Below are 57,671 nucleotides of genomic sequence, written 5' to 3'. Positions count from 1 at the left end.
TCCTCGACCAGGCGCTGGGCGGCGTCGTACACGCGCGTCCTGGTGACCCCGCCGGGGGCCAGCAGCGAGACCGGATTGCCGCCCTTGTCGTAGGAGGCCGTCCAGGTCCTGTCGGCGGCGGCCGGATGCGCCGCGGTGGCCGGTTCGACGACCGACTCGGGCAGTCCCAGGCTGTTGACCGTGTACAGGGTGGCGTTGCCACGGCCGTCGGTGTAGCGGGTCTGGTAGCCATCCGCGTCGTACCCGAACGTCGTGGTGATCGCCGAGGTGTCGCTGACCTCCTCGACCTGCTTGGTCAGCCGGTCGAGCGCGTCGTAGGCGAACGTCGTGCGATGGCACTCGCGGTCGATGCTGACTGTCGGGTTGCCGGCCGCGTCGAAGACGAACTCGCGTTTGCGCAGCTCCGCGCCCGACGGGCTGAGGTCGGCCAGGCCGGTCATCCGGCCGAACCCGTCGTAGGTCATCTTGCTCGTACGCCCCAGGCCGTCGGTGGTGCGGACCTGGCGGCCCATCGCGTCGTAGCCGTACTCCGTCTTCACGCCCGCCGGGTCGGTGGACCTGACCTGCTGATGCAGGCTGTCGTAGGCATAAGTGCTGGTCAGGCCGCTGGGTGAGGCGATCGACGTGGTGGCGCCCGCATCGTCGTAGGCATAGCGGGTGACCAGGTCGCGGGCGCTCGGCCGGCGCTCGACCTGGGTCGCGGTGACCGGGCGGCGCAGGTCGTCGTACGTCGTCTCCGACCTGGCGCCGGTCGGGTCCGTGACCGACAGGACCTCGCCGGTGCGGGTGTAGGTGTAACGCCACTCGGCCCGCTCGTCATTGGTCGCAGCCGGGCGGTCCTCGACCTGGACGCGGCCGAGCCGGTCGTAGGTGTAGCGGGTGGAGCCGCCGAGCGGGTCGATCAGCTCCACGAGGTTGCCGTCACCGTCGTACCGGTTCTGCATGGTCGGCGTGAGCGGAGTCGTCGATCCCGGCGGGGTGTAGGTCGGCGAGATCTGTTTCACCGCGCGGCCGAGCCGGTCGTACTCGGCGCGGGTGACGTCGCCGCGCGCGTCCTTGACCTCGGTGGTGTCGTCGAAGGCGTTGTAGCCGGTCACCTCCTGCGGCCGGACCGTCGTCGCCGGTCCGCCGCCGGACTCGGCCGCCACGGGCGGGCCCGTCGTCCTGATCGGGCGGCCGATCTCGTCGTAGGCGTACGTGGTGGTGAACGCGGCGGGGTCGGCCCCGGCCAGGTTGCCGCGCGGGTCCGTGGTGGCGATCGTCAGATCCCGCTGGTCATAGGCGTACGACGTGGTCAGCGACGCGGAACCGTCCGTGACCGTCTGCCTGACCGGCCGGCCTGGGCCGTCGTAGGCGAGGTCGACCGTCTCAGCCGTCGCCGGCAGCGCCCAGCCGACGTTGGACGGCTGCCCGGTGCGGGAGATCTGCGTGATGTTGCCCGCCGCGTCGTACCGGAAGACCGTGCGCCTGGCCAAGCCGCCGGGGTCGATCGTCGAGGAGGTCATCCGGCCGGCCGCGTCGAAGCCGTTCTCGGTGACGCTCGCGCCGTTGTCGGCCACCTGTCGCGTGGGGTTGCCGTCACCGTCGTACTCGTAGGAGGTGATCACGTAGTCGCGCTTGGTCCCGTCGGGGCGGGCGACGTTCTTCTGCGTGACGCTCTTGAGCAGCTCGTCCGGGTAATACTCGTACGTCACCGTACGGCCCATCGCGTCCGTCTCGCGGACCAGCCGTCCAGAGAAGTCGTAGGCGTAGGAGTTCAGCACCAGGTACGGGCCCGCCTCCGGGGCGCCCTCGGGATCGCCGTCGAAGTCGCGCAGCCGGATCTCGGCCAGCAGGTTACGGGTGGTGTAGCGGTACTCGTAGCGGTTGTCGTTGCCGTCGATCCTCGCGATCAGGTTGCCGAGCAGATCGTAGTCGTAGCCGCTGTCGTTGCCTTCGGCGTCGGTGACCCGTTCGATCCGGTTGTGGTCGTCGTAGGCGTAGGTGGCCACCCGGGGCGGCGCGTCCGAGGCCAGATCGGTGAGTGTGATCGAGGTGAGGTTGTCGTCGGCGTCGTAGGTCGCCCTGGAGCGCTGCTGCTGCTTGGCGCCGGTGACGGCGTTCGTGCCGGCGGCGCGGGTGATCGTGGTCAGCCGGGACAGGTCGTCGTAGGCGTAGGTGGTCCTCGCGCCCGCCGGGACGCTGTCGGATACGTCGGTCTCCGACGTCAGCCGGCCGAGCCCGTCGTAGGTGTAGCTGGTGACCATGCCGGAGGCGGTGGTGAGCGTGGCGAGGTCGCCGTTGCTGAAATAGGCGTATTTGGTCACCGCGCCGCGCTCGTCGGTGATCGTCAGCGGCAGCCCCGCGGGCATCGCGCCGCCGCCGGGCGCGGGCTCGGTGCCGGTTGTGTAGGCGTACTTGACCAGGCCGCCGTCGGGATGGGTCTCCGTCAGGACGTTGCCCGACGCGGTGTAGGTGTAGGAGGTGCGGAAGCGGTTGTCCGTCGCGCTGGTGGAGCGGCCGTCGCGATACTCCGTGGGCCGGTCGTTGCGCGGGTCGGCCGGGGTCGTCACCGCCGGGTAGGCGGTGTAGGCGGTCTGGCAGTTCTTGTCGGCTCGGCAGGTGGTCCGGGAGGTGATGTTGCCGCGCTTGTCGTAGGCCAGTTTGACCGGCTGGCCGTTCTCGTTGGTGAGGGTGGTCAGGTAGCCGTGGTCGTCGTAGCCGAACGTGCGGATCGCCACGCCGTCCATGTACTGCTCGATGAAGTCCGGCGTGTCGCCCTGGTTACCGGGCAGCGTCGTGCAGAAGGTCGGATCTCCGGGGTCCGGGGTGGTGCACACGTAGGTGGGGGAGGGTGTCGGGCTCGAGCTCGGCGGCTCCTCCGGTTCGCCGGTCGCCTGCCCGGCCGGCAGGCCCAGGCGGACGATCCAGCCGGACAGCGCGTCGTACTCGTAGAAGTACGGGTGCCCGGCCGGGTCGCGCACCTCGACGGCCCTGCGCAGGTCGGCGTCGCCGCCGTACACGACCGGGGCGCCGATCCGCCAGGTGCCTCCGTCGGCGTCGGTGTACTCGCTCACCCGGTCCAGCCCGGCGTCGTAGGCGACCTCCGTGGCCACCTTGCCGCTGGGCAGCGTGGTCCTGGTCAGCGGCCCGGCCGCTGCCAATCCCTCGCGGTAGTGGGCGGCCACCGAGTCCGGGCCGAGCGGGTGCGGGTAGATCGCCACCTCGTCGATGGACCCCGCGTACGACCTGCGCGTCTGCGTACCCCAGCCCGGCCACGAGGCGAGGCTCGTGACGGCGGCGGCGCCGATCTGGTTGTGCGTGAGCGTGAGATGGCTCGGGGTCTGGCCGGTCAGCGTGCCGGCGGCCTTGCCGTCCAGGTACAGGGTCTGCGTGGAGCCCATGGCCGAGAGCACGGCGTGGTGCCAGCGGCCGTCGTTCACCGCCGTCGGGGCGGTGATCGGCTTGATCGTGCCGCCGCTCCAGAACTGGCCGTGCAGCAGCCCGTCCGTGCCCGTGTACAGCAGCGGCACCCCGAGCGTCGGCGTGGAATCGAGGGGTTTGTCCTGGTAGCCGAGCAGCGGGCCGCCCGAGCCGGTCGTGCTGTTCCTGAACCACAGCTCGACCGCCACGTCCCTGGTCTTCTTGACCGTGCCCGGGGGCAGCTTCACGTATGACGTCGTGCCGTTGAACGACGCGGCCGTGTCACCCGTCCCGGCCAGCGCGCCCTGGGCGGCCAGCGTCACGTTGGAGTGGGTTCCGGCGTCCTTGCCCAGGTTGACGGTGATCTCGCTGGAGGCGGTGACGCCGTCGTCCTCGCCCAGCCGGTAGTACGCCTGCGGGACCGAGTCCAGCACCGCGCTGCGGTAGTGCGAGCCGGTCCCGTACTCGTAGGAGGTGCAGACACCGCCCGGCCCGCACGCTTTGGCCAGCAGATCGCCGGTGTAGGCGTACGACCAGGTCGCGGTGTCAGTCGCAGCGTCGGCACGCACGCTCGCCACGTGCGCGCCCGACCAGGTGAAGGCCAGCGCGCGGCCGCCCGGCTGGGCCGTGGCCCTGGACAGCTTGTTGCTCAGGTCGTAGGTGAGGGTGAGGGAGTGGCCGTTCGCGTCAGTGATCTTCGACAGCTTCGTGCTCGCGAACTCGTACACCGTGCCCGCCTTGTCGGCGAGCTTCCAGCGGCCCGAGGAGTCGACGCTCAGCGTGGCCTGCCGTCCGGGCGGCGGCGAGAACGTCCCGTCCGGATTGCGGCCGTAGCGCACCTGCTGCCCGTCGGCGTAGCTGACGACGACGTTGTTCGAGCCGTCCTGGTCGGGCGTGACGCGCATGTCGTACTGCGTGGTCCAGCCCGCGCCGAACGCCGCGTCACGGCGCGGGTCGAGGCTGTTGTAGGTGCGCGTCACGCTCAGGTCCGGGCCCGCCGTGTTCACCGACAGATCCGTCACGCCGGTGGTGTAGTTGCCGACCTGCGGGTCGAACTCCTTGTCCTGGCCGCCCTGCGGCGCGCCCGCCACCCGCGAGGTCAGCTCCGGCTGCGGCACCCAGGTCAGCAGCGTCACCCAGGGCGAGGGGACCTCGGTCGTGCCGTCCTTGACCAGCGCCCGCCACTGGTAGGTCTTGCTCCACGACAGCTTGCCCGCCGTCACCGCCCACGCCTGCGCGGGACCGTACCCCGAGTCGAAGCAGCCCGTCGTGCCGCCGCCGTCGGTCTTCTCGCAGACCTCGAACTTGTACGACAGCGCCGACCCGGCCGGCGCGTCCAGGTCCACCGCGCTCGCCCACAGCTGCGGCGTCAGCGTCGGCGCCTGGTAGCCGTTCGGCGGGTAGACCTCCTGCAGCACCGGCGGAATGTCGATGATCTTCAGGATCAGCCGGATCGGCCGCACCTGGTCGTCGGTGAAGACCGGGCCGCCGGTGTGCACCATCGTGAAGTCGATCGAGTACGTGCCCGGCTTGAGCGCCTTGATCTCGGCGTCCAGCTTGACCTTCGCGTTGCGCGCGACGCTCTGGGTGAGGTTGGCCGAGCGCTGCTGGGTGACCAGCTTGCCTTTGGTGTCGTAGACGCGATAGCCCAGGTAGTAGGCGCCCGGGGTCCACGCCTCCGCGCCGAGGTTGGTGACGGTGATCTTGATCTTGCCGTTCTGCGCCTGCGTGACCGGCGGGTTCGGCACCGCGTTGGTGATCGCGTACGTGGCGTTGTACGGGCTGTGCGTCACGAACAGCCGGGGCGGGTTCTTCGTGTCGTGCCCGGTGAACTTCTTGTCACCCAGGGCGTCGGAGGAGGCGTCGCGCACCGACAGCCCGTAGTTGGGCTGCGTGCCGTTCACCCACCGCTGGACCAGGTCGCGCCCGGCCTTGCCCAGGTCGAACACCACCGGTTTGAACGGGCACTTCGACTTCGTCGCCCCGAACGCGATGTAGCCGTGCGAGAACGACTTGCGCGCCAGCGCCCCGCCCACGCTCGGCCCCGGGTACGACTGCCCTGACCACGCCTGCGTGACCGGATGCACGCTCACCGGGCGCGCCTTGCAGGTGTCGGCCTCGTAGTTGACCATCCACAGGCCGGCGCCGAAGATCCGGTGGTACTTGAGCTTCTCGTCGAGCTGCGAGAACGCCAGGTAGGCCGCCGACCGCTTGCCGATAGTCAGCACCTGGCCGCCGCCCGTCGTGCCGCCCTCGGTGGCCGACATGCTGCCCGACGCGTCGGACTGCTCCACACCCGGCGTGACCGCGAGGACGCGCGGAGCCGACCTGACGCCGGGTCCGGCCGTGAACTCCGTGGTTCGCACGCCCGACCAGCCGGCCTTGCCCTGGGTGACCCGCGCCACGTTCGGCTGCGCGGGCCGCCCGCCGACCTGGATGAGCGGGTACGTGGAGCGGACCGTACGCGGCCTGCTGGTGTTGCCCGCGGCGTTCACCACGTGCTCCAGCCCCGCGGCCGACCCCCATTCCTGCGCCGGCGGGCTCCCGGGTGGGACGGTCAGCACGACCGCCCCACCGGACAGGACCAGGAGCAGCACCAGCAGGCACCTCGACGCCAGCCTCATGATCGGCTACCGCCTCGGGGGAGCGGGCAGGTCGTGACGCTCGAACGCGACCGCGTCGTCCTCCGCCAGGGTCTTGGCGAGCGTGATCGGCACCTGATAGGCGTGGAACAGGTTGTCCAGATCGCGGAAGACGAACACCCAGGTCCGGCCGTTGTCGTTGGTCACCTGGAACGCGGTCGGGTCGGTGGCCGCCGTGACCGGCGCGAACGTCACCTGCTTCCAGTCTCGCCACACCCCCGAGCCCTGCACGGTCTCACCGGTGCTGTAGATGAAGCCGTCCAGGCCCCGCGCGACGATCTCCGTCTTGCCGGTCAGCGGGCTGACCACCGCCGACGGAGCGCCCGCCGAGCTGAAGCCCGGCACCTGCTGCCAGGCGGCGGGGAAGGCGCCGCCGTCGTCCTGCACCTTGGTCAGGATCGTCCCGTCGCCGCCCCGCACGAACAAGCGGCTCTTGCTGCCCGGGTACGTCACGACCGCGGGCGTGGCGGTGGCACCGGGGTCGCTGATGCCGGTGCAGCCGGTGACCGCGCCGCCCGCGTACACCATCGTCCGCAGGACCCCGCTGGTGTCGGTGACGAACACGCGGATCCCGCCGCTGACCGTCGTCACCGCCGGCGTGCCCGCCAGCCCGGCGATCCCGAGGCTGATCCAGGAGGTGTACGGGCCGGTCGCCGCGGTCTGCGGCAACGCCCACAGCACGCCCCCGGTGTCCACCGCGAACGCCACCGGCCTGCCGTCCTCCAGGTGGCCGATCGCCACGCCGGAGCCCATCGCGACGCCACCCGGCTGCCAGTCGCCGAAGACGGCCGGGTCCTTGGTGACCTGCGCCGTGGCCCAGACCGGGCCTGCGGCGTTGTGCGCGGCGAGGGTCAGCCGGCCGTCGCCCTGCTCGCCCAGCGCGGGCTGCCCGCTGTAGGCCTGCAGGCCGCCGACCACGGTCCACTGCACCGAGTCGAAGTTGCCGGGGTCGAGCTGGTGTCCCCACACCAGTTCACGGATGTTGTTGGTGTAGGCGTACTCGATCCTGCCCGCCGTCGCGCTCGGCAGCGGCGAAGCCTGCAGCACGGTCGTCGCCGCGTAGTCCTCGCGCGGCACGGTGCCCGTCACGGGCCTGACCAGCTTCGACAGAGCGACGGCCGTGCCCGAGGCCGGTTGCCCGCTCGGGCCCTCCCCGGCCGCGCCGATCACGGCCTCGGCGTTGCCGTCGCCGTTGACGTCGCCCAGCGCGACGGCCGAGCCGAAGTTGTCGCCGCCCTCGTTGACGTCGCCCGCGTCCACCTGCGTGAGGCGGCGGCCCGTCGTGAGGCTCACCGTCGAGTTCGCCACGCGCGGCGCGCCCCTGAACAGGAACGCCACGCCGGCCCCCGCCGCGCCATAGGGCTTGCCCGGAGCGCCGACGATCAGGTCCGCGTACCCGTCGTGGTCGGCGTCCCCGGTCGCCAGCGCCGCGCCGAACCGGTCACCCGCCGTCAGCGGCTCCGCGCCGGCGTTCTCGTGGATCCAGTACGCCGTGCCCAGCTTGGTCGCCGCCCCAGGGAAGACCACGAGCGCGCCCGCCTTCGCCTCCGCGCCCGGCGCCTCGCCCGGCACGCCCACGGCCAGGTCCGCGTACCCGTCCTTGTCGAAGTTGCCGACGGCCAGGGCCGCGCCGAAGTTGTCGTCGGCCTCGTTCCCGCCGCCGTTGCCCGCTTGCGTCAGCCCGAACCCGGCCGCCTTCCCCGCCGCCGCGCCCGGAATGACGTAAATGCCGCCGCTGCCCGCCGGGTCCGAGCCCGGAGCCTCCGCGGGCGCGCCCACCACCAGGTCGGCGTGCCCGCTGCCGGTGATGTTGCCTGCCGCCAGCGAGGCCCCGAACCGGTCGCCCGCCTCGGTCGAGCCGCCCGCGTCCTCCTGCTTGGCCGTCCACCCGGCCACCACGCCGCTCGCGGAGCCCTTGTAGACGTAGATCGAGCCGCCCTTGGCCGTCTCCTGGTACGGCACCTCCCCGGGCACCCCGATCGCCAGGTCGGCGTAGCCGTCGCCGTTCATGTCCCCGGCCGCCAGGGCCGCGCCGAAGTTGTCCCCGGCCTCGTCACCGCCGCCGCCGGTCGACTGCCCGTACCACTTGCCGCTCGACAGCCCGCCCGAGCCGCCCGCGAACACCGACACCGAGCCCGCGCCGGCCGCCGACCCGACCGCCTCGCCCGGCGCGCTCACGGCCAGGTCCGCGTACCCGTCCTTGTTGAAGTCGCCCACGGCCAGCGCCGCCCCGAACCGGTCGCCTGCCTCGACGCCGCCGCCCCCGTTGGCCTGCGTGAGTCGCGTCCCCGGCGTCACCAGGCCGCCGGCAGACCCCTTGAACACCGTCACGCTGCCGCCGGTCAGCCCGCCCACGGTATCGTTCGGCGCCCCCACCGCCACGTCGGTGTAGCCGTCCTTGTTGAAGTCCCCGCTCGCCGCCGTCGCCCCGAACCTCGCCCCGGCGCTCGCCGGCGCCGGTGCCACGACCCGCTTGGCATACAGGTCGGCGGCCGCGCAGGGGGTGGCGGCGTACGCGATGGCGGGCGTCAGGCCCACCACCGTCCCGGATGCGATCAACGGCAAGACGCATAACCAGCGATACCGGGACACGAGACCCTCCGCGTATAAGACGGAACTAATCTCGGCGAAGGTATCCGGAACCGGACGGTCAGGGCGTCAGCCGCAGGGTGGAAACCGCCTCCACCGATTCACGTACGCGCCGTCAACCAACGCAGTAGGACGCCTCGGTCACGTCACATCGAGCGGCAGGCGCGTTCGATGACCTCCTCCTCGGTCAGCGGCCCCTGAGCATGGTGGCTCAGGCACATCGAGGTCCGGATCTTCCGGAAGGGCACTGCCTCGATGGCGAGGTAGAACTGGCCGGTACGCAATGCCCTGATGTCGGTCAGGTCCCCGCCGCTCTGGCCGCGGGCGAAGCCCCGGGCCGCCTTGATCTGCGTCAGGCTCCCGAGGGAGCCCACGAACTGCGTGGTCGCGTTGCTGGGGATGTGGTTGTGCACGCCGCGCGGCCGCTGGTTGGCGGGGTTGCGTGTGAATCAGGAGAACAGCGCCATCTGGAGCCGGTTGACGAACCCCTGCCGCTGCTCCTCGTTGACGAGGCCGATGAAGCTGATCACGGAGATCCTGGCTCTCTTGCCCTGAGCCGGGGTGAGGAGCGTCGCCGGATCGGCGGGCGGGTCGTTGCCACGGTCTTGCCGGACCCGGCGCCCGCGAAGATCGCCACGTGCCGCCGCAGCGTCGGCCCTGGACACTCCGAGGGCCGAAACCCACGTCGTCACTATGGCGACCGATCCGCCAGCACCTCACCACCCCCGACCGCCTGGATCTTCACGAGGCGTTCGCCGAGCACTGGCCGGCCCGATTCCCCTTATCAATGAAGTCCACAGCTCGGAGGCGGTTTGGCGGCTACTTGTCGGCGAGCTCCCGCACGGCCTGGACGACGCCGTGGATCGGCAGGAGGAACGGCTCGATGAGGATCAGCTCCGTGCCCATCTCGGCGAGGGGCGCGAGCGGGCGGTTATAACCGGCTTCGAACTCCTCGCCCGCGATGCGCAGCGGGTGGCCGAACCCGAGGCCGTCTTCGCTCTGCAGCCGGTGATCGAATCGCCGGTGAACATCACAGTGCTGCCCGGTCGGAGGGTGATCGGCATGTGTGCTCCTTGAAATCGGTTCGGAGAAAGGGAGGTGCACCGGCGAATGGAGTGCTGCTCGGCACTCCGCAGTGCCGTGGGGCCTTCGCCGGTGGGGGGTGTCAGGCGTCCTGGGGGACGGTGTCGTCGATGGGGGCGGCCGCCTGGTCGCCGGCGGCGTACCGGGTGCGGGCGATCCCCCAGCCGACGAGGGCCGCCGCGACGGTGGTGAGGGTGAGGCCCGCGATGGTGACGGCCTGGTGGAACTCGCCGGTCTGCTGCGGGCTCCAGTGGGAGGTGGCGATGTCGCCGGTGAACAGGGTGGCCAGGATGGTGCCGGTGACGGCGATGCCGACGCCGGAGGTGACCTCGGTGGCAGTGTCGACGAGCGCGGTGCCGATGGTGGTCCGGTTCTCGGGCAGGCCGCGGACCACGTTGAACCCGGCGACGACGCCGACCACGCGCATCCCGGCAGCCACCAGGACGAGCGCGATCGCGACCCACAGGTAGCCGAACCGGCCGAGCAGGCCGTAGACGGCGAGGCCGGACACGACCGCCGAGGTGCTGATCCATGCGGCCCGGTCCAGGCCGACGCGCCGCACGAACGGATCGACGAACGCGCTGCCCGCGATGAGGACGACGACCTGCGGCAGCATCCCGATGGCGGCCAGTGCGGGCGTCCAGCCCCAGTCGAGCTGCAACTGCAGCGTCACCAGGTAACCGAGTCCGGCGGTCGCCAGTCCGGCGGCGGCCTTGTAGGCCAGGCCGCTGGAGACCAGGGGGAGGGTGAGGAGCTTCAGGTCGAGCAGCGGATGGCGGGCCAGGCGCTGGCGCAGGACGAAGCAGATCGCCGTCACGGCGGCCGCGGCGGTGGCCGCCCAGGGCGCCCAGGAGCCGGCGCCCTCGTTCACGAACAGCGTCGGCGCGAGCAGCGCGAGCACGATCGTCGCCGTGCCCAGCAGCATCCCGAGGACGTCGAGGGGGTCGCGGTGGAGGCCGGACGGGTCGTCGGCGGCGACGCCGGACCGTACGCCGAGGAACGCGAGCACCGCGATCGGCGCGTTCACCAGCAGCAGGACCTGCCAGGGCGCGATCGCCAGCACCAGGCCGCCCGCCGTCGGGCCGATCGCGAGCCCGACCAGGCCGACGGTCGAGATGAGGGTCAGCGCGCGCACACGCAGGCCGTCCTCGTCGAACAGCCGGAACGCCAGCGCCATCGATCCCGGGGTCGTCATCGCCGCGGCGATCCCCATCGTCGCCCGGACGGCGATCAGTTGCCCGGCGGTGGTGACCACGGCGGTCGCCAGGCTCGCCACGGCGAGCAGGACCAGCCCGATCAGCATGATCCGCCGCCGGCCGAACCGATCGGCGATCGCGCCGAACGCCAGCATCAACCCGCCGAACACGACCGCATAGGCGCCCGTCACCCACTGCAACGCGGTCGTGGAGGCGTGCAGCTCGCGTCCGATCACGGGCAGAGCGACGTTCAGGATCGAGTTGTCCAGCATCTCGAAGAGGAACACCGCCGACAGCCCCGCCAACGCGACCCACGCCTCCCGCAGCGACCGGGGAGTGCGACCTGGCCGGCCCGCGGCCATCTCATTCATGGCGGGCCGCCTTCAGGTCGTGATCCTGGCGGGGACCCTGTTCGGTGCGGCCGGGCACGGGGCGATCCGGCCGCTCACGTGGGCCGGTCACCTCCATCCCCGCACGGGACGCGGTCGCGGTGGCGCGCGGCCCGCTGGGGCCCGCTCCGGCGACAATGATGGGTGTCTGTTCGAAGGACATACGACTAGGTTATGCGACTAAGTTAAGTGACACAAGGAAGTGGAGCCGGAATGCCCAGGACCGGAGCGCGAGGCGGACCGCGGACGCGCGCGAAGATCTCAGAGGTCGCGACCCGGCTGTTCCTCGAACGCGGCTTCGACACGGTCACGGTCACCGAGGTCGCGCGGGAGGCCGGGGTCTCGGCCGTGACGGTCTTCAAGCACTTCCCGCGCAAGGAAGACCTCCTGCTGGACCGCGAGGTCGACGCCGTCGGGCTCCTGCGCTCAGCGGTACGCGACCGCGCCCCGGATGTCGGCGTGCTCCAGTCCCTGCGCGATACGGCGTTCCGTCTCTTCGAGGAGCGGCACGCCCTGTCCGGCCTCAAGGACGACTCCGTCCCCTTCTTCCGGACCGTCGCCGCCTCGCCCGCGCTGGTCGCCCGCACCAGGGAGATCGCCTCCGACCTCCAGCAGACCCTGGCCGGCGAGCTCGAACACGACCCGGCCTTCGACGGCGACGCCCCGCTGCTCGCCGCCTTCTTCATCGCCGGCTACGCCGCCGTACTGGTGGAGACCGCCCGGCTCCTGATCGCCGGAGAACCGGCCGACACCATCGCAGACGACCACCGCGCCCGCCTGGAGCGCCTGTTCGACGCCCTCAGCAGCGGATTCGTGCCCCGGCCGTGAAAACCGCCGCCGCGCTGCGCGCGGTGGCGGGCAAGGCCACCGCGCGCAGCGGACCGCCTCGTTATGCGAACGCGCGGACGCTGCTGGCCGGTCCGATCATCCTCATGGGCCTTTTCGGTTGCTCAGGCGACATCAGTCGGCGGGCTTGCCGAACCAGCGGGAGAGCTGGTCGTCCAGGTCCTGCTGATCGTCGCCGATCCAGGCGACGTGGCCGTCGGGGCGTAGCAGGACGCACGGAACATCCAGTGCCGCAGTGGGATCCGCGAGGTAATCGACCCGGTCTGACCAGCCGCCGAGGGTCAGGCGTTCGGTGCGGTCCAGCAGCAGGCCGCGGCCGCGATGCAGCAGACCGTAGAGGTTGCCCTGTTTCACGTCGATGTCGCGCAGGCGGCGGCCGAGCAGGTCGGGGCCTGCGCCGAAGTCGTAGCGGATGCCGATCGCGGTGATCTTCTCGATCAGGTGGCGGTTCACCTCGTCGAAGTCCATCAGTTCGGTGAGCAGCCTGCGTACGGCCTGCGGGCCCGGTTCGGGGGAGTGCAGTTCCATCTGGGCGCGGGTGTTGTCCAGCACGTCCTCGGCGACCGGATGCCGTTCGGCGTGGTAGGTGTCCAGCAGTGTTTCCGGCGCCCAGCCGCGGATCTGTGCGGCCAGTTTCCAGCCGAGGTTGACCGCGTCCTGAACGCCCAGGTTGAGGCCCTGTCCGCCGGTGGGTGGATGGATATGTGCCGCATCGCCGGCCAGCAGCACCCGCCCGACCCGATAACGTTCGGCCAGCCGGGTGGCATCGCCGAAGCGGGACATCCAGCGCGGGGAGTGGACGCCGAAATCGGTTCCGGCGATGGTGCGCAGCTCTTGCTGGAAATCCTCGAGGGTGGGCGGTTCCGCGCGATCGCTGACTCCCGCCGCGGGGACCACGACGCTGTAGACCCCTTCGCCGAAGGGCCGGAGCCAGAATCGCTGATGGGTCCCGCTGATTTCGGTCACCTTGGCGGCGATCTCCTCCTGCGGCACACCCACTTTCATCTCGCCCATGAGCGTGTCGTTCCGTGAGGGCTCGCCGGGGAAGCCGACGCCGAGCCGTTTGCGTACCGTACTGCGCGCGCCGTCGCAGCCGACGAGGTAGCGCGAACGCAGCTGTTCCCCGTCGGCCAGCTCGACGGTCACACCCTCGTCGTCCTGCTCGAAACCGGCGACCGCGCAACCGCGCCGGACCTGCGCACCAAGTTCGGTCGCATGTTCTTCGAGGAGACGTTCGATGGTCGGCTGCTTGATACCCAGCAGATAGGCGTATGCGGAATCCAGGCCCTTGGGCGCGGGTTTGGGGATGGCGGCGAAGAAACCGGCGGCCGGACGCTGTCTTCCATGCTGGAGCAGGCGATCCAGCAGTCCGCGCATCGCCATCAGCTCGAGACTGCGAATATGCAGACCGACTATGCGGACGAACGACGTGGGCTCGGTCTCCTTCTCCAGAACGAGTACCCGCACATCGTGCAGCCGCAGTTCGGCGGCCAGCATCGCACCGGTCGGTCCGCACCCGGCAATGATCACATCGAAGATGAGGGGCTCGACACTGTCGTTCGACGGCGGCTCGGCGGTGACCTGCTGAGAGTGCATGTGTGTTGCCTTTCGGGAGTGCCTTGTTGGCGAGGCGCTCCCGGCGACACCTACGTCAATCGCCCGGCCGTGACGGGAAGGGGGAGCACCCACATCGATACAGCGTTCATGGGTCTCACCTCCTCGGGCGGCGTCACGGTCAGCTGCAAGCTACAAGCCCGATCATCATCCGGTCCAATCCTTTTCCAGCAATCCGGTAAGAAATCTACATTGTAAAGGCGGGGGCTTTTTGCAAAACACACCACTCCCAATCAACAAACCCCCAACGATCCGGAGCACGGCGGGTCGGCGCCCCGTGTGGTGAGCTGGGAAGCACGGGTGCGCGCGGGCCCGCCATCGGCTCGTCCGCGCCGTGGGAAGGCGAGTACTACAGCAGAGCATGTCCCCGCTGAGGCGGTTCGCCTGAGCGCTGGTCCACCGCGCCCGGCCTCACAGTCGGCGCAGCAGCAGGGCGAGGTCGGCCCGGGTCTCGTCCGGCAGGCCGGCCCCCAGTGCCTCCGCCAGTCGGTCGACGAAGGCCGCCGACGCCTCCTCGTCTCCGTTGGGCATGGCGCTGAAGGTGGGCGGGATCGGTGGCGGCGGTGCGTCGGCGAGTTCTTCTTCGGTCAGCATCCGGAAGGTCGGTTCGTCGCGGTAGCCGCCCTTGCCTATCGGGAACCACGAGAACTGGACGCCCGAGTTCACCTGGTTCTGGCTCGACTGGGTGACTGCGAAGTAGCACTTGACGTTCGCCTGGACCGGCACGGTGAGCACGTTCGGGTTGAAGTCCATCACCTTGCTCCAGTTGCTGCCGAAGGAGCCGACGGTCCCGCCCTGCACCTGGAAGGTGATCCCTCCGGTGGTGATGGCGGCGGTGGCGAACGAGCACTTGGTCTTGTCACTGGGGGGGACCACCTGGGCCAGCAGGAAGCCGTCCGTGGTGAAGGTGACGCCGCCCGAGATGCCGGCTCCCGCGAAGAGGACGCTTCCTTGGCCGAGGAGGGTCACCGTGCCGGACAGTGCGGACAGTCCGTTCGCGGTGAGGTTGTTGAGTGAGGCCGAGTTGGTGCCGTTCAGTGTGCCGTTCACGGTGGTTCCGTTGAGCGTGCTGGGGCCGTTCACGTTCAGGTTTCCGGTCACGGTGGCGCCGGCCGTGGTGAGCGGGCCGGTGCTCGTGGTGCCGAGCGTGCTGGTGCCGTTCACGGTCAGGGACGTTTGCTGGGCGGTGGTGCCGACGGTTACCGGGCCTTGGAGTGTGGAGGTGGTCAGTACGGTGAGGTCCGTCGCGGTCAGGCTCGGGTCGGCGACGATGACCGTGGTCGACTGGTAGGCGGTCACGGTCTCGCCCTGCTGCTGCAGGGATGCCTGGAGCAGGAAGGTGGTGTCGCCGGTGAGACGGCATGAGGTCCAGGTCCTGGTGTCGGTGACGTCGTAGGCGTGGCCGCCGGCGAACATGGTGTAGATCGGCCCGTCGGAGCCTGTCCAGGTGAGGTCGACTGACTCGTGGTACTGCACGAGTGGGGCGCTGGGAGCCAGGTCGCCGAAGAAGAAGCCGTAGGGGAACTTCGCGAGGTCGAAGGTGCCGGTCTGGATCTGCCAGTTCGAGTCGTCCAGTGACGAGGTTTCCTGCACGGTGAGGGTGAAGGTGCCGACTTGCTGGTTGACGACGATGTTGTAGATCTGGAAGACGAGCCCGTCGGTGGTGATCTCTTCGTACTGGGGTGCGGTGGGTAGTGCGGTGAACACGCCGTCGGAGGTCTGGGTGAGTTGCCAGTTCCCGCTTGGTGTGGCTGCTGTGAGGATTCCTGTCGTGACGTTGGTGAGGTCTTGGGCGAGGGTGCCGATGGGGAGGGTGAACTGGATCTGCCGGCAGTAGATCGCCTGGGAGGTGTTGTTGGACACGACGATCGTGAGCCCGCCGTAGGAGGGGTTTCCGGAGGCTGGGCTTACTTGGAGCGGGTCGGGGTCGGTGGTGACGGCGTAGGCGAGCAGGGTGGTGTTGGTCGCGTCGATGATCATGTGGTCTCCTCAGGTTCGCTGGACAGGTCGGTGGTGAGTTGGAGCCATCCGGTTCGCAGGGTCGGTGGGTCGGTGGGCAGGGTGGCGGCCTGGTCCGCCGGGGTCACGCCGTAGGTGGTCGGCGATCCGTTGGTGCCGGTTTCGATCCAGGACCAGGTGCCGTTCTTGCTCGCGGGCGTTGGAAGGACGATCTGTGTGCCGTCGCCGGTGGCCGGCACTACGAGGTCGGTCGGTAGCGGGCCGGCGCGGAAGGTCACGGCCATGGCGCTGAGTGCCGACTTGACGTAGTGCTGCGGCAGGGTGAGCGAGGTGACGGGTAGCAGGTCGGTGGTGGCGTGGATCGCGGCGCGGGGGTCTACGAGCATGGTCAGGTACGCGGTGCTGGCGGGGTCGAAGCAGAGGGTGAGGAAGTTGCCGGGGCCGATCTGGTGGACGTAGGAGGAGTCGGTGGGTGGCGGGGCGACCGAGTCGAAGCGGGTGTAGTCGGTGCCGGTGAAGTAGCCGATGAGCCCGTCCTGGCGCATGGTCAGGTCTCCGAGGCGGATGTCGAATCCGTATCCGGGCAGGTCGGAGGGCTGGGGGGTGAAGGTGAAGCGCCAGCTCGGGTCTGTCAGGGCGGTCGTGTCGAGTTCGAGGGCCACGCGGGTGCGTATGAGGGCCAGTGGGCGGCCGATCAGGACCGACAGGAACTGGTCGTCGCGGGCGCCGGCCGGGTCGATGGACCACAGGGTGGTGTCGATGGTGTGCAGGAACTCCGCGAACGCGGCGGGGCCGCCGGCCTGGACGCCGGTCAGGACGGCGGCGAGGTGGGGGTATGCGGGGGACAGGGATGCGATCGTGGGGTACGGGCTGCCGGGGGCGGGTGACCAGTCGACGACGCGGGTGGCGGTGTCGTCGACGACGACCCGGATGTCGCCGAGTGCTGGGCCGGTGGGGCCGTAGCAGCTGATCGCGCGGTCGAGGTGGTTGGGCAGCAGCCAGCCGCAGAGTGGGTTGTGCAGGTCTGGGTCGAGGGGGTGGGTGTCGTCGGTGGCCGAGACGAAGTCAAGGCTGACCTGGCCGGGCTGGAGGAGTCGTGGGGTGAGCTGGACGAAGCGGTACGGTTCCTGCTGGAGCACGGTGTCGTCCGGGATCATGCCGTCGGCGATGATCGGGGTGAACTGTTCGGCGGTGGTGGAGTTGACGATCTCCAGTGACTGGCCGAATCGGTCCACGACCATGACGCGCAGGAACGCGAACTGTCCCGAGCGCAGCGGTTGGAAGCCTGAGGGCGGCCAGGCTTGGAATGGCGGTTGGGTGGCGGGGCCCGGCATCGGCATGGCGGTGGCGCCCGGTGTGGCGAGTTGCGCGAGGGTTGTTCCGTCGGAGGGTAGCCAGAGGCTGGAGGGGTCGCGGCAGGTCAGCGAGGCGCCGAAGCCGGTGAGTGACTGTGACAGGAAGTCCCAGTCGTCGACGCTGGTGACGAAGTCCTCGACGGCCGTGAGGTCGGCGTCGGGGTTGGTGCTGAGGTACTGGTCGAGGCGGGCTTTCATGTTGAAGGTGGCCTGGGGGGTGAGGAAGATCTGGCCGCTGAGTTGCAGGAGGTTGTCGGTGTCGGCTCCGTTGCCGGTCCAGGTGTATTGGGTGCCGTCGAAGGTCCAGTTGGGTGTGTCGGTGCTGCCGTACGCGATGGGGTAGTAGGTCACTTGCCACAGCAGCCATAGGGGTGACCATGGCTGGGTCCAGGGGCCGGGTTGGATGGCCGGGACGGTTCCGATGTCGGCCTGGTAGCCGGCCATCGTCTCGTTCAGTGCGGCGATGACGGCTGGGTCGGTGGTGCCGAGGGCGTGTGCGGCGACGAGGGTCGCGTTGTCGGGGTCGAGGAAGAAGAACTCGTCGATGAGGGCCTGGATCACCTGGGGGGTGCCGGTGAGGTCGAGTGAGGGCAGGCCGGTTCCGATGTCGGCGATGTGGATGGGGGTGCCGTCGTAGGTGATGCCGGTGACGGTCTGGTCGGCGAGCCGGCATGCGAGGGTGGTGGGGTCGGTGGCGATTGAGGCTGATCCTGTTGCGGAGATCACGACGACGGGGTCGTTGGCGCTCCAGAGTGGTGGTTGCTCTATGCGCTTGAGTTGCCGGTCGGTGGGCAGGTCGTGCGCGGTGGCGTAGGCGGTGATGGATGCCTGTAGGTCGTCGGGGGTGGCGCCCCAGGGGATCTGCGCCTGAAGTGCTTGGATTTGGTGGAGTTTGTTCTGGACGGTGGCTGCGAGGCTGGTCTGGGTGGTCGGGTCGAGGGCTTGGGCGAAGAGCGCCGGGGTCACTCCGTCGGGATATTTCGGCAGTGTGGCGGCTTTGCCGCTCTTCCACCAGGTTTCGTATAGCTGGCGGTGGAGGTCGGCGAGTTCGCGGACGGCGCTGTCGTAGGCGGTCTGTGCGGTGTTGAGTGCCGGCAGCCAGGACGGCGCGCGGGCGGCTTCGGCTTGGTGTCGGAGGGCTTCGGTGGAGTCGTGGGTGGGGGTGCGGACGACTTCCCAGGTCGAGCCGGACGGGTGCTCGCCGAACCACGCCTGGTGGATGCGTTGTTCGAGCACTTGCTGGCCGTCCTGTTCGTCCAGCAGCCGCAGGAAGTCGTATTGGAAGGCTTCCAGCAGTTCGGCGTCGATGTCGCTGTTGTCCTCCTGGGCCTGCTGTTTGATCATCGCGGTGAGGGCGTCGATCGAGGTGCTGCCGACGGCGAGGCGGGGGGTGGTGTCGGCCGGCATGTTCGGCGGGTTCGCGGGGTCGGTCGTGGACCAGGGCAGGCCGTGGACCATGCCGTGGTAGAAGGACGCCGTGGCGGTGTCGTCGGTGCTCACCGTCCAGCCGAGGGTGGTGTCGAGCCATTGGGCGAAGTCGCCTTCGCCCGGGTAGCTCGCGAGGACGTCGGCGGATGGTTGGGAGTACCAGCCGGCGACGAGGTAGCTGAGCACCTCGCCGTCGGTCACGTCGGTGAGCGGATCGTGCATCGAGAACACGTTCGCCACGTACGGCTGGTAGGAGGCGAAGGTGATGTTGCCCGGCGCGACGGCGGTCAGGAACGGCTGGTCCGAGCCCGGTTCCGACCAGCCGCTCAGTGGCAGGCAGCGTCCCAGCAGGGTGGGTGTGGGGGTGGAGGCGGTCGGGTCGAGGTAGGGGCTGGTGCCGTCGTTGACGTCGACGTAGTCGGATTCGATCACCCAGCCGGTGGCGACTCGTGCCTGCGGGTCGGGGCCGCTGTAGCGCACGACGAGCCAGCGATTCGGGACGTACGGGAAGGTGGTGGTGCCTGTCGCGGTGTCATGGTCGCCGCGGCGCAGGGTGGCGGGCAGCGTCCAGTGCAGGTAGATGCCGTTGTGTGAGGGGTCGGTCGGCCAGGAGGTGTCGGTGCCGCTGAACGGCGGTGGCTGCGGGCTGGTGTAGGTCGGCAGGTTCTGGTAGTCCATCTGCCAGCGTTGGAAGCCGCGCTGGCGCACCAGGTCGTTGACCAGCAGGGCTTTGACGTCGATGGGCACCAGGAGCGGTGGGACGGCGGTCATTGATCTGCACCTCCGAGGGTGGTGGCCGGGGCGAAGGTGAGTCGTTCGGGTGCCTGGACCATCTGGGTGGCCAGCAGCGCGGGGCCTATGCTGTCGCCGACTGGTGTCTGTCCGAGCGCGGTGACGAGCTGGTCGAGGTCGATCACGCGTTCGGCGGGCTGCCCTTCGGGTGCTCGCAGGTACTGGCTGAAGCCGCCGGTGGCCGGGAAGGTCTGTCCGAGCGGTGTCCCGTCGGGCTTGCGGAGCTGGATCACGTCGCCGTCCTCGACTCCGAAGCGCAGGCCGTGCCAGGGTTCGCTGAGGCTGACGGTCTGCGGTACGGCGTCGAAGAGGACGAGCAGGACGTCCGGCGAGAGGATGTCCATGCGCAGGATCGCGGTGGCCCCGTCGTCGGCGTCGACCACGAGTCCTGGCCAGCCGGCGATCAGCGCTGAGCGGATGAGCAGGCCGGCGCTCGCGGGGGCCGGGTCGCCGGCGGTGGGTACGGCGAGATCGGGTCGCCTGCGGCGTCGTGCGCGTACCTGCCCGGTTTTGGCCTGGACGGCGGCGAGCAGGGGCGCCCGCCATGCGGCTTGCAGGGCGGCGTCGCGGCTGCTGTGGACGGCGATGCTCAGCGCGCCGTCGAGGAGCACGTCGATCCAGGACTGGTCGATGTGGAAGAAGCGGATCGACTCGACGGGCAGCAGTCGGGCGTCGGGGACGAGATGGTTGAACGGCACGTTGTGCAGCAGGGCGAGCTCGGCCAGCCAGTCGGTCACCTGGTCGAGGCGGTCGCTGACCTGCTGGGCGAGCATCTCCCGCACGTCGTCCCGGCCGAGCAGGGCGCGGGTCTCCTCGACCGGGTCCGGGCGCCGCCGGTCGGGTCGCGGGGTGCGGGGTGTGGTCGTGCCGCCGGGCAGGCGGGCGAAGGTCTGTCGCAGGTCGTCGCCGAGGCCGGCGTTGACGTGTGCGGCGAACTGTCGGCGGTGTGTGTGTCGGTCGGTGAGCTCGGACAGGGGTGCGGCGTCGAAGCGGCCGGTGGACAGCCGGTCGCCGATTCTGGCCAGTTGTGTGTAGGCATGGCGGCGGGCGTTGAGCAGGGCGAGGGCGAATGCCCGGTCGGACAGGGCGATCGAGCGGCCGGTTTCGAAGGCGGCGGCGTAGCTGTGGTCGAACACGCCCTGGTCGGGCAGGTAGATCGTCACCTGTGACGACGACCTCCAGTGGGCGCCGTCGTCGGCCGTGCCGCTTCGGGACGGGTTCGGCAGGGGCTGGGCGACGGTGGGGGTGAACGGGCCTCGGTACCAGGCGAAGGTCTGCTCGCCGACGGGCGTGTGGAAGGTCAGGGGGAGGTATCCCTGGCGTAGCCGGTCGAGCGCGGCGGACGCGGGCGGGTTGTCGGGCAGGGGGATGCGTGGCAGGAGGTTGTCCGGATCGCCGGATTCCTGGGTGACGAATCCTTCGACGAGGTCGGCGAAGTTCTCGGCGGCGGCCGGGTTGGAGACGAATGTCCAGGAGGTGAGGACCGCGAGCTGGATGCCGGCGGGCTGCTGCTCCTGCTCCTGTGACGGCGCGGACGGCAGGTACGACGTGAGTCCCTCCAGGGAGACCAGGCAGGCCAGGTTGCGGGTGCCGGCTCCGTTCACGAGGGAGGAGTCGGGGAACCGGTTGGACCAGACGATGGCGTACCAGCCGTCGTCGGCACCGTTGGAGTCTGCCTGGGCGGCGGTGTCGGTCTGGCGGACGTGGGTGAGGTAGCGCAGCTCGTCCAGGCGTGGCGCGAGCGCCTGGAAGGTGGCGGTGGGCAGCAGGATGCTCTGCATGGTGGCGGCGAGCACATCGGGGTCGACGCCCGGCGGGTCGATCGCGGGCTTGACGACGCCGTCCTCGGGCGTGAGGAATTGGGCCACGGTGCTGGTGCGCAGGCCGGTCGGTCCCGCGCCTGAGTCCATCACCACGTCGTCGGGGCCGAGGGTGAGCAGGGCGAGCCAGGGGACGGTCTTGGGTTGGCCGTCGCCGGCGAGGCGTTCCCAGGGCAGGACCCGCTGGTTGAGCACCAGGCTCGGCAGGACGCTGCCGTACTCGCCGTTGCTGTCGGACGGCGGGTACATCTCGCCGACGTCGCGCGCGTCGAGGAAGAACTGCGGCGCGCGGACCTCGAACCCCTGCGTCACCGGTTGGAAGTAGTCGCCGGTGTCGACCCCGGTCATGCCGCAGGTGACCGCCACGTCGTAGGAGCCGGGCTCCAGCGAGGGCAGGTAGTTGTCGTAGAGCTGGATGACCCCGCTGGGTAGGGGGCCGTCCCCCTGCTGGTCGGGCATGTCAGGGTGCTCCCGTGGTGGTGAGCGGTTCGTGGGTGAACAGGTTCTTGACCGCGGCCGCGTAGGCGTTCAGCGGGTCGTTGGCCGCGGGCTGCGCGTTGAGCGCGGTGAGGGCGTTGAACAGCGCCTCGCGGCCGGTCGAGCCGGACCCGGTGAGGCCGTCCTCGATCTGCTCGACGACGTTCGCGCCGGTCACCGGGATGTCGCCGGTCGGGGGGTCCGAGGCCGCGATCGGCGTGCTGCCCGAGGGCGACAGCGGGTCGAATCCCAGGCCGGCGGCGATGTCGATCTGGCCGCCCGTCCAGCCCAGCTCGGGGGTGGGGGCCTGGAGGGTCAGGCCTACGTACTGGCCGGTGACGAGCTGGTCGTCGCCCTGCTCGAGTGATGTGCCGTCGCCCTGTCCCCACAGGGCCTTGGGGACGCCGGCCGTCAGCGGCTGGATGCTCCAACCGTCGGCGAGAAGGTCTTGTTCGGTGCCGTCGAGGGTCATGCTCAGCCGCTGCGTCGATGTCAGGCCGGTGAGCTGCATCGGGCGGATGTCGAGCTTGTCGCCGGTGTACAGCGGTGACTGGCTGGAGGAGCCGGTGTACAGCTCGGTGGCGGGGATCGCGGAGCGGGCGGTGAAGGAGAACGCCGCGCCGCGTACGAGCCACGAGGCGTCGCCGTCCGCGCTGCCGATCTGGCCGGTGGCGGCGGACAGGCCGGTGATGGCGGTCAGTTTGACCACGTCCGTGGCCGGCGGCAGCAGTGGTGCGAAGTCCTGCCAGGTCTGCAGCGGGCCCGGTTGCGCCGAGAGGGCCGCCCCGAAGGTGACGGTGAAGGAGATGACCCACCAGTGCACGTGGGCGACGCCTCTGGTCGGCGGTCCGCACAGGGTGAGGTCGGCGCCGAGTTCGACGCTGAGGGTGACGCTGGTGCCCAGCATGGTCATCCGGTAGGAGACGCCGATGCTGACGCCGATGGTCGTCTGGAAGTGGAAGGGCCGCCACTGGATGAGGAAGTCCGCCCAGGCGGTGAGCCAGGCTTTGAGGTTGCCGTCCTGGAAGGTGACCGACAGGGCGCCGCCCGCCATGATCGCCGATGGGGTGAGTGCGAGGTAGGCGCTGCCGTTGACGCGTACCGCGGAGTCGAGTGACCAGGTGAAGCCGAGTCTGGGTTCGTCGGGGTAGTACGACGGCGGGTCGAAGGCGGGGTGGTATCCGCCGAGCGTGACCACGAAGTCGCCCGACTGGTTGCTCGGGTCGAACCAGACGTAGAAGGCGAAGCCGCCGGTCAGGACGCAGGCCGGGTCGAGCAGGAAGGAGTTGCGGGTGAGGTCGGCGGTGATGCCGAAGAATCCGCGCGCCGGCTGGAACAGCGCCTCCAGCTGGAGCTGGACGGTGGCGTATGCGGGCGATGCCGTTTCGGGCGGGAAGCGGGCGGTCGACATGCCGAGTAGCGCGATGGTCAGTTCGGTGCCGAACTCGGCGACGAGCAGGGCGGCCGAGTGCAGCAGTTCGTAGGTGGTGAAGGTCAGGCCGGCGGCGATCCACGTTTGTCCCAGGGAGTGCGACACCCAGGGGTTGCTGCCGCCGGTGAGCGCGGCCAGCGCTCCGACGGGTGTGGCGCCCTGGCCTCCGACGGCGGCGGGGTCGCTCAGGCCGGCCACGAGCGGGCAGGTGCTCACTTCGTTCTGGCCGGGGATGCGCAGCGTGCTGTTGTAGCCGAAGCCGCCGACGATGCCGGTGACCAGGAATGCCGGAGGGCCGCCGAAGGTGCCCTGGTACTGCAGGAACGCGAACATCGACGGTGCGCCGTCGAGCTCGGCGTAGGAGCCGTACGCCGTGACTCCCCAGCCCGTCGAGGTGACGATCAGCGTCCCGTCGTACTCGAACGTCGCTCCGCCGGTCGGCGGGACCTTCATGAAGCCGCCGCCGATCTGCAGGGGCGCGTTCGCGAAGTCGATCCCGAGCCCTTGCAGGTCGAACTGGGGCTGGAAGCTGGTGATGGGGGAGCCGATCGAGGCGCCCTGGAGGGTGATGGTCAGGCCGCCGGTGCTCAGCGAGCCCGCGATCGAGAACCACAGCACGCCTTGGCTGTAGCGGGCGCCGACCTTGTCGAGCCGCAGCGGGCCGAAGCTTTTCTGCACCTGGAACCATGTGGTGCCGTCGGAGGCGGCGGCCGCGGTGGTCGGTACCGGTGTGCCGCCGGACTGCGAGCCGACGATGGTGTTGCCCGGGTTGCTCTGGCCGCCGCCCTGTGTGACGTCGCCCATGCCGAGGCTGATCGGGATGGTGGTGTCGCCGAACTGGACGGTGGCGGCGAACCCGAGCATCGAGGCCGCGCCGGTGACCGGCAGGGTCGGGTAGCCGTCGGCGATGCCCTGGTTGAGCGTCGCGGCGGTGGCCGCGTCGATGTCGGCGGAGGACAGGACGATCCGCAGGTCGGTGATGCTCGCGCACTGACCGGGGGACAGCAGTTTGTCCAGCAGGGGCAGGTCGGACAGCTCGACGCTCTGGCCGACGGCCAGGCCCGCGAACCAGCGTGTGGTGCCGGTGGCCGCGTCGGCGAGGAAGATCGCCTTGCCGTACGTCGCGGAGTCGGCCTCGATCGTCAGCACCGACGTGCCGCTGCCCCACTCGTAGGTCAGCGTGGCGCCTTGGAGCGCGAGGTCGAGTCCGGCGGGCAGCTGCGGTGGTGGCAGCGCCAGCGCCTGGGCGATGTCGGCGAACTCCAGCTCGTCCTGTTCGGTGGTGGCGCACCAGGTGGCCGACAGGGTCGAGCGCTGGTCGGTGTCGGCGAAGTCGATCTCGAAGTACGACTGGCCCACCCACAGCAGCCCTTGGAAGGTGTCGTTCGTCACCCACAGCCCGGTCTCGACGGTGGTCGCGGCGATGGTGAGCGAGGTCGCGCAGCGGAACTCGAAGGTGTGGGTGGTGGTGTCGAAGGAGAAGCTCACCGCTGTCAGGATCAGCGCCGGGGTGTGGTCGGGGAGTGTGAGGCCCAGCAGCGCCAGAATGTCGTCGGCGAGGTCGGTGAGGTCGATGCTCACCGGCAGCAGCGTGCCGACGTCGAACGACCACCCTTGCGTCGTGGCGTCGTAGCCGGCGCTGCCGTACAGTTCGGCCCCGGCGATGTCGAACCGGCAGGCGATCTGGCCGCCGAAGCCGGACGGGCTCTTGCTGAGGTCCATGCTGATCTGGGTGAGGGCGAGCGGCTGGTGACCGAGGTCGAAGGTCCAGTCGTCGGTCACCGTCGCCTGGAAGCGGTACTGCCCGGCGGTCACGTTCCCGGAGAGGTTCAGTACGGAACAGCCGATCTGTGGCATGTCGATCGATGAGCCGACGGCGTGGTCCACCAGTTCGGTGATGTCGATGGTGGTGCCGGGCTGCAGCCGGCAGAGGAAGGTGAGGTCGGGCAGGAGGATCTCGGCGTCGAGGCTGCCGCCGGCGAGCACCCCCGACGCTGTCCCGCATGTCGTGACATATCCGGCGCTCCCGTTCGGCAGCGGGAAGCCGTCCGGCAGATAGGTGAAGGTCACCGCCATGTCCTGGAAGGTGATGAGCCCGCCGAAGACCGGGTACGGCTGCGGCGAGACCCAGCCGATCGTCACGCTCACCGCGGTGAGCGGCCGGCCGGCCCCCGGGGTCAGGACCAGCTTCACCTCCTCGAGCTGGATGTCGTCGAGCGCGGGAAAGCCGTCCGGGATCTGGCCGTCGAGTGACGTCACGCCGATGAGCGTGGCGATCTGGGCGAGGGTGAGCCCCTGGCCCGGCGGCGGCTGGCTGAACACGGTCAGCGTCGGCTCGGTGCTCGAGGCCACGCGCGCCACCAGCGGGATCTTCAGCGGTACGTCCCCGCCGACGTCCCGCTCGACCTCGGCGTCGAGCCGCATCGTCGAGGTGACGAACGTCGCCTGGCTCGAGTCGCCCGGCTTCGACTGGATCGCGACGGCGGCCAGACTGAGCGTGAACGGGATCGTGAACCCGCCGATCGCCAGCCCCTCCTGCGGGCTGGTGGACAGCACCATGCTGAGCTGGTCCTGCGGCGTCACGATCGGCCCTGACACCGCCCAGGACGACGATCCTGACAGCAGCCATTCCAGGGGCCCGGCCTCAGCCGACGGCGTGATGGTGGCCGACAGGCTCAGCCCCGGGGTCATGGCGGCCTTCATGGCGGCGGAGTAGTCCGGATAGCCGAAGGTCGCGGGATACCCGGCCGGCAACTCCGGGGCGCCGGTCGAGTCCAGCCGCAGCACCGGGTCGGTGTAGGTGAAGTCGTCGAAGACCGACCCCGTGAGCGCGGGGAAGCTCGCCGAGGGCGCCCACCCATCGGGCAGCCGGTCGAGCGTCAGGTGCAGCTGCGCCACGGCGTCGAGGAGGGTGAAGGTGACGGTCGCGTGCTGGCCGGTCAGGCCGAGCACGCCGCTGGTGGTGCCTTCGACGACCACCTCGGTGTCGCTCTGCTGGAGCTGCGTGGCGTCGGTCAGGACGAGGCCGTCGCCGCCGAACAAGCCCGTCAGAACCGCGGTGACCGGCGGCGATTGCAACTGCGCGCCGGAGACGGTGAACGGCTGCGACGCGAGCGCGGCCTGGATGATGCCCTTCAGCGCGGTGATGTCCATGAGTGCTCGCCTAAGGGCAGGTGAAGGTCAGGACCACCGGGAGGTGATCGCTGAGCAGCCGGGCGCCGATGAGCCGGTCGGCGGCGCTCAGGGCGGGCCCTCCTGGCGCGAGTTGGAGGTTGGGTGCCAGGGCGGCGTTCTTCTTCGCCTTGCCCGTGTAGTGGGCCGCCACCGTCGCCAGGCCGATCTGGCCGGCGGCCGCTGCCACACCCTGGACAACGTTGGCCGGGACGTTGACGACCTGTCCGGCGTCGGCCGCTCCCACGCCGTAGGCCACGGCCGCGCTGGTGAGGCGGGTGCCGCCGTAGAAGAAGTTGTCGAACGCGGCGGAGGCGTACGGTGCCGGAGGCGGGCCGGCCGGAAGGGGGTTCGGCAGCGGGTAGGCGCGCTGGATGGTGCCCTGGGTCGTGACCGCCGCGCGAAGGATCTGGTCGGGCATCTGGCTGGCTGTCGGCGGAGGTGGCAGGGCCGCGCCGTAGGGCAGTGCGGGCACCGCCCCGGGGGCGCCGGCAGGTGCCGGGGGCGTTGCCGAGCCGCCGCGCTGCGGGGTGGGTGTGAGCTTGCCGAGGGCGGCGTTGTTGGTCCGGGTGAGCTTGTTGCCGGCCGGGAGGTTTCTCAGGAAGTTGATGTTGAAGTCGCCGGTGAAGCACACCTCCTCCACCTGTTTCGCCTGGTGCGCATTGGTGGCGTCCAGCACGTCGAGGTAGCCGCTGGTGCCGGCTCCGGCCGGGTTGTCATTGAACAGTTGCGCGATGTGCAGGCCCTTCAGCTGGGCGAACTGGGCCTGTCCGAGGACGTTTCTCATCGCGGCACCACGGACTGCCGCGTAGTGGCACACGACGAACGGCACCAGGTAGTCGCCGCCGGCGGTGTGGATCCAGAACATCGCCAGAGCGGGCAGCCTGAAGCCGTTGCCGAGCGCGAACCCGCCGTTGGCGATCGTCTGGCCGGCGAAGCGCGCACGCTTGGCGGCCCGGCCCGGCGTCACGAACACGTCGCAGATCGGCAGGGCGGGCCGGGCGGCGGCCACGGGGTAGGCGGTAGCGGCCCAGTTGGCGCTGGGCCAGAGCGTGAACACGTTGTGCCTGAGGTCCTCCAGCGGCTGGTTCACCGTCCCGGGGGGTCCCGTCGAGACGACCACCGGCCTGATCGCGTCGAGGTCGCGGATGAGAGCCGCGTAGTACTCGCTTCCCGTCGGCTGAGACAGGAAGTAGCCGCGCCAGTTGTTGCCGGCGGCGCCGGGCTCGGCGGCGTTGAGCGCGTTGGACAGGGTCGCCATCGCGGTGTTGACGTTCGCCTGGCGTACCTCGAGGAGCAGGACGATGTCGACATCAGCGGCGGCGATGGTCCGGGCGATGGCGGTGGCCATGCCGGCGATGGTGAGCTTCTTGTCGCTGAGATGCTCGATGTTCCAGTTCATGACCCGGATGTTCACCATGGCCGCTCACCGTCCCGGGGCCGGGTGAGGTGTGCCCGGCGGCCACGCGTCTCGATCACAAGACGTAGGTAGCCCGGTCCTGGCATCGCCCAACCGCGATACCGGCAAAAAGCGTGTCATGGGGACGCGTGAAAGTATCCCGGCCCATCGGGCAAACAGAGGTGACGGCGTTTCCGGATCGAATGGAGAGCAGTGCGTGACCCTCTTACGGATGCCAACGGGGCGGCTGGGATGAGCGTTCCGACCCAGCTGGGCATCGACCTCGATCGGATCTTCGACGCGCACTTCGCCGAGATCCACCGCTACATCGCCCGACGCCTCTCCATTGACGACGCCGACGACCTGGCGGCCGAGGTCTTCCTCGTCGCGGCCAGAGGCGGATACGAATCCTCGCTCGGTCAGGTCAGGCCCTGGCTGTACGGCATCGCCACGAATCTCGTCTCCCGGCACCGCCGCAGCGAGATCCGCAGGTGGAAAGCGCTCAGCCGGACATCCGAACGCGAGGCGCACAGCCACGAGGACGCGACGCTCACGCGTGTCGCGGCCGGAAAGCTCAACGGCAGGCTCGCGGGGGCGCTTGCCGGTCTGAACCGCGGCGACCGGGACGTGGTGCTGCTGGTGGCGTTGGGCGGATTGACCCACCAGGAGGTCGCCGCCGCCCTGGAGATCCCCTACGGCACCGTCGCGTCCCGGCTCAACCGAGCACGTAAACAGCTTCGCAAGGCATTAGGCGACGTCAACCCGCTGAAGGAGGCGCACGATGGATGAGGTCACGCTGCTCGCCCAGGCGGTACCGGACGTGCCGCCGCCGTCAGCCGAGACCGTGGCCAGGGCCCGCGCGCGGCTGGCCACTCGCCAGGCTCCCGCCCGGCGGCCCCGCACGCGCCGGCACTGGGGCTGGACGGCAGGAGCCGCCGTCGCCACGATGGCGGTCGTCACGTCCGTGGTCATGCTGGTGTCGAACCTGGCCGGCGTTTCCGAACCCGCGCCTCGGCCCGCGGCCTCCCCTTCCTCCCCGGCCTTCGAGCAGGCGCCGCGCGTCTACAAGGGGCTGGGTCGTCTGGCGGGAGCCAGGATGTCGCAGTCGGCGACGAAGGTGGGCCTGCGGTTCCGTCCCACGAGCAAGAAGATCGCGATCGTGGTCTTCTGCCAGAGGCCCGGCTCGATCTTCTTCAGCAGTGAGGCAGGCAGCAGTGCCGGCGGGGTGTGCGGTCCGGACGGTGCGCTCAGCAGGCTCGCGGACAAGGCGTACGAGCCGGGCTGGCTCGGCCGCGAGCACGACATCACGTTCTGGGTTTTTCCTCCAGATGCGCCTGTCGCGCGCGGCCGCGCCTCGTGCCCGCCCGGGGGTGCGTGCGGGAAGAAGTACGACCTGTCCAGCCCGAAGACGGCCGACCGGCTGGCCGCCGAACTGGGTAAGCGTCCGGGAGCCTGGTCGGTCGCGGCCTACGACGTCCCGTAGGTTCCCCTGAGCGCGGCCTTGTCAGCGGACCTTGCGGATGGGGATGACGGTCAGGGCGCCGAGGACGGCGAAGACCAGGGCGGCGGTGAAGGCGGCGGGGTAGTTCTGGTCGCCGCCGCCGATGGTCAAAAAGAGCGGGGCGATCAGGGGCGCCAGCGACTGGGGGAGTGAGTTGGCGATCTGGAAGACGCCGAGGTCCTTGGCCGCGTTGTCCGGGTTGGGCAGGACGCGGACGACCAGGGCCATGTCGACGGCGAGGTAGGTGCCGGTGCCCAGGCCGAGGATCGCCGAGCCGATCAGGTACTGCGCGTAGGAGGTGGTGAATCCGAGGGTCAGCAGGCCGGCGCCCATGATGAGGGAGGCGAGGAGAACGAAGACCTTGCGCCGTCCCGTCCGGTCGGACAGCCAGCCGCCGAACGTGGCGGTGAGCAGGGAGGCCGCGGTGAAGACCAGCGTGGCGGTGAAGACGAGGGCCACCGCTTCGGCGGGGCTGTAGCCGAGCCGGTCGGTGATGACGTAGAAGCCGAAGGTGAGCTTGAAGGCGTTCCCGGTGAAGATCAGGAAACGTCCGGCGAAGGCCCAGCCGAAGTCGCGGTGGGCGAAGGGGTTGACCCACAGACTGCGTAGCAGGTCGAGGGGACGGAAGGGGCCGAGCTGGCCGCGGTCGGCGGGCTGGTCGGGCAGGAAGGTGATGAGCAGCCCGATCGCGGCGAAGGTGAAGACGCCCGGCAGCAGGAACATCAGGGACGTGCTGCCGACGACCATCGTGGTGAGGAACGTGCCGACCAGGATGCCGATGTTGCTCATCGGGCCGAGGATGCCGGACACCCGGCCGCGCTGCTGTTCGGGCACGTGGTCGGGGATGATGGCGTTGAGCGCGGCCTGCGCGGCGTTGTAGCCGGCCTGGGTGACGCACCAGCCGAGCAGGATCGTGGGAACGTTCTGCGCGACGGCCATGATGAGCAGCCCGGCGGCGCCGGCCAGCGCTCCGCCGGCCAGCCAGGGGCGGCGGCGGCCGAAGCGGCTGGTGGTGCGGTCGGACAGGTTGCCCCAGATCGGGGTGATGGCCATGGACAGGAACGCGCCCACCGACAGGATGAGCCCCAGGCTGGCGGCCTTGCCCTCGGGGTCGATGGCGCCGACCTTGACCGAGAGGGTCACCACGATCGGGGTGAGCAGGCCGGCCCACAGGCCGAGCTGGCCCAGCGCGTACAGGGCGATGAAGCGGATGCCGACGGGCGTGGCCGGCTCGTCTTGGGCGGGGACGCCGTTCAGGGCGGGGGATGGCGAAGCGGACATGGCGGCCTCCAAGGGAGGAAAGGGGGTTCTGTTCGTCTGTGTGAAGGGGGTTCAGAGGAGGCGGAGGTCGTCGGCGAGGTCGTGCAGGCCGTACGGGGGCGCGGCGCCGGCGGTGACGGCGGCGTGCAGCGCGCGCCAGGAGGCGCGGACCGGGTTTTCGAAGCGGGTGGGCAGCCGGTGTTCGCCGTGCGCGTCGGTGCGGACGACGTCGGCCGGGCGTGCGGTGGCGGGGTCGGGGAAGGACACGCGCCACTGGACGGCGGGCCCGAGCAGGCTCAGCCGGGCGCGCGCGGTGCCCCATGGGGAGATGGCGGCGGCCAGGTGAACGGGCACGTGGCCGAGCTGGGCGTGCGCGGTGTGGCCGTGGTCGTCTGCTTGGTGGAGTTCGACGTTGGTCGCGGGGCCGAGCGCGGTGCGCAGGAGTGCGAGCTGCTCCAGCAGGATGTCCGCCGCCTCCCGCCCGGGCGGGAGGGTCGCGGTCAGTTCGATGAGTGCGGTCTGGGCGAGGTCTTGGCGCAGGGTGCCAGCGGCGGCGGGGATCGCCGGGTTGAGTGCCCAGGTCGCGGCCACGACGACGGGGATGCCCGCCGCGGCGGCACGGTCGGCGAGGTCGTGTACGCGGTGGGCGGCAGCGGTGAGGTCATGCCTGCGATCGGCGTCACCGGTGGGTGCGCCGGTCGTCACGTCGGTGAGCAGGATGCCGCGCGGCCGGTCGGTGAGGGCGGTGGCCAGGGCGTCGAGGTCGGCGACGGCGACGACGGCGCCGCCGGTGGCGACCGGGCGGAAGTCCTTGGGCAGTGAGGCGAGGGCGGCGTGCAGTGCCGGACGGTCGGCGTCCAGGACGAGGGTCACCGGGAGGGGGCCGGTCATGGGGTGGCTCCTTGGCGCAGCAGGGCGGTGGCGCGGTCGGCGAGGTTCAGCGCGTAGGCCAGGTCGGCGACGAGGTCGGTGGTGCCGTAGCGGACCGGTTCGGCGCCGGTCGCCACGGCTGCCAGGTGCCGCCATTCGCCGGCGTAGCCGTTGCCGGGGTAGGGCCCGAGCAGCCGCGTGCCCGCGCCGGTGCGCAGTTCGGCCGTCGCGGAGCCGGCGGGTACGTAGGAGGGGGTGAAATCCAGCCGTAGCTCGCCGTCGTCGCCCCAGGCCTCGAAGGTCCATTCGGTACGCCAGCCGCCGTGCAGGTAGCCGATCAGCTCCGCGGTCCGCCCGCCGCCCCGCAGGGTGAGCACGTAGCCGAACGGTTGGAGCGGCCGGACGAGGTCGACGCTTTCGATCTCCGGCAGGAAGCGCCGTACCAGCGGCAGGTTGTGGATGGCCAGGCCGAGGATCGCGCCGCGGATGGCGGCGGCCGGATCGCCGCCGCGCGCCGGGAACACCGGGTCGGTGTGCAGTTGGGTGGCCGCCGATTCGAAGCGCGCGTTGGGCGGCAGGATGATGCGCGAGCGTACCCGGTGGACGGTTTCCGGTAGATCGCCCCAGGCTCGTTCGGCGGCCAGCCACGCGGGGTCGTAGGTGTGCATGGCGCCCACCACGACGGGTACGCCAGTGTCTCTGCTCGCCTCGGCGATCGCGTGGGCCTCGTCCAGGGTGGTGGCCAGCGGCTTTTCCACCAGGACGCCCTTCTTGCCGGCGCGGCAGGCGGCTGCGGCCTGTTCGGCGTGGAACGGGTGCGGGCTGCACACGGCCACCAGGTCCACGGCGGGGTCGGCGAGGAGTTGCTCGACGGTGGTGCTGTGCGCGGCCCCGGCGCGGGCGGCCACCGCCGCCGCCGTGCCGGCGTCGACGTCCATGACGTGCGTCACGCGCAGCCGGTCGGACAGCCCCGCGATGGTGGGCAGGTGGATGGCTTGAGTGACCGGGCCGGCTCCGATGATGCCGATGCCGAGTGTCATCGGCGTCGTTCCTTTCCGAGGTGGGTGAGCGTCCATTGGCGCGACAGGGCGGCGCTGTCCTTGGCGGTTCTGCGGTCGGGTACGTCGACCTCGATCACCATCCATCCCGTGAAGTCCTCGGGCAGGGCGGCGAGCGCCGCCTCGAGATCCACGTCGCCTTGGCCGGGTTCGGTCCACAGGTGCCGCTCGAAGACGGTCTGCCAGAAGTCCGCTCCGGCCTCGCGAGCCTGCGCGGCGACGGCGGCGTGGACGTCTTTGAGGTGCGCGGCGCCGACCCTGTCCCGGTAATGGGTGATCAGGGCGGCGGGGTCGGCGCCGGCCCACCGCAGGTGCCCGGTGTCAGGGCCGAACGCCAGCAGGCCGGGCGCGATGGCGTCCAGGACCGCCCGGGTCTCCCGTTCGGTCTCTATCCAGGTGCCGACGTGGGGGTGCAGGCAGGGACGCAGGCCTTCGGCGACGATGACCTCGCAGGTCCGGGTGAGGTTGTCGATGACGGTGTCCAGTCGCGCCGGGTCGGACGCGGCGCCGACGGCCGGCGTGGCGATTCGCTCGGCCGTCAGTGCGGAGGCGATGAAGACTTCGCTCATGCCGAGCGCGGCCTGGGCGCCCGCGTGCTGCCGGGCGCTTTCGAGGAGGGCGGGCATCGCTGAGGGGTTGTCGTAGGCGCCCTGGAAGTAGCCGGGTGCCGGGGTGAGGCCGTACTCGTGGAGGAGGGCGAGGTAGCCGGCCGGGGTCAGGCCCGGGGGGATGTCGGCCTGTACGGCGGTGAAGCCGGTTTCGGCGATCTCGGCGAAGGCGGTGCGGAGCGTGGCCACGTCCAGGGTGAAGCCGGACGGGGTGAGCAGCCAGGGCAGCGGGTTGATGCCGAACCGGGGACTTGGTGAGAGGGCGTGGGCGGGTTCGTGAGATCGCATGGAGAGATCCGTTCCTCTGAACAGGCAGGCGGGCGCTCCCATGCAGGTGGCAGGGTGGGTAACGCCGACCACGGTCCAAAAGTGATCGGTTGTTTACGTTTCGGCAAACGTAAACGCCTGATAGCTTTTGCGCAAGAGAGCGTCTGCGGATTTCTCGGGAGGCTGCCAGTGGCGAACGGCGCAGGAAGCCCGCGCGGGCCGTACCGAAGCGGCATCAAAAGGCGCGAGCAGATCGTCAACGCCGCGGCCAAGGCGTTCACCGCGCACGGCTACGACGGGGCCTCCATGCGGCAGATCGCCGCGGACGTGGGCGTCTCACCCGCCGCGCTGCTGCGTCACTTCCAGGACAAGGAAGACCTGCTCGCCGCCGTCCTGGAATGGTGGGCGAGGGAGACCGCCGCGCTCGGCACGGGAGAACGGAGCGGGCTGCGGGGGTTCAACGATCTGCGTGCTCTCATGAGGTATCACGTCGAGCATCGCGGTCTGCTGGAGCTCTTCATCCGCCTGACCGGAGAGTCCGCCAACGAGAAGCACCCGGCGCGGGCCTTCATCCAGCAACGCTACGGGAAGATCGTCGACATGCTGGTCGAGCGGCTGCTCGGCGTGGCGCAGGCCGGAGAGATCCCGCCCATCGCCCATGACCAGGCCGCATCGGAGATCCGCGCCCTGTGCGCCACGATGGACGGGCTGGAGATCCAGTGGCTCCTCGACCCCACGGTGGACCTGGTCGGCCTCTTCGACCAGCATCTGGACCACACCCTGGAGCGCTGGAGGCAGGGCAGGTACGTGCCTGGTACGAGCTGAGAGGCGGTGTGCCGGTCAGGCACTGATCGGTTCGAGCCGCGCCGGGACGTGCTTGTGATACGGGGTGCCGGCGATCGGATCGCGATGGTCGCTGGAGGTGAGGTCGTTGGGCGCCACGCCGACCGAAGCCGCGTCGGGGGTCTGGGTCACCCCCAGGCCGTTGGGCAACGCGATATGGCCCCGGCGCATCATCGGGCTGATCTCCACGAGGACCTCGGCGCTTCCCCGCTGGGTGGTGATCCGGGCCCGGTCGCCGTCGGCCAGGCCGAGGGCGTCAGCGTCGGCCGGCGAAACGCGAAGGGCGCCGTCCCGGTCGCGCCTGCGCCATTCGGGGCTTCGGAAGATGGTGTTCGCGGTGAATGATCGCCGTTCGCCGGCGGACAGGACGAGGGGGAACTCCGGGTCGCCGCCGGGCGGCCGCGCGCCGGCCAGCTCGGCGAGCGCGTCGAGCATGATGGCGTTGTCGAGGTTCAGCAGCCCGTTCGGGGTGCGGACCCGGGCCCAGTTGTCGGCGGGCTCATCGACGCTGAAGATCACGCCGCTGGGGTGGGTGAGAATCGCGTCGAAGAGCGCCTCGGCCAGCTCGGCGCCCTCACCCTCGAAGCCGGCCCGCTCGATGCTGGGCCGGATCTGCGCCGCCACCCTGTTCGCCGCGCCCCACAGCAGCGCCGCCGACGCCGCGCCGTCGGGCAGCGCCGGGCCGAGCGTGCGGTAGAGGATCACGCTCAGAAGCGGTGCGGCCTCGGGATGCTCTCCCATGAGCTGGAGGAACCGCCCGCCGAACGCGGCGCGGCTGTGCCGCGCCGCCTCGGCCAGCGGAGCGAGATCGAGCGCGTCGAGGGCGCCGAGGGCCTCGACGATCCGCGCGTGGATCTCCGGCTCGGGCAGCGTGCCGGGCAGCGGCTCGAGAACAGGACGACGCAGGTGGAAGTAGTTGTGCGGGAACTCGAAGTTGAAGAACGTCGCTTCCCACTTCTCGAACTGCGACGCCGCCGGGAGCACATAGTCGGCCAACTGGGCGGTCTCGGTCATGGCGACATCGATGACGACGGTGAATTCCAGCGCCTCGATCGCCTCGCGCATGCGGGGGCTGTCGGCGAGTGAGTGCGCCGGGTTGGCGGACTCGATGATCATCGCCCGATAGCGGTCGGGGTGATCGGTGAGGATCTCCTCGGCGATCACGTTGCACGGGACGAGTCCGGAGATGATCCGCGCCCCCGCGACGGGGGATCGCCGGTCGCGGCCACCGTCCTGCGCCCGCGCGCCTCCGCCGCCGCCGCCGCTTCCGCCTCCGGCGAGGTTGACGATGCTGGTGGGCACGTAGTGGCCGCCGGGGTTGGCGAAGTTGCCCGTCAGCACCCACAAGAGCTTGTTGAGGTAGCTGGACAGCGTGGAATGCAGGCTCATCTGCACCCCCAGGTCCTCATACACCGCCACGCTCGAGGCCGCCGCGATGCGCCGAGCCGTGCGCCGGATCAGATCCGCGTCAAGGTCGCAGATCGCCGCATAGGCATCGATGTCGACCGCGGCGAGCAGGGGTTCGAGGCGGTCGAGGCCGGTCGCGTGCTCGGCGAGCCAGTCCCGGTCGAGCAGGTCCTCCTGGACCAGCACCGCGGCGAGCGCGGCCAGGCACCAGGCATCGGTGCCGGGGCGCAGGGCGAGGTGGTGGTCGGCGAGTTCGGCGGTCTCGGTGGTGCGGGGATCGAGCACGACCATCGACCGGTTCGGATCCCGGGCGATCTCCTTCAGCGTCGGACGGGCGCGCGGGATGCTGTGGGACTGCCACGGGTTCTTGCCGACGAACACCACCACCTCGGCGTGCTCGTAGTCGCCTCGTGTGTAGCCGCCGAGCAGCTTGGCGTTGACCCAGAATTCGCCGGTCTTCTCCTGTGCCAGCGCGTTGGAGCGGTACTTGCTGCCGAGCGCGGCTCGGGTGGCGGAGGCGTAGGCGCCGTTGAGGTGGTTTCCCTGTCCTCCACCGCCGTAGTAGAAGATCGTCTTTCCGCCGTGGGTGTCGCGTACCCGGGCGAGCCCGGCCGCGACCTCGGCGATCGCGGTGTCCCAGTCGACGGGCTCGTACGTCCCGTCGGGGCGGCGGCGCATCGGGGAGGTCAGCCGGTGGGGTCCGTTCTGGTAATGGTCGAGTCGCAGCGCCTTCTGGCAGGTGTAGCCCTGCGACGCCGGATGGGCCTTGTCACCGCGGATACGGTCGAACGTCCGCCCCTGTGGCCCGCCAAGACGCACCTCGATGCCGCAGTTGCACTCGCACAGGATGCACGCGGTCGGACGCCACGGCGTCGTCTGCTCGTCGGTCATCTCATCACCCTTCGAACGGGGCCAGGCTTCGCCTGCCTGGAGGTGAGGTGACGATCGGCTCGCCAACCCCAGCGAGTTCCATGATGGAACGGACGCTAGGACAATGAGTTCCAACATGCAACCCTCCAGGCTAGGCTGATCCGCATGCGGCGTACCGACACTGCGGACTGGCCTTGCACGATCGCCCGGAGCGTCAGCGTGCTCGGCGACCACTGGAACCTGCTGCTCCTGCGGCAGGCCTGCCTCGGCACCCGGCGTTTCGACGACTTTCAGGCCGCTCTCGGCACCGGCCGCAACATTCTCAGCCAACGCCTCGGCCGCCTCGTCGAGGAAGACCTGCTCCGCAAGGTCGAGTACCAGCCCAACCCGCCCCGCTACGAGTATCGGCTCACCGACAAGGGCAGGGAGGTCTACCCGATCCTCGCCGCCATGGCCGCCTGGGGTGAACGGTGGCTCACCGGCCCCGAGGGCACGCCGCTGATCCTCCACCACACCGCCTGCGGTCATGACATGCACGCGGTCGTCGTCTGCAGCGAGTGTGACCAGCCCATCGACGTCCGCGAGGTCCGCGCCCATCCCGGCCCCGGCTTCCCCGAATGAATTACCCTATAAACCAGTAGGAAATATTGACTTATAGGGAGATCGCGGCTTAGTTTCGTTGGTATGAGCCAGGGCTTTCTGCTGACCAGGCGCTCTCACGTGGATTTCTGCCACGTCGCCAGCGCACAGTGTCGTTGATCACGGACCCGTAGCCGCCGAATCCCCCTCTCGTGCTCCCGGCGTGGCCGCCTTTCCCGCCGCGCCCCGGCAGCCCGCGTGAGCACGCCTTCTCCGTGAGGAACTTCTCGTGATCATGCCATCACCCACATCCGGCCACCCCACCGTAGGCCCGCACCAGCCCGGGGCACCCGTATGACTGACACGCTGCCCGATCGGGCCATCGCGGCCGAGCAGTTCAAGCAGGCGCTCGCCGTGCACGCCAGCGGAGTGGTGGTCATCACCGCGCAGAGCGACGGCATCCCCGTGGGTCTCACCGCCACGTCCTTCTCCTCGGTCAGCCTCGAGCCGCCCTTGGTCTCCTTCTACGTGGACCGCTCCTCGACCACCTGGCCCCAGCTGGGCGGCGCCGACCACTTCGCGGTCAACATCCTGACCAGCGACCAGGCCGAGCTTGCGGCCCGCTTCGCCCGCAAGAGCATCGACCGGTTCGCCGCGCCCACCCGCTGGCGCCCCGGACCGCTGGGCGCTCCGTTGCTGCAGGACGTCTCGGCGCACCTGGTCTGCCTGCCCTACGAGCGGGCCGTGGTCGGCGACCACATCCTGGTGGTCGGCCTGGTCGCCGAGGCGGACGTGCGGCGGCCCGGCCGCCCGCTGCTCTACCACCAGGGCCGCTTCGGCCGCTTCCTGGCCCACCCCGACTCCTGAACCCCGGAGGACCCGTGTCCATCTCCACGCAGACGGCGCTCCACGCGACCCCTGTCGACCATGCCACCTACGGCCTCTACGGCCCGGGCCGGCTGCACCTGTCGCCGGACTGGAACCGCCCGGTCTACCCCTTCCAGGGCCGCATCACCGCCGACGGTTCCAGCGGATTTCGCGCCGAACCCGGCCGCTACCACCTCTACCTCGCCTGGGTCTGCCCGTACGCCCACCGCGCCGCGATCGTCCGCAACCTCAAGGGCCTGCAGGACGTGGTCTCGCTGTCCTATGTGGACGACGAGCGCGACGGCCGCGGATGGGCGTTCAGGCAGCGCCGCGGCGCCGACCCGGTCAACGGCTTCACCCTGCTGGAGCAGGCGTACGAGGCGACCGAGAAGGGGTACGGCGGCCACATCTCGGTCCCCGTCCTCTGGGACCGGCGGACCGGCACGATCGTCAGCAACAACTTCCCCGACATCACGATCGACCTGGCCACCCAGTTCGAACAGTGGGCCGGCACCTCCGTCGACCTCTACCCCGACGAGCTGCGCCCGGAGATCGACAAGCTGAACGGGTGGATCTACTCCGACGTCAACACCGGCGTCTCCCGCGTGGCCCGCGCCGCTACCGAGGACGAGCGCGAGCAGGAGCGCCACCGGGTCGTCTCCGCGCTGGAGCGGCTGGACGAACGCCTGGCCGAGCGGCGGTTCCTGACCGGCGACACGATCACCGAGGCGGACGTGCGGCTGTGGGTGACGCTGGCCAGGTTCGACTCCGGGGACAACCGCGGCCATCTCATCAGCGAGCGGGAGCTGTCCGACTTCGAACACCTTTGGCCGTACGCCCGCGACCTGTACCAGCGCCCCGCCTTCCGGGAGACGACCGAGGGCCTGCCGGCCACGTGGGAGGTTCCGCACGGGCGGGGGCTATGACGCGCACGCAGGTCCGCTTGGCGAAAAACACCACGATCTGGACCGGCCCCCGCTCTGTCCGGCAGTCAGATCGACTTCGCCTCGTTCGCCCACCTGGCCAGGACGGCCGAATACGGCCTTAGGAGCCGACTGCCGAGGCGCGCATGATCGTCTGGACGACGCCCGCCCCGAGCCGTCGGCGGCTGTCGCGCGGAGCGAGGCGTGGCCCGCGCGGGTTGGTCACCACCGCGATCCATCCCTCGCCGGTGCGTACGACGGATAGCGCGCGCCACGTCGCCACGTCGCGCCGTCGTCGGCGGAGACCTTCAGCGCGAGCTTGTCCACGGCAGGCTCAGGCGCGCCCGGATGGCGTTCCGCCCGGAAGGGTGCATCCGGCGAGCGGCGCCCACATCACGACCGTGTCTTCACGGGCCGGCGTCAGCCACCGGTGGCAGCGTCCATGCCGGTGCGCCCCGCCCCGGCGTCGGCGAACAGCCGCGCCGCGGGGTAACAGCGGCTGTTCCGTCCCGGTAACCAGGGGCGCGGTTGAGTGCTTCTCGACACCGACCCGGCGAGGAGGCATCTCATGCTCGCACGACCACCGCGTCTGGCGTTCGCCGCGACCTGCGCTGTCACCGTGACCCTGAGAAGAGGAGAATCCATGACCGTTTGCACGACCAGACGACGGGTGGCGATCGTGGCCGCCGCGCTCGCGGCAGGGATGACCACGTTCCCTTCCGCCGCGCGCGCCCAGGGCTATGACCAGGCGCAGTTGCGGCGGGACCTGAACGCCGTGAGCGCCACCGGCGTGGTGGGGACGCTCGGTGAGGTGGTGACCCCGTCGGGCCGCCTGCGGGCACGGGCCGGGGTGAGAGAGCTGACGTCCCGCGCCCCCGTTCCTGCCGACGCCCGCTTCAGGATCGGCAGTGTCACCAAGACGTTCGTGTCCACCGTGGTGCTGCGGCTGGTCGGCGAGGGCAGGCTGTCGCTCGATGACACCGTGGAGAAATGGCTGCCCGGCGTGGTCCGGAGCAGCGGCAACGACGGCCGCGAGATCACCGTACGTCAGCTCCTGCAGCACACCAGCGGCCTGCACAACTACCTGCCGAAGCCTCCCGGCTCAGCGCGGGCGTGGCGGGAGGAGCGGTTGCGGTCCTACCGCGCCGAGCAGCTCGTTGCGCGGGCCGTACGGCACCGGCCCGACTTCGCACCGGGGACGAACTGGCGTTATTCCAACACCAACTACGTTCTCGCCGGAATGATCATACGGAAGGTCACCGGGCACACCTGGCAGCGGGAGGTCCACGACCGTATCCTCAAGCCGCTGGGCCTGCGTCACACCAGCGCGCCCGGCGCCGATCCGCACATGCCCAGGCCGCATGCCAGGGCGTACATGCGGTTCCAGCGGGGCGGGCCATGGGTGGACGTCACGGTCAAGAACCAGACGTTGGGCGACGCGGCCGGCGCGATGATCAGCACCACCGGCGACCTGAACGCGTTCTTCCGCGCGCTGATGGACGGCAGGCTGCTGGCCCCCGCGCAACTGGCGGAGATGAAGAAGACCGTCCCGGCCAAAGAACTGCAGGCGATGGGGGTGCCGGGCGCCCGTTACGGCCTCGGGCTCCTCTACCGCCCACTGAGCTGCGGTGGCGGCTACTGGAGCCACGGTGGCGACGGCGACGGTTACCGCACCAGGCTGGGCGTCTCACCGGATGGCCGCCGTGGCGTCGTGGTCTCGGCCACCTCCCGCTCGCTCGCCGACTTCAAGGCCGAGCAGCGCGCCGACCGGGCGATGGCCACCCTGGTGGACCACGCACTGTGTGCAACCGGCTGAGGCGTCGGGACGATAGAACAAATTTAAAATGGGTTACCCCGTTTACTGGACAATTCCCGCGCACTATGGCCAGCGGTCGAGCGAATAGTCAGTGCCGGAGAGAAACAAGATGAGCATTGAGACATCTATCTCGTTGCGCGAAGCGGAATTTCATGCCCTTACCAGTGGAGTCGACTCGCCGCCGACCATGCTGACCTGGGGTAGGGCATCTCAGGCGGCAGAATGAGTGCGTGACTTAAGCCCACCAAAGGAGTCGTTTAGACTTTTCCGGCCGATGCGGGCGACTTGTGGGGGGGAGAGCGTCCGCCGCAGGCCGTTAGAGTCGAATTTATGGAATGGAATTTTCAGTCGGCCGAAGAACTCGCGGCTGCCTTGCGTGCCGGTGAAGTGAGCTCAGTGGAACTGACCGACGCGGCGATCGCCCGTATCGAGCGGGAGGACAAGGTGATCAACGCGATCTGCGTGCCGGACTTCGACCGTGCGCGGGCCGCCGCGCGCGATGCCGACCAGGCGCGCGCCCGCGGTGAGGACCGCCCGCTGCTGGGCATTCCGGTGACGGTCAAGGAGTCCTACAACATCGCCGGGCTGCCCACGACCTGGGGCATGGCGCCGCAGGCGGACTTCATGCCGGCCGAGGACGCGGTCCAGGTGTCGCGGCTGAAGGCCGCGGGCGCGGTGGTGCTCGGTAAGACCAATGTGCCGGTGGGGCTGCAAGATATCCAGAGCTTCAACGAGATCTACGGCACCACCAACAACCCGTGGGATCACGCTCGCACGTCGGGTGGGTCCTCGGGCGGATCAGCGGCGGCTCTGGCGTCCGGGTTCGGCGCGCTGTCCATCGGCTCCGACCTCGCCGGCTCGTTGCGCACCCCCGCGCATTTCTGCGGCGTCTACGCGCACAAGCCGACACTCGGGCTGGCGGCGACCCGCGGCATGGTCGCGCCACCGGCACCGCCGTTGCCCGTCGACCTCGATCTGGCCGTCGTCGGTCCGATGGCGCGCACCGCCCGCGACCTCACGCTCCTGCTCGACGTCATGGCCGGACCGGACCCGCTGACGCACGGTGTGGCGTACGACGTGAGGCTGCCGCCCGCGCGCCACGAGCGGCTCCGCGACTTCCGGGTCTTGGTGCTCGAGGAGCATCCGCTCATTCCGACCGGGTCCGCCGTGCGGGCGGGCGTGAACCGGGTGGCCGACGCGCTTGTCGACGGCGGAGCCCGCGTCGAACGGCACAGTCCGCTGCTGCCCGATCTGCCCGAAGCCGCAACGCTCTACATGCAGTTGCTGATTTCTGGCTCCGTTGCGCGTTTTCCCATCGAATCGTACGAGCAGCTGCGGACCCGCGCCGCCGGACTGAGCGCGGACGACCAGAGCCTTGACGCCGTGCGGCTGCGCGCCATGGTGTTCAGCCACCGCGACTGGATGGAGGCGAACAACCGTCGCGAACTCCACCGCCACGGCTGGCGGCAGCTGTTCGCCGAGTTCGACGCCGTGGTCTGTCCGATCACGCCCACTCCCGCGTTCGGCCACGACCACAGCCCCAATCCGCTGGAACGCCGGCTCGACATCGACGGCGTCGAGTACCCGTACTTCGACCAGCTCGTCTGGGCCGGTCTGGCCACCATGCCCGGCCTGCCCGCCACCGCCATACCAGCGGGCCGGTCCCCCGAGGGCCTGCCGGTAGGGGTGCAGCTCATCGGTCCGATGTTCGAGGACCGCACCCCGCTGCGGCTGGCCGAACTGCTCGAGCAGAAGATCGGCGGCTTCCAGGCACCGAAGTACCCAGGCCGATCGTCCGCATGCTTGGCACGCTAGTGCGCCCGCGGCGTACCGCGCGATGCCGCCGGCGCGGTACGCCGCCTGCTCCAAGCGCATGACATCCGTCATACGGGCCTGGCTGACGTACGGCACTATCTCCGTCACCACCCCGGCGACCAGGCTGGTCGCATGGGAAACGCACTGGAGATGGAGGCCGTGAGCAAGAACTACGGCCGGATTGCCGCGCTCGGCGGCGTGGATCTGGACGTGGGTGAGGGAGAGACGGTGGCGGTGCTCGGCCCCAACGGGGCGGGCAAGAGCACGCTGCTGTCCATCGCGCTCGGGCTACTGGCCCCCGGCGCGGGCTCGGTCCGGGTGCTCGGCCGCGCGCCGCTGGAGGCGCTGCGCACAGGCCGGGTCGGGGTGCTGCCGCAGGAGTCGGGGCTGCTGGAGGACGTGCGGGTGGCGGAGCTGGTGAGGGCGGTGGCGGGAATGTATCCGCGGGCGATGGCGCCTGAGCGGGCGATGCGGGCGGCGGGAGTCGAGGAGTTCGCCGGGCAGCGCGTCGGCCGGTTGTCCGGCGGGCAGCGGCAGCGCGTCAGGTTCGCGTTGTGCGTGGTCGGCGATCCCGAACTGCTGGTGCTGGACGAGCCGACGGTCGGCCTGGACGTGGAAAGCCGCCGCTCGCTGTGGCAGGAGGTACGGTCCAGAACCGCCGCGGGCCGTACCGCCGTGTTCGCCACGCACTACCTGACCGAGGCCGACGATCACGCCGACCGGATCGTGCTGCTCGCGCAGGGCAAGGTCGTCGCCGACGGCCCAGTCGCCGCGGTCAAGTCGCTGGTCGGCGGTCTGGAGGTGCGTTGCGCACTGGACGGCGCGAACCCGGCCCTGCTCGCAGCGCTGCCCGGCGTGCTGCACACCGTGATCGAGGGCCACGCGGTCACCCTGCGCACGAACGACTCCGACGCCACACTGCGGGCCCTGTTCGCCACATACGAGCAGGTCCGCCAAGTGCGGGTGGAGAGCACGGACCTGGAGAGCGCGTTCCTGAGCCTGACCGAAGGAGGACGGGACTGATGGGTGCCTACGTGCGGCTGGAGCTGCGGCGCGGCTTTCGCAGTCCGGTCAATCTGGTCATGCTGATGGCGTTCCCGGTGGCGCTGTACCTGCTGTGGACCAAGGTGCTGAACCTGGCGCCGCAGGGGCGGCAGGGCGACCTCGCCGCGTACACGATGGTGTCGATGGCCACGTACGGTGCGATGGCCGGCGCGCTGTTCATCGGAAACACCATCGCGCTGGAGCGCGGCAAGGGCTGGCTGCGGCAGCTCGCGGTGACGCCGCTGCCTGCGCACGGCTACGTGACGGCCAAGCTGCTCAGCGGGGCGGCCGGGGTACTGCCGAGCATCGTGGCCGTGCTGGCCGCCGGGGCGTTCCTGTCGGACGTGCGGCTGTCGCTTGGCACCTGGCCCGCGCTGGTGGCGCTGATCTGGGTGGGCGTGCTGCCGTTCGCGGCGCTGGGCATCGCCTTCGGGTACACGTTGCAGGGGCAGGCGGCGACCTTGGCCATGACCGCCGTCTACTTCGGGCTGTCGGTGCTGGGCGGGCTGTGGGTGCCGGTTGAGATGATGCCGGAAGGGATGCGGGTGCTGGCCGAGTACAGCCCGGGCTACCAGGCGGGGTCGCTGGGGTGGCGGGCGCTGGACGGCCTGCCGCCGACCTGGTCTGGGCTGGGTGTGCTGGCGGCGTGGACGCTGGGCTTCGTTGCCCTGGGGTTGTGGCGCTACCGTCGATCATTGTGACGGTCCCTGTGATGTCGCTGGCGCGGGAGCCCGCCGTCCGGCGGGGCGCAACGCTGGCGCGTGCGATCTGCTGCGCCTGGTTGCTGCTGGCGCTCTGGCCGCTGTGGGTGTTCCTGGCCTCCGGGCCTGGGCTCGTGGCCGTGGAGGCGGCGCTGGCGCTGGTGGCGGTGTTCGCGGCCTGCTGGCTGGCGATCATGTGGCGGATGCTGGGCGGGCGGGCGCCGAGGCTGCGGCCGTGGGCGCTGGCGGGCATGACCGGGTCGGGGCTGGCGCTGCTGCCGTTGTTCGGGGCGCCGTGGGCGTACGCGTCGTTCGTGTTCACGATCAGCGCGTTCGCGGCCTCGCTGGGCGATCGGGCGTTCGCGGCGGCGGCGGGTGCGACCGCCGTGGTGGAGGTGCTGGTCCTGGTGGCCGCCGAGGTTCCGCTCGGGCAGGTGTGGTGGGTGCCGCTCGTCGTAGCGGCGCAGGCGGCGACCTGCTACGGCATGAAGCACATGGGGTTGCTGCTGGTCCGGCTCCAGGCGGCGTACGCCGAGGTGGAGCGGCTGGCCGTGGAGAACGAGCGGCTGCGCTTCGCCAGGGACCTGCACGACACGCTCGGGCACACGCTGACCTCGATCACCATCAGGAGCCAGCTCGCCGCCCGGCTGGCGACCGCTGACCCCGCGCGGGCGGCGCGGGAGATGGGCGAGGTGGAGGGGACCGCGCGGCGGGCGCTGGACGAGGTGCGGCACGCCATCGCGGGCTATCGTACGCCGTCGTTGTCGGTGGAGTTGGAGACGGCCACCCAGAATCTCGAGGTGGCCGGGGTGGAGGTGCGGGTCTCGCCCGCTGACGGGCCCATCCCGGCCGCCGCTGAGGTGCTGCTGGCCTGGGCGGTACGCGAGGCCGCCACGAACGTCCTGCGCCACAGCCGGGCTCGGCGGTGCTGGATCGAGCTGGGGGTGAGTGAGACGGCGGCCAGCCTGGAGGTCCGCGATGACGGCCGGTCGGCCGGACCCACGGACGACGGGGACGCTCGCGCTCCGGGGAACGGGCTCGCCGGGCTGGCCGAGCGGGTCGGGGACGCTGGCGGGCGGCTGGAAGTGGGGACGCTGCCAGACGGCGGCTACCGGCTCTGCGCGCGGATTCCGCTGGAGGTGCCGTGATCCGGGTGCTGATCGCCGACGATCAGGATCTCGTCAGGGGCGGGCTGGCCGCGCTGCTCGGGCTGGAGGACGGCATCGAGGTGGTGGCCGAGGCAGGCCGGGGGGATGAGGTGGTGGCCGCGGTCGAGGCGCACTGCCCCGACGTGATCCTGCTCGACATCGAGATGCCCGGGATGTCGGGCTTGGAGGTGGCCGAGCGGCTGCCGGGGCGGCGGGTGATCATCGTGACCACGTTCGGGCGGCCCGGCTACCTGAGCAGGGCGATGGCGGCGGGCGTGGCAGGGTACGTGGTCAAGGACGCCCCCGCCTCCGAACTGGCCGCCGCCGTGCGCAAGGTGATGGCCGGTGAGCGCGTCATCGATCCCAAGCTGGCTCTGACCGCCCTGACGACCGGCCCCAGCCCGCTCACCCAGCGGGAGGCGGAGGTGCTGCGCGTGGCCGCCGGTGAGGCGACGGTGGCCGGGATCGCGCGGCGGCTGTTCCTGACCGAGGGCACCGTGCGCAACTACCTGTCCTCGGCCATCCGGAAGACCGGCGCTCGCAACCGCGCCGAGGCCGCCAGGACGGCCGAGTCGCGCGGATGGCTCTGACCCAATTACAAGATCATCGAAGCCATGTCGCCCCGTACTCAACCTCTGTGGTCAGTACAGCTAGACCACATGGTCATCGTCCCTGCCATGTTGTCCATGGCCCTGCACCTGCGCGAGCAGGACCTCAGTCTTCGCGAGATCGCCGCCCGCCTCGTCATCGCCCAAGGCACCAAGAAGTGCCGGCACCCGTCATGCGCATGCTGCGCGATCACCGCGGCGGCATCGAGGATGCGCGCCTTGGTGCGCTCGGCGTCGCGCTGCCGCCCGGCCGGTTCCTGGTCCTGCGGGTGATTCTGTCATGCGTTCGTACGAGTTAATCAAACAAGAATTTGACTATTTTATGCGAGAGATTGATACTGCTCCCGGGGCCGCCGATCCGACGGTGTGCCCTCCATGAGGGAGTGGTCATGTCCCGTGCGAGTGACGGAGGGGCCGGGTCCGCGGCCATAGCGCCGGTGGCGTATCCGAAGCGGTGGGCCGCCGCGTTCGTCATGATGATCGCGGCGCTGCTGGATCTGATCGACGCCTCGATAGTGAACACCGCCCTGCCGTCCATCGGCCGTAGCCTGCACGCCGCACCGGCCGAGCTGGAGTGGACGGTATCCGCCTACATGCTCGGGTTCGCCGCGACGCTGATCATCGCGGGGCATCTTGGCGACCGGTTCGGCCGCAAGAGGCTGTTCCTGACCGGCGTGGCCTGCTTCGCCCTGGCGTCCGCGGGCAGCGCCATCGCCGCCGACCCGGGCCAGCTGATCGCCGCCCGTGCGGTGCAGGGAGTGGCCGCCGCGGCCCTGCTGCCGCAGGTGCTCGGTTCGCTGCGCACCATGTTCGACGGCGCGGCGCGCGCCAAGGTCTTCGCCCTGTTCGGGGTCACGGCGGGCGTCGCGAACGCCGCGGGCGTGCTGCTCGGCGGGGTACTGACCGACTGGGACCTGTTCGGCTGGGGCTGGCGCACCGTCTTCGCCGTGAACCTTCCCATCGCCGCCGGGGTTTTACTGCTGGGCGCGAAGTGGATCCCCACCTCACGGGAACGCACCGGCGGACGCATCGATGTGGCCGGAAACCTGATCCTCGCGCTGTGCCTGGTGGCGATCGTGCTGCCACTGGTGGAGGGCCGCTCGAACGACTGGCCGCTGTGGGGCTGGATCTGCCTGCCCGGCGGTGTCCTGGCCCTTGCCGCCCTGGTGGGCTACGAGTCCTGGCGCCGGATCGAGCACCCGCTGCTGCCCGCCGCGCTCTTCCAGCGGCCGGCTTTCGGCGCGGGTCTGCTGGTCCAGCTGCTGCTCGGTGCGGGTATGTCCGGCTTCTTCCTGGTCTTCACCATCTGGCTGCAGGCCGGTCAGGGCTACACACCCAGCCAGGCCGGAGTGCTGATGATCGCCATGAGCGCCGGCGCCTTCATCTCCGCCCCCGTCGTCGTCACCTTGGTCGCCAAGATCGGCCGAAACATCCTGGTCATCGGGAACCTGCTGATGGCCGGCGGGCTGCTGTGGGTCCAGTACGCCCTGAACGACGCGGCCCCCCGGCACACCGGGGCCTGGCCGCTGGTGCCAGGCCTGCTCGTCGCCGGCATCGGCCTCGGCTTCGTGGTCGTACCGCTGGTCGACATCGTCCTCACCGCGGTGCCCGAGCGCCTCGCGGGCGGCGCCTCCGGCATCTTCTCCACCGCCCAGCAGTTCGGCGGCGCCCTGGGCGTCGCCATCATCGGCAACCTCTTCTTCACCCACACGAGCCGGGGCCTGACCGGTGCCATCGTCCACGCGGCCCCCTGGGCGATCGGCGCCTTCCTCATCTGTGCCGTGCTCTGCCTGGGCCTGCCCGGCAGGAACCGCCCCCGCCGCCTCGCCGACAGCTCGAGCGCCCTCGACGCCGCCTGACCCCCACCCCCCGACACTGCCCCTCCACATCAAGGAGATCCGTCATGGCCCACCTCGCCTTCATGAGCCTCGCCGAGTCCGGTCACCTCAACCCCCTCCTGCCGATCGCCCGGGAACTGGTCGAGCGCGGTCACCGCGTCACCTTTCCCGCCGATGAGTCGATGGCCGAACGCATCGGCCCGACCGGAGCCGAGATCATCTCCTATGAGCCCCGCCCCGCCGAGTCCATCGTGATCGACGGCATGGACGCCGCCGCACGCGCCACCCTCGCCGTGCTGCGGCAACTGGAGTACGTTCTGCCGCAGATCGAGACCGGATACGCCGACGACCGGCCGGATCTGATCGTCAACGACTGGCTCGCCTGGGCCGGCCCGATGCTCGCCGCCAAGTGGCGTCTCCCCAGGATCCAGTCCTGGTCCGCCCACGCCGCCAGCGAGGGCTACGACTTCGGGAAGTTCATCGTCGGCATGTTCGCCGCCAGCCCCGTCAAGGCCGAGTTCGACACCCTGTTCGCCGCCATTCTCGGCCGGCACGGCGTCCCCCCGCTCCAGCTGCATGATTTCTACAAGCCCGCCGAGTTCAACCTCGTCTACCAGCCCAAGTCCTTCCACGTGCACAACGAGACCTTCGATGACCGCTACGCGTTCGTCGGCCCCACCCGGCTGCCCGCCGCGCAGGACTGGACGCCCCCGGGACGTCCGCTGGTCCTGGTCTCGCTGGGCACGATCATCAGCCGCCCGGACTTCTTCCACACCTGCGTCCAGGCGTTCGCCGACGAGCCCTACCACGTCGTGATGTCCGTGGGCCGCGGCATCAGCCCCGCCGATCTCGGGCCACTGCCCGCGAACATCGAGGCCCACCAGCACCTCCCACAGCCCGCCGTACTCGCCCACGCCGACGCCTTCGTCACCCACACCGGCATGAACTCCACGATGGAGGCCCTGGCAGCGGCCGTGCCGATGGTGGCCATCCCCCACACCCCCGAACAGCAGACCACCGCCGAACGCGTCGCCGCCCTCGGCCTCGGCTCGACCCTCGCTCCCGCCGACGCCACCGCCGAACGCCTGCGCGAAGCCGTACGCGACCTGCTCGACGAGCCCGCCACCCGGCAGCGGCTACGCGCCATGCAGGACGACGTGCGCGCGGCGGGCGGCGCACTCCGCGCCGCCGACGCGATCGAGGCCCGCCTGCCCAGGTGAGGTCGCGGCCCGGGGCACACGCCCCCAACCCGGCACCGGCCGAGCGCGACCTGATCAAGCTCGCCGACATCACCGGCGCGCGGGCGCGGGCGCTTGAGCGCTGCGGCGTCGAGCCCGGCGAGGCCCGCTTCATCATCGACCACCGCTCCGGGACCGGTCCCCGAGGAATGGGCGCATACTGGGCGCGCTCAGGACGTTTCGTCCCATCCGCAAGCGGAACTCAAGGAGGATCATGTCCGCCACGATCAGGACCGCCGCCCTGGCGGTGGCCGCGTCCCTCGCTCTCGTCCCCGCCGTCGCTCCCGCCGCCTTCGCCGCCGCCAAGCCCAACCTGCGTGCCTGCTACGACGGCAACTGCAAGATCACCATCACCAAGAAGGTCTCGTTCCCGGTCGACCCCAGCTTCGGCATCACCAGGCTGACCCTCTCCTTCAAGGCCGGCCGCGTCTACGTGAAGGACAGCGGGCCGGGCGTGCGAGGCTCGGGGTACTTCGACGAAGGTGGATCGAGCACGATGAACGGCATTCTCATCTACGCCCTGTCGGTGTCCAAGAAGAAGGCGGTGCTGGTGCTGACGACGGGCTGAGACGCCCCGTGCCCCGGTGACCGTCCGGCTGGAACATCCGGGACCGTCCGTTCGTCATCTGAGAGGTGCGGACGGGCGGGCGATGGAGGCGCCTACCAGGCCGCGCAGGCCACACTCCACGCGCTGCCGCCGACCTGATCGCGCTGTCCAAGCACTCCGCGCGAGTCGTCAAACGCTTCGGCCGGCCGCAGGCGCGGCTGGACATGGCACGGCACGTCAACGTCGCCGTTCTGCTGATCTTCCCCTCAAGTGGGCCCGCCAGATCAGCGGGATCTCCCCGGTCAGCGTCCCAGCGCCTTGCCGCACTCCTCGCGAGACAGCAGTCGCGCGATGAGCCAGGCCCCTCCTGCGCCGCCCGTCAACGACGGCGGAGCCGCCCTGAGGTGAATGTAGTGGGCGAATGCCGGCTTTCTTGGCCGGCGACGGAGGCGCACCACCTGACGCCGGCCCGACCGCAGCGAACATGACGCTGCTGTACGACATCGCGGCCAGGCGCGAGTTCGTACCGGCCGGCCCGGTGACGCTGCCGGCGCCCTGGGCGTCGCTCAGCGGCCGCCACTGGCGGCGCGCTCCCGGCGGTCGAGGGCGGCCTGCATCTGGGCGAGCCACTCCCGGCCCCTTCCGCGCCCGTCGGGGAGTTGGTCGTCGCGGTCCCAACGCCAGGAGACCACGAGGGCGAGGCTGAGGATCCGGCAGTCGGCGAGCAGCCAGGGGTCGGCGCCCGGGTAGTGCGCGGCGACGTCCTCCGGAGCATGCGCGAGGTCGAACTCGACGGGTCCGCGGCAGGCGGTCTCCAGGTCGATGAAGAGCGGTCCGTCCGCGGTGGCGAGCAGGTTGCCGGGGTGCGGTTCGCCGTGCAGGAGCTGTTGCCGCGTGCCGCGGTCAAGGATCGCGCGGCTGATTCCGTGGAGGGTGTCAGTCAGCAGGGCGCGTTCCGCGGCGCCGAGGTCCGGGCTGACGGCGGGGTCCTCGACCACCCGGAGGGCGTCGGCGACGCGGTCGGTGAAGTGCGGCGCGGCGAGGTTGATGCGGCGCAGGCCGGCGTGCAGCCGGGCCAGGGCGTCGGCGTAGGGGGCGGGCGGGTGGTTCTCGGGTGCGGCGGTGGGTTCGTAGTAGGTCCAGAGGGTGACGGCGAAGCCGTCGCGGACATGGACGCGGGGCTCGGCCCTCGGATCGAGACCCGCCACCGGGCTGCCGGTCCCGGCGAGGTGCCGGGCGATCTCAACCTCGAAGTCGAGGCGGTGCGCCAGGGGCGCGACCCGGGCGAGCACGCCGCTGGGCCGCAGCCGGACGGCGATCCGGTTCGAGTTGTGCAGCACAGCGGCGTCGTCGGCGCCCAGACCGTAGTCGGCGGCCGTGTCGACGGCCGCGGCCACCGCCCGTGGGATCTCGGTGTCCTTCATGTGTTCGGTGCCTCTCCCTGCCGGAGTTGATGTGTGGCGCAGGCCCTTGGGCCGGCCGGGCGTCTGACGCGTCGTGACTCGGCCGCTACTCCTTCCAGCTTCCCGACTTGCCCGGCGATCTGCGTCCGCTTCGCGACAAAGACGCGATCGATGCGGCGAAGGCGGCGGATGCCCGCGTTCTGGCAGACGGGAGCTACTCAGCGCAGTACGGCCGCCAGCAGGTCGGCCCCCAGCGCCGTCAGATCCGGCAGATTGAGGGTGTAACGGACGTAACGCCCCTGCCGCCGGGTCGTGAGCAGGCCCGCGCGGCGCAGGACAGCGAGGTGGCGGGAGACCTCCGGGGGCGAAAGTTCCCAGGCGTGGGCCAGCTCACCGGTGGTGTGCGAGCCGCGGGCCAGGGTGCGCAGCAGCCGCAGCCGTACCGGATGCGCGAGTGCCTCCAGCCGTAGCGTGACCGTTTCCAGCGATACCGGCTCCGATGGACTCGCCTCGGCCACGGGGTACTGCACCACCGGCTGCCACCCGGGCGCGTGGACCACCACCAGGTGCGGGCGACCGAAGACGCTGGGCAGGAAGGTGACCCCGGTGCCGTGGGCGGTGGTCGCATTGTCCTGCAGTTTGTCCACGATGATGCGGTTGCCGTCCGGCGCCAGGGTCACGGCGCTGGAGACCGACGCGAGTGCCGCCCCGATGCCCTGGCGCTTCAGCAGGTCGTTCTTCAGGCGCAGGTCGGTGGCGAGTTGCACGGCGACGTCCGTCCAGGCGGCGTCGAAGAAGGCTTCGGCGCACTGTTCGAGGGTGTGACGCACCCGCGCCCGTACGGCGGCCGGGTCCGCGAGCAGCCGTTCCGCGAAGGACTCTTGGAGCGCGCCGCGGGCCTGGGCCAGGTCCAGGGCCCGCTCGCGCGCCGTCGCGTCGGCGAGCGGCGATGGCGCGGCGAAGTGGACCCGGTTGCTGCCGCACGTGGTGATGAGCGCGGCGGACACATAGGTTTCATCGTCGATCCGGTCCACATCGTCCAGCTCCTCGGCGAGGGTCGGCCGGGGACGGGAGGGGACCAGGAAGTCGGCTCGTGAGGAACGCCAGAGGAACTCCGCCTCCCTGAGCCGCTCGGCCAGCTCCGGCCGCAGCCCGGCCCAGACGTCCCCGGCCCAGCCGGCGAGCTGCGGGTGATGCCCGGGTTCGGCCAGCACGTGCAGCATCGCGGTCAGCTCGGCCAGCGGGGAGGCAGCGAACCGCAGTCGCCCGGACGGCAGGCCGCCGATGTCGATCCTCAACGTCACCCCCTCATCATCGCTGGTCGGATGGCCGACGACCGCGTCGATTGACGGTGTCCGTCAACCGACGCGGTCGGCCCGGCGGCCGAACGCATCGTTGACGCCATGGCAACCACCACCAAGATCCAGCCGCGTGCCCTCGTCCGTGCCTCCGGAGGCCCCCGCTATGCCGTCGCCCTGGTCGTGGACGCGCTCGGCACCGGCTTGCTGCGGCCCTTTCTGCTGCTCTACGGGGTGACGGTGCTGAGGCTGTCCGCGTCGGCCACCGGCATCGCCATGACGGCCGGCATCGTCGTGGGTCTGGCGTGCATGCCCGCTGTCGGCCGATGGCTGGACCGGGGCGCACGCAGCACGGTCGTGGCAGCGTCGATGCTGGTACGGGTGCTGGGCGTGGCGTTGCTGCTGGCCACCCCGGCAGGGCACGTCTGGCTGTTCGCGACGGCGGCACTCTTCCTCGGCATCGGCAACCAGGCATGGCCGGCCGCCCACGCCGCCCTCGTGGCCACGGTCGCCCACGGCCGCGAACGCGACGCCGCTCTGGCGGCGGGCCGCGCCCTGCGCAACGCCGGGCTGGGCGTCGGCGCCCTCCTCGCCACCGCATGCCTGGCGGGCGGCACCACCGCATTGCAGGCGCTGGCGGCCGTCACCGGGCTCGCCTATCTCGCCGCGGCGGCCTTGGCATGGTCGGTCCACCTGCACGCGCATCCAGCCACTGCTCCAGCCGCTACTTCGGCCGCTACTTCGGCCGCTACTTCGGCCGCTACTTCGGCCGCTACTTCGGCCACGGACAGGGCCGGCGGGCCCGCGCCTCGGATGCGCGCGCTGCTGGCCGCCAACGTGGTCTACGTCTTCTGCCTCAACGTCCCCGAAATCGCGATCCCCCTGGTCCTGGTGACACAGTTGCACGCATCCCCGGTGTGGTCGGCAGCCATCTTCGTGGCCAACACTGTGCTGGTGGTCACCCTGCAGGTTCCGGTCACCGTCCTGATGTCCCGCTTCTCCCGGCGGACCGTGCTGGCTCTCGCCGGCGTGGTACTCGCCGCGTCCTACCTCGGCTTCCTCGCGGCCACCTCACTGGGACCCGGCTGGAGTGCCCCGGCGGTCGCCACGGTGTCCGTGGTCTGCACCATCGGCGAGATCATCTATGCCGGCAGCGCCACCGCACTCGTCACCGCCCTCGCCCCGGCCCATCTCCTGGGACGCGCCCTCGCCCGCTTCCAGCTCTCCACGGGCTTCGGCCTCGCCGTCTCCCCGGCGGTCATCACCGCTCTCGCCTCCCACGGCCCGGCCGCCCTCTGGGGCAGCCTCGCCGCCGCGACGCTGCTGTCCGCCTCCGCCGTCGCCACCGAGAAGGATCAAGGAACGCGGCTCAGCGGTCGCTGACGCCAGGGGGAACGGCTTGAAGTAGCGGCGTAGGAGAGACGAGCCAGGCCGGTGCCCGGGCACACGTCGCGGGGGCTGACGACCTTGCCCGGCCCCGGGCGGCCGTGGGTGACGAACACCGGCCGCCGGTAGGTCAACCGGTCGCTTCCAGCCGACGGAAACGGCTGCCGTGGAAGATCAGCGGTGCGCCGCTCGTCATGGTCCGCAGGTCGTGGATCTCCAGCAGCGCGATGGCGTGGTCACCTGCCGGCACCTCCGCGTGGAGCGAGCATGCGAACCAGGCGACGGCGCCATGCAGGAACACCCCGCCCTGCGCGCCGTTCTCCCAGGGGAGGCCGGCGAAGCGGTCCCCGCTCTTGCTGGACAGTTGGCGGCAGGCGCGGTCCTGGTCTTCGGCCAGCACGCTGAGGCCCAGTCGCGGCCGCGGGCGCAGTCTCGGCCAGGTGATCGAGGAGGCTTGTACGCAGATCGAGACCAGGGGCGGATCGAGGGAGACGGAGGTGAAGGTGCTGCAGACCATGCCGAGCGGTTCCTTCTCGACGAGTGCGCAGACCGCCGTCACTCCGCTTGGGAAGCTGGCGAATGCCCGCCTGAGCAGCGTGGAATCCATCATGCGTGGACCACCTCGGATCGAAATGATGTCGTTTCGATAGTAGGATGACTGCCATCGAAACGCAATCGTTTCGATAGAAGGCCGTCGCGTTGCTTTGAGCTTGACCGCGAACCGGCCTAGGATCGAAACGCCTTCGTTTCTGTTTCTGACGCTGCGGATGGAGCCGATGCCCACCACGGAGAAAGCCGGCGACGTCCGCCGTACCCGCCTGAGCGCCGAGCGGGAGGCCGAGCTGTACGGCGCGGTCGTCGAGCTGCTGCGCGAGGTCGGCTACGAGGCTCTCACCATGCCCGCCGTCGCCGCACGTTCCCGCTCCAGCACGGCCACGCTCTACCGGCAGTGGGGCGGCAAGCCGGGGCTGGTCCTCGCGGCGCTCAAGCATCACCAGCCGCCTCCTGACGTGCTGGACGTTGACACCGGCAGCCTGCGCGGCGACCTGCGGGAGATCACCATCCGGGTGACCTCGGACGCCCCCGCCGAGCACGAGCTGATGGCCGGGCTGTCGCATGCGGCGCTGGGCGATCCTCAGCTGGCGCAGACGATGCGTGAGCAACTGGCCGTACCGGCGCAGGAGGCCCTGGGCCGGGTGCTACGGCGGGCGGCCGACCGGGGCGAGATCCCCGCCGACGGCCCAGCCCAGGCCTACTGCGCCCACCTGCTGATCGCCGTCAGCGTGATCATTCCTGTCATGGAGGGGCGCCCGGTCGACCAGGGGTACGCGCTGGACTTCCTGGACGCGGTCATGATCCCCGCGCTGCGCCGGCCCGCCTCCTCCGGCTGATCAAACCGACCCGGCAGAGACCTTGCCGTCTTGGGCGCGCCATTCGTCGTTGTCGGCCAGGGGCTTCTCTTTGAGGGCGAGGGCCAGGACGAGGCCGGCCGCGAACACCGGCACCAGATACAGGAAGATCGGCACGAGCGCGTCGATGTAGGAGGCCACGACGATCTGCCGCAGGTTCTCGGGCAGGGCGCGGACCAGGGCGGGGGTGAGGGAGCGGCCGTCGCCCAGCCCGTTGACGGCATGCGCGGCCAGCCGGTCGGTGAGGCGGCCGGCGAAGAGGGCGCCCACGGCGGCGGTGCCCAGGGTGGCGCCGATCTCGCGGAAGAAGTTGTTCGCCGAGGTGACAGTGCCGACTTCGCGGGCGGGGAAGGCGTTCTGCACGGCCAGTACGAGGGTCTGCACCATCAGGCCGACCGCGGCGCCGGCCAGGCCGATGTAGACGCACACCTGCCACAACGGGGTTTCGACGGTCAGCTGGGACATCAGCGCGGCGACCACGATGAGGATGACGGTGCCGGTGATCGGGAAGATCTTGTAGCGGCCCGTCCTGCTCATCAGCGCTCCTGACGACATGGCGGTGATCGTGATGCCGGCGACCATGGGGATGAGCAGCAGCCCGGACTCGGTGGCCGTGACGCCGTAGACCATCTGCAGGTAGGTCGGCATGTAGCCGATGATGGCGAACATCCCCACCCCGATCACGATCATGCCGAGCAGGGTGGCCACGTTGAAGATCGGGCTGCGGAACAGGTGCAGCGGCACGATCGGCTCGGCGGCCCGCCGCTCCACCAGGACGAACGCCGTCCACGCCGCGACAGCTCCGCCGGCCAGCCCGATGATGATCGGGTCGGACCACGCGTACTGGTTGCCGCCCCACGAGGCGAACAGCACGGTGCAGGTGACGGCGGCGGCCATCAGCGCGGTGCCGAGGTAGTCGATGCGCACCCGTACGACCCGGCGGGGCAGGCGCAGCGCCACGGCGGCCACCGCGATGGCCAGCAGCCCGAGCGGCAGGTTGATCCAGAACGCCCACCGCCAGGAGTGCGAGTCGGTGAGCCAGCCGCCGAGCAGCGGCCCGACGACCGAGGAGAGGCCGAAGACGGCGCCCATCGGAGCCATGTACTTGGCGCGTTCCCGTGGCGGCACCAGGTCGGCGACGATCGACTGCGAGATGATCATCAGCCCGCCGCCGCCGAGTCCCTGTACGGCGCGACCGGCGATCAGGGTGGTCATGTCGCCCGCCAGGCCGCAGACCACCGAGCCGGCCAGGAACAGGCCGATGGCGGTGATGAAGACGGTCTTGCGGCCCAGCGCGTCACCGAGCTTGCCGTACACGGGCATGCCGATGGTGGCCGCCAGGATGTAGGCGGTGGTGACCCAGGCCATGTGCTCCAGGCCGTGCAGCTCGCCGACGATGGTCGGCAGCGCCGTGGAGAAGATGGTCTGATCCAGGGCGCCGAGCAGCATCGCCACCATGAGCGACACGAAGACCAAGGCGAAGTGGCGGGGTCTGGTCGTGATGGATGGGTGAGACATGGCAGCTCCAGGAGCTCGTCAATAGCGAAACGGTTGCATTTCGCTGAGGTCGCGCATAGCCTACATCGAAACAACTCAGTTTCGTTTCGATGGAGGGCGTCCCGTGACCCCGGAGAACCTGATCAAGAACGCGGAGGGCCTGCGCGAGCTGGTCCGCGACCGCGCGGAGGAGGCCGAGCGGCTCGGCCACTACCCGCCCGAGGTGCACCAGGCGTTCCTGGACGCGGGCTTCTACCACATGCTGACTCCGCGCCGGTACGGCGGGCACGAGGTGGACCTGCGGACCTTCGCCAAGGTGATCATCGAGATCGGCCGCGGGGACCCGGGTACCGCCTGGTGCCTGTGCCTGGGGCACGGCCATACGCTGACCACGGCGACCAGCTGGCCCGCCCAGACGCAGGACGAGGTCTTCGACAACGAGCACGGCTACTACCGGGCCTCACACAGCCTCAACCCCGCCGGGACCGCGCGGCGCGTGGACGGCGGCTGGCTGGTCAACGCCAAGTCCCGCTACCAGTCAGGTGTTCCCTACGCCACCCATGCCACGGTGGCCGTGCAGGTCGTCGAGGATGGGGACGCGCCCGACGCGGCCCCTCCGATGGGACCACTGGGCCTGCTGCAGGTCCTCATTCCGGGCGGGCAGTTCACGATCCAGGACGACTGGGGCGGCGACGCGGTGCTGGGCATGCGCGCCAGCGGCTCCAACAGCATCGTGGTCGACAACGTCGTCGTGCCCGAACACTACGGGATCATCTTGGGGATGGACTTCGGCGCCTCGCCGGGCGTGCGGCTGCACGGCAACCCGATGTACCTCGGCAGCCCTGGGGTGTTTCCCCTCCTTGAGGTGATTCTGCCCGTGGTCGGCGCCGCCCGTGCCGCCCTGGACGAGTTCGAACATCTCGCCCGGACCAAGAACGCCGCCGTCCTGGGCGGCGGCCCGCGCGTGCAGGACCCGTTCTACCAGCGCGACTTCGGCGCGGCACGCATCAAGACCGACAGCGCCGAGGCGATCGTCATGCACACCCTCGACACCTACAAGTGCTTCTGCCAGGACGTGGTCGACGGCGTCCGGCCGTTCTCCATCGAGACGGAGCTGGCGCTCGGCTCCACACTCCTCCAGGCCGGCGAGCTGGCCGGCGAGGCGATCGACATCCTCTGGCGCTCCTCGGGCACCTCCGCCGCGGCACGCGGGCAGCGCATGCAGCGCTACCTGCGGGACGTGTCCATGTACCGGACGCACTACGTGGCCCAGTAC

General features: G+C 70.4%; 43 protein-coding genes (2 of these 43 cut by a window edge). 20 read left to right on the top strand and 23 right to left on the bottom strand.

All coding sequences use genetic code 11. The annotated features are described in order from the left end of the window. The 7 genes from KME78_RS20525 to KME78_RS20495 all read right to left on the bottom strand — a co-directional run. Positions 1–6,026 carry the 5' portion of a DNA/RNA non-specific endonuclease gene (locus KME78_RS20525; RefSeq protein WP_219530698.1) on the bottom strand. It extends 2,377 nt beyond the left edge of the window, so 6,026 of the gene's 8,403 nt are visible here — the first part of the coding sequence; it begins with the start codon at positions 6,024–6,026; its stop codon lies beyond the left edge, outside the window. A gap of 6 nt (positions 6,027–6,032) precedes the next feature. Continuing rightward, on the bottom strand, positions 6,033–8,609 hold the full coding sequence (locus KME78_RS20520) for a DUF8189 domain-containing protein (protein WP_219530697.1): 2,577 nt from the start codon (positions 8,607–8,609) through the stop codon (positions 6,033–6,035). Positions 8,610–8,779: 170 nt separating this feature from the next. Beyond that, entirely contained in the window at positions 8,780–9,046 is a 267-nt protein-coding gene (locus KME78_RS20515) for a hypothetical protein (protein WP_219530696.1), read from the bottom strand. A 36-nt stretch (positions 9,047–9,082) separates the two neighbouring features. Continuing rightward, a complete protein-coding gene (locus KME78_RS20510) occupies positions 9,083–9,325 on the bottom strand; it encodes a hypothetical protein (protein ID WP_219530695.1) in 243 nt (80 codons plus the stop codon). A gap of 127 nt (positions 9,326–9,452) precedes the next feature. Next, positions 9,453–9,737 carry a hypothetical protein gene (locus KME78_RS20505; protein ID WP_219530694.1) on the bottom strand — a complete coding sequence of 95 codons (285 nt, stop codon included), beginning with the start codon at positions 9,735–9,737 and terminating at the stop codon, positions 9,453–9,455. Positions 9,738–9,798: 61 nt separating this feature from the next. Beyond that, positions 9,799–11,283, bottom strand: coding sequence for an MFS transporter (locus tag KME78_RS20500; RefSeq protein ID WP_246651468.1), 1,485 nt, complete (start codon positions 11,281–11,283; stop codon positions 9,799–9,801). Next, on the bottom strand, positions 11,276–11,464 hold the full coding sequence (locus KME78_RS20495) for a hypothetical protein (protein WP_219530693.1): 189 nt from the start codon (positions 11,462–11,464) through the stop codon (positions 11,276–11,278). Before KME78_RS20495 ends, KME78_RS20500 begins: the two co-directional genes overlap by 8 nt. Before the next feature lie 50 nt (positions 11,465–11,514). On the opposite strand from KME78_RS20495, the gene KME78_RS20490 reads away from it, so the two are divergent. Continuing rightward, positions 11,515–12,129, top strand: coding sequence for a TetR/AcrR family transcriptional regulator (locus KME78_RS20490; RefSeq protein ID WP_219530692.1), 615 nt, complete (start codon positions 11,515–11,517; stop codon positions 12,127–12,129). Positions 12,130–12,261: 132 nt separating this feature from the next. Here the strand turns inward: KME78_RS20490 and rox are convergent, their stop codons facing one another. The 6 genes from rox to KME78_RS20460 form a co-directional block, all read right to left on the bottom strand. Beyond that, positions 12,262–13,686, bottom strand: a complete 1,425-nt coding sequence (gene rox, locus KME78_RS20485; RefSeq protein WP_219530865.1) for a rifampin monooxygenase — start codon at positions 13,684–13,686, stop codon at positions 12,262–12,264. A 486-nt stretch (positions 13,687–14,172) separates the two neighbouring features. Then, a complete protein-coding gene (locus KME78_RS20480; RefSeq protein ID WP_219530691.1) occupies positions 14,173–15,741 on the bottom strand; it encodes a hypothetical protein in 1,569 nt (522 codons plus the stop codon). Next, on the bottom strand, positions 15,738–19,274 hold the full coding sequence (locus KME78_RS20475; RefSeq protein WP_219530690.1) for a hypothetical protein: 3,537 nt from the start codon (positions 19,272–19,274) through the stop codon (positions 15,738–15,740). Before KME78_RS20475 ends, KME78_RS20480 begins: the two co-directional genes overlap by 4 nt. Next, on the bottom strand, positions 19,271–21,574 hold the full coding sequence (locus tag KME78_RS20470; RefSeq protein WP_219530689.1) for a hypothetical protein: 2,304 nt from the start codon (positions 21,572–21,574) through the stop codon (positions 19,271–19,273). The genes KME78_RS20475 and KME78_RS20470 overlap by 4 nt, the downstream gene beginning before the upstream one ends. Position 21,575: 1 nt before the next feature. Further along, the gene (locus KME78_RS20465) at positions 21,576–26,177 is read right to left on the bottom strand and encodes a DUF6603 domain-containing protein (protein WP_219530688.1); all 4,602 of its coding nucleotides are present in this window, start codon (positions 26,175–26,177) and stop codon (positions 21,576–21,578) included. 10 nt (positions 26,178–26,187) lie between these two features. Continuing rightward, positions 26,188–27,597 (bottom strand): hypothetical protein, encoded by a 1,410-nt coding sequence (locus KME78_RS20460; RefSeq protein ID WP_219530687.1) that lies wholly within the window; start codon positions 27,595–27,597, stop codon positions 26,188–26,190. Between the two features lie 249 nt (positions 27,598–27,846). On the opposite strand from KME78_RS20460, the gene KME78_RS20455 reads away from it, so the two are divergent. Continuing rightward, positions 27,847–28,383: an RNA polymerase sigma factor gene (locus KME78_RS20455; RefSeq protein ID WP_219530686.1), complete on the top strand. Its 537-nt coding sequence runs from the start codon at positions 27,847–27,849 to the stop codon at positions 28,381–28,383. Continuing rightward, entirely contained in the window at positions 28,376–29,077 is a 702-nt protein-coding gene (locus KME78_RS20450; protein WP_219530685.1) for a hypothetical protein, read from the top strand. The genes KME78_RS20455 and KME78_RS20450 overlap by 8 nt, the downstream gene beginning before the upstream one ends. Before the next feature lie 21 nt (positions 29,078–29,098). On the opposite strand, the gene KME78_RS20445 is transcribed toward KME78_RS20450, so the two are convergent. From KME78_RS20445 to KME78_RS20430, 4 genes are read right to left on the bottom strand one after another with little or no spacing between them, the layout of a single operon-like run. Beyond that, a complete protein-coding gene (locus tag KME78_RS20445) occupies positions 29,099–30,376 on the bottom strand; it encodes an MFS transporter (protein ID WP_219530684.1) in 1,278 nt (425 codons plus the stop codon). 51 nt (positions 30,377–30,427) lie between these two features. Beyond that, the gene (locus tag KME78_RS20440) at positions 30,428–31,246 is read right to left on the bottom strand and encodes a hypothetical protein (protein ID WP_219530683.1); all 819 of its coding nucleotides are present in this window, start codon (positions 31,244–31,246) and stop codon (positions 30,428–30,430) included. Then, on the bottom strand, positions 31,243–32,265 hold the full coding sequence (locus KME78_RS20435) for a Gfo/Idh/MocA family protein (protein WP_219530682.1): 1,023 nt from the start codon (positions 32,263–32,265) through the stop codon (positions 31,243–31,245). The genes KME78_RS20440 and KME78_RS20435 overlap by 4 nt, the downstream gene beginning before the upstream one ends. Further along, on the bottom strand, positions 32,262–33,179 hold the full coding sequence (locus KME78_RS20430) for a sugar phosphate isomerase/epimerase family protein (RefSeq protein WP_219530681.1): 918 nt from the start codon (positions 33,177–33,179) through the stop codon (positions 32,262–32,264). Before KME78_RS20430 ends, KME78_RS20435 begins: the two co-directional genes overlap by 4 nt. Positions 33,180–33,347: 168 nt before the next feature. Between KME78_RS20430 and KME78_RS20425 the strand changes: the two genes are divergently transcribed. After that, positions 33,348–33,983: a TetR/AcrR family transcriptional regulator gene (locus KME78_RS20425; protein ID WP_219530680.1), complete on the top strand. Its 636-nt coding sequence runs from the start codon at positions 33,348–33,350 to the stop codon at positions 33,981–33,983. A 15-nt stretch (positions 33,984–33,998) separates the two neighbouring features. Here KME78_RS20425 and KME78_RS20420 read toward each other — a convergent pair whose 3' ends face one another. Then, positions 33,999–36,299, bottom strand: a complete 2,301-nt coding sequence (locus KME78_RS20420) for a molybdopterin-dependent oxidoreductase (RefSeq protein WP_219530679.1) — start codon at positions 36,297–36,299, stop codon at positions 33,999–34,001. A 144-nt stretch (positions 36,300–36,443) separates the two neighbouring features. Between KME78_RS20420 and KME78_RS20415 the strand changes: the two genes are divergently transcribed. From KME78_RS20415 to KME78_RS20405, 3 genes are all read left to right on the top strand, one after another. Continuing rightward, positions 36,444–36,899: a winged helix-turn-helix transcriptional regulator gene (locus KME78_RS20415; RefSeq protein ID WP_219530678.1), complete on the top strand. Its 456-nt coding sequence runs from the start codon at positions 36,444–36,446 to the stop codon at positions 36,897–36,899. Between the two features lie 312 nt (positions 36,900–37,211). Next, positions 37,212–37,724, top strand: a complete 513-nt coding sequence (locus KME78_RS20410; protein WP_219530677.1) for a flavin reductase family protein — start codon at positions 37,212–37,214, stop codon at positions 37,722–37,724. 14 nt (positions 37,725–37,738) lie between these two features. Further along, positions 37,739–38,650, top strand: coding sequence for a glutathione S-transferase C-terminal domain-containing protein (locus tag KME78_RS20405; RefSeq protein ID WP_308127046.1), 912 nt, complete (start codon positions 37,739–37,741; stop codon positions 38,648–38,650). A 118-nt stretch (positions 38,651–38,768) separates the two neighbouring features. On the opposite strand, the gene KME78_RS20400 is transcribed toward KME78_RS20405, so the two are convergent. Continuing rightward, entirely contained in the window at positions 38,769–38,930 is a 162-nt protein-coding gene (locus tag KME78_RS20400) for a hypothetical protein (RefSeq protein ID WP_219530676.1), read from the bottom strand. Positions 38,931–39,290: 360 nt separating this feature from the next. On the opposite strand from KME78_RS20400, the gene KME78_RS20395 reads away from it, so the two are divergent. The 10 genes from KME78_RS20395 (at position 39,291) to KME78_RS20350 (ending at position 49,423) form a co-directional block, all read left to right on the top strand. Further along, positions 39,291–40,463, top strand: a complete 1,173-nt coding sequence (locus KME78_RS20395) for a serine hydrolase domain-containing protein (protein ID WP_219530675.1) — start codon at positions 39,291–39,293, stop codon at positions 40,461–40,463. A 330-nt stretch (positions 40,464–40,793) separates the two neighbouring features. Next, complete coding sequence (locus KME78_RS20390; protein ID WP_219530674.1) at positions 40,794–42,278, top strand: amidase; 1,485 nt, start codon at positions 40,794–40,796, stop codon at positions 42,276–42,278. Positions 42,279–42,410: 132 nt separating this feature from the next. Continuing rightward, on the top strand, positions 42,411–43,301 hold the full coding sequence (locus KME78_RS20385) for an ABC transporter ATP-binding protein (protein ID WP_219530673.1): 891 nt from the start codon (positions 42,411–42,413) through the stop codon (positions 43,299–43,301). Continuing rightward, entirely contained in the window at positions 43,301–44,023 is a 723-nt protein-coding gene (locus tag KME78_RS20380) for an ABC transporter permease (protein ID WP_219530672.1), read from the top strand. Before KME78_RS20385 ends, KME78_RS20380 begins: the two co-directional genes overlap by 1 nt. Next, complete coding sequence (locus KME78_RS67200; protein ID WP_219530671.1) at positions 44,020–45,171, top strand: sensor histidine kinase; 1,152 nt, start codon at positions 44,020–44,022, stop codon at positions 45,169–45,171. Before KME78_RS20380 ends, KME78_RS67200 begins: the two co-directional genes overlap by 4 nt. Continuing rightward, complete coding sequence (locus tag KME78_RS20370) at positions 45,168–45,761, top strand: response regulator transcription factor (RefSeq protein ID WP_219530670.1); 594 nt, start codon at positions 45,168–45,170, stop codon at positions 45,759–45,761. The genes KME78_RS67200 and KME78_RS20370 overlap by 4 nt, the downstream gene beginning before the upstream one ends. Positions 45,762–45,848: 87 nt before the next feature. Next, positions 45,849–46,052: a hypothetical protein gene (locus tag KME78_RS20365; RefSeq protein WP_219530669.1), complete on the top strand. Its 204-nt coding sequence runs from the start codon at positions 45,849–45,851 to the stop codon at positions 46,050–46,052. 116 nt (positions 46,053–46,168) lie between these two features. Then, on the top strand, positions 46,169–47,638 hold the full coding sequence (locus tag KME78_RS20360) for an MFS transporter (RefSeq protein WP_219530668.1): 1,470 nt from the start codon (positions 46,169–46,171) through the stop codon (positions 47,636–47,638). Positions 47,639–47,682: 44 nt separating this feature from the next. Next, a complete protein-coding gene (locus tag KME78_RS20355; RefSeq protein WP_219530667.1) occupies positions 47,683–48,837 on the top strand; it encodes a macrolide family glycosyltransferase in 1,155 nt (384 codons plus the stop codon). Positions 48,838–49,069: 232 nt separating this feature from the next. Further along, positions 49,070–49,423, top strand: a complete 354-nt coding sequence (locus tag KME78_RS20350; protein WP_219530666.1) for a hypothetical protein — start codon at positions 49,070–49,072, stop codon at positions 49,421–49,423. Between the two features lie 545 nt (positions 49,424–49,968). On the opposite strand, the gene KME78_RS20345 is transcribed toward KME78_RS20350, so the two are convergent. Together KME78_RS20345 and KME78_RS20340 are read right to left on the bottom strand one after the other, a co-directional pair. Continuing rightward, positions 49,969–50,826, bottom strand: coding sequence for a phosphotransferase (locus KME78_RS20345; protein WP_219530665.1), 858 nt, complete (start codon positions 50,824–50,826; stop codon positions 49,969–49,971). Between the two features lie 197 nt (positions 50,827–51,023). Further along, positions 51,024–52,109, bottom strand: coding sequence for a DUF5937 family protein (locus KME78_RS20340; RefSeq protein WP_308127045.1), 1,086 nt, complete (start codon positions 52,107–52,109; stop codon positions 51,024–51,026). Positions 52,110–52,208: 99 nt separating this feature from the next. On the opposite strand from KME78_RS20340, the gene KME78_RS20335 reads away from it, so the two are divergent. Further along, positions 52,209–53,486 carry an MFS transporter gene (locus KME78_RS20335; RefSeq protein ID WP_246651466.1) on the top strand — a complete coding sequence of 426 codons (1,278 nt, stop codon included), beginning with the start codon at positions 52,209–52,211 and terminating at the stop codon, positions 53,484–53,486. A gap of 133 nt (positions 53,487–53,619) precedes the next feature. Here KME78_RS20335 and KME78_RS20330 read toward each other — a convergent pair whose 3' ends face one another. Beyond that, positions 53,620–54,099: a flavin reductase family protein gene (locus KME78_RS20330; protein WP_219530664.1), complete on the bottom strand. Its 480-nt coding sequence runs from the start codon at positions 54,097–54,099 to the stop codon at positions 53,620–53,622. A 166-nt stretch (positions 54,100–54,265) separates the two neighbouring features. Between KME78_RS20330 and KME78_RS20325 the strand changes: the two genes are divergently transcribed. Further along, positions 54,266–54,880: a TetR/AcrR family transcriptional regulator gene (locus KME78_RS20325; RefSeq protein ID WP_219530663.1), complete on the top strand. Its 615-nt coding sequence runs from the start codon at positions 54,266–54,268 to the stop codon at positions 54,878–54,880. On the opposite strand, the gene KME78_RS20320 is transcribed toward KME78_RS20325, so the two are convergent. Then, positions 54,881–56,416 (bottom strand): MDR family MFS transporter, encoded by a 1,536-nt coding sequence (locus KME78_RS20320; RefSeq protein WP_219530662.1) that lies wholly within the window; start codon positions 56,414–56,416, stop codon positions 54,881–54,883. 103 nt (positions 56,417–56,519) lie between these two features. Between KME78_RS20320 and KME78_RS20315 the strand changes: the two genes are divergently transcribed. Then, positions 56,520–57,671: the 5' portion of an acyl-CoA dehydrogenase family protein gene (locus KME78_RS20315; RefSeq protein ID WP_219530661.1), read on the top strand. It continues 60 nt past the right edge of the window; the window shows 1,152 of its 1,212 coding nt (coding positions 1–1,152); the start codon lies at positions 56,520–56,522; the stop codon falls past the right edge of the window.

This window comes from Nonomuraea guangzhouensis (assembly GCF_019396345.1).
Classification (GTDB): Bacteria; Actinomycetota; Actinomycetes; order Streptosporangiales; family Streptosporangiaceae; genus Nonomuraea; species Nonomuraea guangzhouensis.
The sequence above is the reverse complement of the archived record's forward strand: the minus strand, read 5'-3'. Positions and strand labels throughout refer to the sequence as shown.

What these genes read in the sequence shown, in the direction of transcription:
- KME78_RS20500 (WP_246651468.1), bottom strand. Translation starts at nt 11,283, where the DNA reads ATGAATGAGATGGCCGCGGGCCGGCCAGGTCGCACTCCCCGGTCGCTG.
- KME78_RS20495 (WP_219530693.1), bottom strand. Translation starts at nt 11,464, where the DNA reads ATGTCCTTCGAACAGACACCCATCATTGTCGCCGGAGCGGGCCCCAGC.
- KME78_RS20490 (WP_219530692.1), top strand. Translation starts at nt 11,515, where the DNA reads ATGCCCAGGACCGGAGCGCGAGGCGGACCGCGGACGCGCGCGAAGATC.
- KME78_RS20480 (WP_219530691.1), bottom strand. Translation starts at nt 15,741, where the DNA reads ATGATCATCGACGCGACCAACACCACCCTGCTCGCCTACGCCGTCACC.
- KME78_RS20475 (WP_219530690.1), bottom strand. Translation starts at nt 19,274, where the DNA reads ATGACCGCCGTCCCACCGCTCCTGGTGCCCATCGACGTCAAAGCCCTG.
- KME78_RS20470 (WP_219530689.1), bottom strand. Translation starts at nt 21,574, where the DNA reads ATGCCCGACCAGCAGGGGGACGGCCCCCTACCCAGCGGGGTCATCCAG.
- KME78_RS20465 (WP_219530688.1), bottom strand. Translation starts at nt 26,177, where the DNA reads ATGGACATCACCGCGCTGAAGGGCATCATCCAGGCCGCGCTCGCGTCG.
- KME78_RS20460 (WP_219530687.1), bottom strand. Translation starts at nt 27,597, where the DNA reads ATGAACTGGAACATCGAGCATCTCAGCGACAAGAAGCTCACCATCGCC.
- KME78_RS20455 (WP_219530686.1), top strand. Translation starts at nt 27,847, where the DNA reads ATGAGCGTTCCGACCCAGCTGGGCATCGACCTCGATCGGATCTTCGAC.
- KME78_RS20450 (WP_219530685.1), top strand. Translation starts at nt 28,376, where the DNA reads ATGGATGAGGTCACGCTGCTCGCCCAGGCGGTACCGGACGTGCCGCCG.
- KME78_RS20445 (WP_219530684.1), bottom strand. Translation starts at nt 30,376, where the DNA reads ATGTCCGCTTCGCCATCCCCCGCCCTGAACGGCGTCCCCGCCCAAGAC.
- KME78_RS20440 (WP_219530683.1), bottom strand. Translation starts at nt 31,246, where the DNA reads ATGACCGGCCCCCTCCCGGTGACCCTCGTCCTGGACGCCGACCGTCCG.
- KME78_RS20435 (WP_219530682.1), bottom strand. Translation starts at nt 32,265, where the DNA reads ATGACACTCGGCATCGGCATCATCGGAGCCGGCCCGGTCACTCAAGCC.
- KME78_RS20430 (WP_219530681.1), bottom strand. Translation starts at nt 33,179, where the DNA reads ATGCGATCTCACGAACCCGCCCACGCCCTCTCACCAAGTCCCCGGTTC.
- KME78_RS20420 (WP_219530679.1), bottom strand. Translation starts at nt 36,299, where the DNA reads ATGACCGACGAGCAGACGACGCCGTGGCGTCCGACCGCGTGCATCCTG.
- KME78_RS20415 (WP_219530678.1), top strand. Translation starts at nt 36,444, where the DNA reads ATGCGGCGTACCGACACTGCGGACTGGCCTTGCACGATCGCCCGGAGC.
- KME78_RS20410 (WP_219530677.1), top strand. Translation starts at nt 37,212, where the DNA reads ATGACTGACACGCTGCCCGATCGGGCCATCGCGGCCGAGCAGTTCAAG.
- KME78_RS20395 (WP_219530675.1), top strand. Translation starts at nt 39,291, where the DNA reads ATGACCGTTTGCACGACCAGACGACGGGTGGCGATCGTGGCCGCCGCG.
- KME78_RS20390 (WP_219530674.1), top strand. Translation starts at nt 40,794, where the DNA reads ATGGAATGGAATTTTCAGTCGGCCGAAGAACTCGCGGCTGCCTTGCGT.
- KME78_RS20385 (WP_219530673.1), top strand. Translation starts at nt 42,411, where the DNA reads ATGGGAAACGCACTGGAGATGGAGGCCGTGAGCAAGAACTACGGCCGG.
- KME78_RS20380 (WP_219530672.1), top strand. Translation starts at nt 43,301, where the DNA reads ATGGGTGCCTACGTGCGGCTGGAGCTGCGGCGCGGCTTTCGCAGTCCG.
- KME78_RS20365 (WP_219530669.1), top strand. Translation starts at nt 45,849, where the DNA reads ATGTTGTCCATGGCCCTGCACCTGCGCGAGCAGGACCTCAGTCTTCGC.
- KME78_RS20360 (WP_219530668.1), top strand. Translation starts at nt 46,169, where the DNA reads ATGTCCCGTGCGAGTGACGGAGGGGCCGGGTCCGCGGCCATAGCGCCG.
- KME78_RS20355 (WP_219530667.1), top strand. Translation starts at nt 47,683, where the DNA reads ATGGCCCACCTCGCCTTCATGAGCCTCGCCGAGTCCGGTCACCTCAAC.
- KME78_RS20350 (WP_219530666.1), top strand. Translation starts at nt 49,070, where the DNA reads ATGTCCGCCACGATCAGGACCGCCGCCCTGGCGGTGGCCGCGTCCCTC.
- KME78_RS20345 (WP_219530665.1), bottom strand. Translation starts at nt 50,826, where the DNA reads ATGAAGGACACCGAGATCCCACGGGCGGTGGCCGCGGCCGTCGACACG.
- KME78_RS20335 (WP_246651466.1), top strand. Translation starts at nt 52,209, where the DNA reads ATGGCAACCACCACCAAGATCCAGCCGCGTGCCCTCGTCCGTGCCTCC.
- KME78_RS20330 (WP_219530664.1), bottom strand. Translation starts at nt 54,099, where the DNA reads ATGATGGATTCCACGCTGCTCAGGCGGGCATTCGCCAGCTTCCCAAGC.
- KME78_RS20325 (WP_219530663.1), top strand. Translation starts at nt 54,266, where the DNA reads ATGCCCACCACGGAGAAAGCCGGCGACGTCCGCCGTACCCGCCTGAGC.
- KME78_RS20320 (WP_219530662.1), bottom strand. Translation starts at nt 56,416, where the DNA reads ATGTCTCACCCATCCATCACGACCAGACCCCGCCACTTCGCCTTGGTC.